This window comes from Microbulbifer regidiadema (SeqCode), from assembly GCF_052466995.1.
In genome coordinates this window covers 1,556,522-1,614,192 of record NZ_CP174297.1, presented here as the reverse complement: position 1 = coordinate 1,614,192, position 57,671 = coordinate 1,556,522, and the positions used below count along the sequence as shown (strand labels likewise).

Below are 57,671 nucleotides of genomic sequence, written 5' to 3'. Positions count from 1 at the left end.
AATAAGCAGTGGGGCGACCTGACCTTGCACGTTGGCGGCAAAGCGATGGAAAACCCCGACGAAGTGGGTGCCGCTTCCGTCGATTACCTGATGTTCTCCGGTTACACCGTGCTGGCCTTCCTGTGGGCGCAGGCGGCTAAAGTTGCCAATGAAAAACTGGCAGCGGGCACCGGCGAAGAAGATTTCTACAAAGCGAAAATTACCACCGCGCGCTTCTTCTTCGAGCGTATCCTCCCCCGCACTTCCAGCCACGCAACTGCGATGTTGAGTGGAGCGGACAACTTGATGGAACTGGATGCTGAGCATTTTGCATTCTAATCCCGCTCTAGTAAAAAAAACCGCCGGCAATGCCGGCGGTTTTTTTGTGAGTATTTAGGCGGCTAAAAACGGAGAATTTCCGATGCAATTGCCGGATTCAGTTCAGGAGCGCCTGTGTCGCTTGGCTTGTTCCTACCCGCAGGCTCGGGTACAGTTCCGGCTGCCGGATGCCTGTGATTTCTATGTTTATGTCACCGGGGCATCTAAAGACAACGAAGTGATTTCCGAATTTGGTCAGGCGGACAATCCAGAACTAACATTGGAAATGGAAAATAGTACCCTCAGTGCTATATTGGGCGGCCAATTAAGTGGACGTCACGCCTTTCTTTTGGGGGATGTTCAATACTCTGGAAATCGCGAAATGGCCGCAGCATTGGCAGGTTTGTTTCCTGCGAATACTGAAGAGGGAGATCGGTAAAGAGAGGTTTTCAAGCCTTCTTTTTCACTGTCTCAAAGATACTACAAACAATAAATAAATTCTCGCTCGCTCAGAGATATGGCAACTTTCGTCTATGGAGACGGAAGATGTGGGCAAGCGACGACAACAACAATCAGGAATGGGAGAAGAGAGTTGGACATTGATCGCAGCATACTTGATGTCTTTAAAGGCGCTTGCGCCAAATTCGGTGACCGGCCGGCTTTCACATGCCTGGGGCGCACACTTTCAATCAGTGATATCGACGCACTGAGTGGAAAATTCGCCTCTTATTTACAAAATCATACCGACTTGAAGCCCGGTGATCGCATCGCTGTCCAGCTGCCCAACGTGTTGCAGTACCCGGTCGTTGTTTTTGGTGCACTGCGCGCAGGTCTGGTTGTCGTAAATACCAATCCGCTGTACACACAGCGCGAGCTTAAACACCAGTTGAATGACTCGGGAGCCAAAGCGCTGGTTGTACTGGCGAATATTGCCGATACCGCTGCTGCCGTGGTTGCTGAAACCGATGTAAAACAAGTTATTGTTACCGAAATTGCGGATCTGCACAGCCCGCTGAAACGTACCTTGATCAATAGTGTGGCGAAGTACGTTAAGAAAATGGTGCCTGAATTTTCTTTTGCCAATGAAGTTCGCTTCCGCGATGCCATGGCAAAAGGCGCTGAACGCCCCCATGAGGATGTTCAGCGCACTAAAGAAGATATCGCGGTCTTACAGTATACCGGCGGTACTACTGGCGTTGCCAAAGGGGCAATGCTGACTAATGGCAACCTGGTTGCCAATATGGAGCAGGTACGCATTGCATTTGCCTCTGGCATGAAGGAGGGCGAGGAGTTCTACGTAGCGCCTTTGCCGCTCTACCATATCTACGCATTTACCATCCATTGCATGTGCCTTTTCTCCACGGGTAACCACTCGCTGTTGGTGCCGAACCCGCGCGATATCCCGGGTTTTGTGAAAATGTTGAAGGGCCTGCGCTTCACCGGGTTTGTTGGTCTTAACACCCTGTTTAATGGCCTGATGCGCAACAAGGATTTTGCCGAACTGGATTTCAGCAAACTCCACTCCACGGCCTCCGGTGGCATGGCGTTAACCCGCGATACCGCCAAGCGCTGGGAAGAGATGACCGGCTGTATGATTATGGAAGGTTACGGCATGACCGAAACCTCGCCGGTTGTTTCATTTAACCCCACAGACGGTGTGCAGTTGGGTACTGTGGGTGTGCCGGTTCCCGGTACCGAGATTAAGATTGTCGATGAAAACGGCAATGACCTGCCGAACAACTCTCCCGGTGAGCTGTGTGTACGCGGCCCCCAGGTGATGAAAGGGTACTGGCAGCGTCCGGAAGCCACTGCGGACACCATCGATAGCGAAGGTTGGCTGAACACCGGTGATATGGCGGTTGTCCAGGATGATGGTTACATCAAGATCGTGGACCGCAAGAAGGACATGATTATTGTGTCCGGCTTCAACGTGTACCCCAATGAGATTGAAGACGTGATCAGCGCACACCCGAAGGTGACTGAAGCGGCGGCGATCGGTATTCCGGATGAGAAGAGCGGTGAACAGGTTAAGCTGTTCCTGGTGAAGGCTGACCCATCTTTAACTGAAGATGAGGTGGTGGCTTACTGTCGTGAGCATCTGACCGCTTATAAAGTGCCAAAGCAAGTGGAGTTCCGCGAGGACTTGCCGAAAACCAATGTTGGCAAAATCTTGCGCCGTGAGCTTCGCGATGAGGAGCTGAAAAAGCTTGAGGCTGCGAGCGCCGCTTAAGCCGATATTTAGCTGAAGCGTTAAATCGCATAAGAGCCCCGTTGGAGACAGCGGGGCTTTTTTATTGGCTTAAAAAACGCTGTAGGAAAGGCGTCGTCTGACGGAGGGAAAGAGGTGGTGACACCGGGGAGGTGTCACCACGGGGAAGCGTTGCCTATTTATTTGCGGCTATCGGCACTGGCATCGCGAATAGCGCGGAACTCGTTGCCTTGGTACCAGTTGGGCCAGTCGCGGCTATTTGCCAGCTTCAGCCCCAATTGCAGGCCCAGTTGCAGATTCATTGCGGCGCCTTTCAGGTTCCAGTTGGGGTCGTACTCATCGCCGGGCTTGTGGTAGTGCTGGCTGAGGTACTCCTTGTCTTTGGATTGGGCCCACTCGCGGCCGTGCTCATGGTTTTCGCTGCCGGAATCAAAATACAGCATTGGCACGCCTTCTTTTGCCAGGCTGAAGTGATCTGAGCGGTAGAAGTAGCCGCGCTCAGGGTGCTCTTCAGCGGCCAGGTAGCGATCCTGCCCTTTTGCTGCACTCTCCAAGAGCTGCTCCAGTTCGCTGCTACCGTAACCTATCACGGTGATATCTTTGGTTGGGCCAAGGACATTCATCGCGTCGAAGTTAAAGCCGGCTACCGTCTTTTCCAGTGGTGCAACGGGGTTGGCGGCATAGTATTTGGAACCGAGTAGTCCGGATTCCTCGGCGGTGACGGCAACAAATACCAGGGAGCGATCGGCTTGCTCTTCTTTAACGGCCTGGGCGGCCAGGGCCAGCAGTCCGGCGGTGCCGGTAGCGTTGTCTACGGCGCCATTAAAGATATGGTCTTCACCGGAAGTGTTTCTATTAACCCCCAAGTGATCCCAGTGGGCAGTGTAAACAATCGTTTCATCTGCATATTTTTTGCCGGGTAACTTGGCAACCACATTGCGGGAGTTGGATTTCTCAAGGTGGTTGCTGAGTTCGATGCTGGCGTTTAACTCCAGGGGTTTGGGGGTGAAACCGGGAGTTTTCGCCGCTGCCATCTCTTCACCCAGATCGAGGCCGGCGGCCTGGAACAGGTCTTTGGCGGCTTGGTTGGTGATCCAGGCTTCAATTGCCACGCGGTCAACATTCTGATTTTCCGCTTCGAGGCTGACCTGGGCACCGGACCAGGAGCCGCTTACGACTTCCCAGGGATAACCGGCTGCGCCAGTTTCATGGATGACAATGGCCCCTGCGGCGCCCTGGCGGGCAGCTTCTTCAAACTTGTAGCTCCAGCGACCGTAGTAGGTCATGGCATTGCCGTTAAATAGCGCCTTGTCCTGGGTGGCATAACCGGGGTCATTTACCAAAATGACCGCAGTTTTGCCTGCCATATCCAGGCCTGCGTAATCGTTCCAGTTATTTTCCGGGGCGACGATACCGTAGCCAACAAAAACCAACTCGCTGTCTTTGAGGCTGGAGGCACTGGTTTGGCGCTGGGTAAACGCCACCATATCGTCAATCGGTTGCAGCTCCTGGCCCACTCCCTCTCCGCGGATGGTCAGCGCGGTGGATTGAATATCCATCTCTACGATGGGGACTTCCTGGAACCAGCTGAGGTTGCCCTCGGAGTCCACTGCACCCGGGGTTAGTCCGAGCGCTTTAAATTGCTCCGCCAAATAGTTGACGGTGAGCTCCTCGCCCTTGCTGGCGGGGGCGCGGCCTTCAAATTCATCGGAGGCCAGTACGGCGATATGCTTGTGCAGGTCGGCGGCGACAAGATCGATCTGCGCTTTTTCCGCCGCGTTTAGGCTGAGTTTTTCAGTGCCGTGTTCGAGGTGCTCTTTATGGCTGTGGGCTTGTGAGCTGACTTCTTCGTTGCCCTTGCTACAACCGCTGATAACACTGCCGATGGCTATAGCTAAGCCAAGGCGGCGCCAGGTGGTAGGAATTCGCATAATTTTATCCTGACAGTCTTGTTAGGGGGCTGATTATGCCTGATCTTATCTTAACTAACGATATGCCAGCGATTAGCAGAGGGGAGAGTGTGACCAGACGCTAAATAGCATCCCCTTTCTGCTGCCTGGGTTTACTTGAGGTGTGGGTTTTTGTTTGACGGAATCTACGGGTTTGTCTGTGGGCAGGGGGCAAATCCCCCTGCTTAATCTGCTGCTTCAGAGGCTCTCTATCTGCTGATCTGGATGTTTAATGGTGTTGCCACTGCCCCTCGTTAATTTGGTCTTGGTAATTTATCCATACATTGTCGTAGCCGGTAGCTTCCTTTGCCGCTTTAAGGGCCTGGTTGTCTTGACTGTTGGTGGGGGTGGCAAACAGGTAGTCGCTGCCAAACGCTTGGCATACCCCCGGGCCATAAGAGAATGGACCTGTGGAGGCGCTGACCAGCCAGCTGCCATCTGCGGTATTTTTACAGGCGAAGCTGTACTGGTTGCTACAGTTGGCATCATTCCAGCGTCCGTTGCTCCATTGCATGGCGCAGTCTTCGTTGTTCAGGTTGTTGGGTTCACCCTGGTCCCAGGACCAAATGGCTGCGGCAATCCGCCCATCGCTGATATTCATATCATCGAGATTGATAATATTGTGCCCTATAGCAAAGCCATTGCGTACATCATCGGTAGTGATTCGCTCAATTCCACCATTAAAAATTTCTCCGATGGTACCCGTTGCGGTCCTGTCCTCCCAAACGCGGCCTATGTCCCCTAAACCGGTGAATGCCATATTTTTCATATCGCCGTTTGCGGAGCAGCCATTGTCCTTCCACAGGACAACCTGCTTGCCTGCAGCGAGCACATCATTTTTTGTCAGGGCGCTGGGGATGCTCTGACAGCCGCCGCTGTAGAAAATTTTCTCGCCGAATCTATCGGTTATTTGGTCGTACAGATCTTGATGGTGTTCATCGGAATGGTCCTCGATATATAAAATAATCACCTCGTCCTGATTGGAGCTGTCATTTAGCCAATCCTTGATTTCATTAAATCCTTCTGTTGCATATTTATCGTTGATACTGCAAAGCCCATGGCACAGAAGCAGCCTTTTCGGATAGGAGAACAGGCTCTCCATTTTGGTTGTCCAGTGTATGTCTAACTCTATAAATCGCGCGCCCATGCGCAGTTGATCTTTTATCGAGTACTCCTGCTGAGGGTCCAGGTAGCGGCATCCCACTGAAAAATTGCAGGCGCGGTACACCTCTGAATTGTAAGAATTGTGGGTGCCGAGAATATTGTTTTCACTCATGGGTGTGTGGTTATCTATTTGGCGCTGTAGGTCTAGGGCAACACCGCTCCAGCTATTTTGGAAGTCTGAGATATTGTCGGCCCAGAGGGGGGAGGGAGTAAGAAGTAGCGCGATAGTGATCGATTGTATGAATAGTTTGGCGGTGTGTTTCATTATTTTTCTCCGGGGTGAGTAGTGGCGCTTGCCGGTGAGGCGTTTTAATTTTTCTGGGGGTGTGGCGTGGTGTGCATTTTATTTTTAGAATTTTTCGGCTTATTGTTTTTCTGGTGTTGAAGTTTAGGAGGCTCGGTGTGGCAAAGTGTGGTTTTTTCCGCTTTTAAGCTCGGCGGGAGTCCTGAGTTGTTGATAAATTAACAGTTGAACCGATTAAAAGATGATTTGTATGCAAGGTTGTATTGCACAAAATGGCTCGGTTGTTTTTTTCTATTCCAGAATAGAGGGAAGTGATCGCGCGATTACCCGGCTAATCAATAACCGTGTGATATGGAAAATGATATTGAGTACTTCTGAAGCGTTGTAGGTGACTTGCTTGGATACAGGGAGTAGGGCGGTGCAGCGCTAGCCGTTCAGTCGCTGAATATTGGCTGAATTTTAATAGGCGGAACTTCCCCTGGCCGGGCTGGCTAGGGGAAGTGGGGTTAGGCGGTTACGCCATCGTTTTTAATGTTTCGCGAATCGGGAAAAGAATATCGCGAGCGAGCTGCTGACTGCGTGCCGGTGACCAACCTTCGATCAGGTCGGGTAGGTCGTCATTATCTTTAAACGGCATTTCCAGGGTCAGGGCCAGGGTGCGGAACTGGTGCCCGGCCCAGGCAGTGCCGATAGTGAGGTTTGCTTCACCGGGCTTATCCAACTCATAACCGTGCTCTGTTTGGAAGTCAGGGCTGATGGCGGTATAAGCTTGTTTAAAGGTCTCTTCCAGCTTGGCGTGGCGCTCGTCATAGCCGGGAATGCCTTCACAAGCCGCGACAAAGTTGTAGGGCAGGGCTTCATCGCCGTGAATATCCAGGAAAATATCCCCGCCCAGTTCCAGCATTTTCTCTCTTACCAGGAAGACTTCCGGGCTGCGCTCCATGGTGGGGTTGAGCCATTCGCGGTTCAGGTTGGCGCCGGCTGCATTGGTGCGCAGGTGTCCGCGAACACTGCCGTCGGGATTCATATTGGGTACGACATAAAATACAGTATCTGCCAGCAAACTTTGTGCGGCTGGATTGGCATCGTCGAGCAGGGCATCAAGGAAACCTTCTACAAACCACTCCGCCATGGTTTCTCCGGGGTGCTGACGGGCAATCATCCAAACCCGGTGCTTGGCAGTATCGGCATTGCCGATGGTGAGCAGGGTCATATCGCGCTCATCGAGGGTTTTACCGAGGGTTTGCAGTTTGACTAGGTCATGGCTCTGTGCCCAGGCGAGTAGGTCCAGATGGCGCTCCCAGGAATAGGGGGCGAAATAAGCCAGGTAAATGCTGGGCTCATCCAGGGTTACGGTGAAGTCGAGGGTGTTGCCGTCGTAGTTGGCACCGATTCTGAACCAGTTTTGGCGGTCATAAGAGGCGCAAACCCGGTAGTTTTCCCAGCCTTCCGGATAGGCTGATTTGCCGGCGTTGACGATACGCAAAGGGTAGCTGGTGCCAATATCACCTTCCAGGCGAAAGTGAAACCACTGATAGAAGTCAGATTGGTTGTCCTGGCGGATGGCCAGCTCAATAGGGTTGCTGTCGGTATTGATAACTTCGATATTGCCGCTGTCAAACGCGCTGCTGATATACATGTAGAGAGCTCCACTCTTGTTTTCGCGCGCAGGATACAGCGGAAGCGGGAATTTTTCAGGGGGGCAGCGAGGGAATCTCGCCACTTTTAGGTGGGATTGAAGCGCGCGCCCTCTATTCGGAGGAAGAGAAAAGCGCGGTATCGATAAAGATACCGCGCTTTAGCCAATCCCTGGCGGCACCTGCTGCGACTACTGCTCCCTGAGATTTCCGGTGTCGGACCCCAGGCGACTGCTTACTACCCGGTCAGATCACAAGTGCGTCACTCCACACTGTCAGAAATTACTTAATCTCCATCACATTCCACAGCAGGTGCTGGTTAAAGTTTAGCCAATAAGGTCTATTCGATGTTGTACGAAGGTTTTAATCGGCGTAAATTTGCCGATCTTTTGGTCTGAAGACTATCTGGCGTGAAATTGTACAGATAACGAATAGATCCCATCGTCTTTGTGGACGGAGAAAACAGGTAATAGCCCCGACTGGGGGAGCTGTTGTAAGAGGTGACAGTATGACTAGAGTGGTTAAACGGAGTATTGCGATATCCGCAGTACTGGTGACGGTGATGAATTTGAGTGCTTGTGGCTACTTCCTGTACCCGGAGCGCAAAGGGCAGGGGGGTGGCCGAGTCGATCCTGCGGTAGTAATCCTGGATGGCGCGGGCCTGCTATTTGGCCTGCTGCCGGGAATAGTGGCCTTCGCTGTCGATATCACTAATGGCACCATTTACCTGCCGCCGGGGCATGGCTCCGTGTTTGATCGCCATTTAACCGCTACTGGGCAGGGGGCGCCAGAGGAGGTTACTGATGAAGAGGGGCAGGTCTGGCTTCGATTGCCGGTGGACGGTGTCGATAAGAATCCCCGACTCGAAGTCCTCGGTGATCAGCTATCGGAGATCACGGGACAGCAGGTAGACGCGGAAGATATCGTTTGGTTGCAGGACTCCGTCGAGCTTCGCGCGGTAAGCAGCTTCCAGGCTGCGCTTCGCTAGCTTCTCCTTAGCTCTGCGGGCTGGAGGGTGTCCTAGCTTTAGGTGCAAAAGCGGCCTCTCAGGTGGCCGCACCAAGCTGGGTAAGGCCCTCCAGTGCCAGGGGGATGACACTTGCCGCAAGCAACAGCCCCATAGCAATATTGAAACCCCGCAGGTAGCGGGGCTCAGTGAGAAACTGTTTGAGCCCAACGCCAAAAAATAGCCAAATGGCAACGCAGGGCCCGCCAATCGCGATAAATGCCAGTGCAACCTTGGCGACACCCAACCATATTTCTGTCCCGGGACTGGTGAACGCAGCCAGTGCTCCGGTGGCCATAATCCAGCCCTTGGGATTGACCCATTGAAAAGCCACAGCCTGGGTAAAGCTCAGGGGCTGGCTAGAGTGGCCAGAACTCATTTCCCGGGTCGATCCAATGACCCAGGCCAGGTACAGCAAATAGATAATGCCTGCCCAACGAATCACTTCGTGCAATAACGGGAAGTGATTGAAGGCGGTGCCCAAGCCTAAGCCAATAGCAACTACCATGGCGGGAAACCCCAGCCAAATCCCCAGCAGGTGAGGTGTTGAGTGGTTGATGCCGTGATTGAGGCCCGAGGACATAATCATGAGGTTATTAGGGCCCGGGGTAATACTGGCTGAAAAAGCGAAAAGGGCGATGGGCAAAAGAGATTCAAGCACAGCTGTACCGGAGGGAAAGGGCGACTTCATGCTAATATGCGCGCGATTAATGAGTATCACAAGTGAAATTTATAGACAGCCATTGCCACTTTGATTTTGAGGCTTTTTCGCCGGACCGCAACCGGGTGTGGCAAAGATGTATCAGTGCTGGAATAGATCGGATCATTATCCCCGGTGTGTGCGAAGCGCAGTGGCAGACACTGGGGGCTCTGGTAGCGGGGCAGCCCGCCTGGAGAATGGCCGCCGGTATTCACCCCTGGTGGGTGGAAAAAATCTCACCGGATGTTCACTGGCGGGAAAATCTGGCTGAGCTGGGGGCGCGGCTTGGTGAAAGTCTTGAGAAATACGCTTGTGTCGCTGTCGGTGAGTGCGGCTTGGACGCTTCGATCGAGACCCCTTTGGATAAGCAGGAAGAAATTCTCAAAATTCAGTTGGAGATTGCTTGTAACCAGGATCTTCCGGTAATCCTGCATGTACACCGGGCCCACAATGAGCTCCTGCGGCTGTTAAAACAATTCCGGCTTCCGCGCGGAGGCGTTATCCACGCTTTTAGTGGCAGTGAGCAGATGGCACAAGCGTATTGGAAGCGCGGCTTTTATCTTGGCATTGGCGGTACCATTACTTATCCTCGCGCGGCGAAAACCCGGCGGGCGGTAGCAAATATGCCACTGGAGAGTTTGTTACTTGAGTCGGATGCCCCGGATATGCCCCTTTCAGGGCAGCAGGGTATGCGCAACAGCCCTGAAAACCTTTCTAAAATTGCACAAGCACTGGCCGACCTGCGGGGAATTTCCGTACGGGAAATTGCTGATGCTACATGTCGAAATACTGAGAAATTATTTTCCCTATGAGTTTTTCCGCTGAATCGTTCAGGAAGGCATTTCCTCTTTTTAATCAAGAGGAAAATAAAGGGCTGGTTTACCTGGATAATGCTGCCACAACACAGAAGCCGGAGTCTGTGATCAATGCTGTGCGCGACTACTATATGCACAGCAATGCCAATACTCACCGCTCCAGTCACCGTCTCGCGCGCAGGGCCACCGAAATGGTGGAGCGAGTGCGCGGGCAAACTGCTCAATTTGTGCATGCCGCCAGTAGCCGGGAAATTGTATTTTGTCGCGGTGCCACTGAAGCTCTGAATTTATTGGCACACAGCCTGTGCGCTAGCTTGGACGCTGGTGATGAAATTGTTATCTCAACGGCGGAGCACCATGCAAATATTGTCCCCTGGCAGATGGCGGCCAAACGATTCAACCTGGAGTTGCGCTATGTGCCCCATAGCGCGGGCGTGCCCGAATTTGATCGTTTGGATGAAGTGCTCAGTGAGCGCACCAAAATTGTCTCCTTGACCGGTGGTTCCAATGCACTTGGGCTGCGTCCAGACCTCGCTGCGCTGAGAGAAATACTGCGGAAACGGAATCTTATCTGGATTGTCGATGGCGCCCAGCTGGCGGCTCACGAAACTGTTGATGTGCAAAAGATCGGCTGTGATTTTTTTGTTGCCTCCGCGCATAAATTTTATGGGCCCTCCGGTATAGGTTTTCTCTACGGGCGAGAAGCGCTACTGGAGTCCATGCCCCCATGGCTCGGCGGTGGAGAGATGATCTCTGAGGTTGATTTGGAAAGCAGTCAGTATGCCGGATTGCCACACAAATTTGAGGCGGGCACCTCTCCGCTGGCGGCAATAGCCGGTCTTGGGGCGGCGCTGGAGTTTCTCGAGCAGCAGGATAGGGCGGCAATGGCGGCACATGAGCAGAGGCTGGTGTGCTGGATACACCGCGAGTTGATGGCCTCGCCTCATTTTCGGGTTGTCAGCCAGGCCTCGCACAATTTAGGCATAGTCGCTTTTGTACCGGTGCACGGTAGTGCAGCAGATTTAATGCACTGGTTGGATGAGCGCGATATCGCGGTCAGAGTTGGCCATCACTGTGCGCAATTGCTGAGTAAAACAAGCGGTGAGTCGGTGACGGTGCGCGCATCGGTTGCGGCTTATAACACCGATAGGGATACCCAGGCTTTTTTACAGGCACTGGAGGAGTATTGTGATATCCAAAACTCTATCGCGCAGGCGGATATTACGCCTGGTGAGGCGTGGGTTAGAGATGACTTTTCCCGCTTGCCGGTCGAGCGTTTACTTGCCCAGCGCAATTGGCAGGGGCGCTATAAGGAGCTGCTGCTGTGGAGCAAAACAATTGCCGAAAAACCTGAGATACGCACCGAGGACAATTTGGTGCGCGGTTGTGAGTCCGCAGCTTGGTTGGTGCATCGGCAGGAGGGTGGCAGACACTATTTTGGCTTGGAAAGTGACAGCCGGGTAGTTAAAGGCCTGGGTGCGCTACTGCTTTCGCAGATTGATGGCCGCACAACTTCTGAAATTCAAGCACAGGACCTGTCCCAGCTATTTACAGAACTGGGCCTGGCCAAACACTTGAGTGAGTCGCGCAGCAATGGTTTTTATGCCTTGCTGCGCCGCGCGTTGAGTCTGGTGGAGCACCCGCTAACTTAGCTGCTGCTGCGTATGGGGGTGTCTAGCGCAGGAGCCCGGGGAGTGGACGCGGGTTTTAAACCAAATAGCACGCGCAAAACTGGATTTCTGCGAATAATAAATTCATGTAAAACCCAGCAGCCGATGACGGTGATTGACAGAACTAACAGGGGCTCGAGGATGGGCCCCAAAGCGAATTGCCCGAATTGATACACGGCTATGACGGTAATGGTTTGGTGAAGGATATACCAGGGGTAGATCGCTTCTGTGGCATAGGGCAGCCAGCGGAACGGCCTGTTCAAGAATCGGTAGCCGCAGGCTAAAACAGCCAGGAGCCAGATCCACCGGTTGATATAGATAACCATTAAATGCAGCGTTTCCTGAGCGGGAATACTGCTATCGGGCAATACCCGGTCAAAGAATAAATACAGGGTAAAAGTAAGCGGTGCGGCAATAATCAATCGATTGCGCAATCGCGCTAGTAGCTCCCAGGGGGCGCTACTGCTGACCAGCAAGTAGCCGCAGAGAAAATAAGTAAAAAACCTGGCATGGGTGTACCAGTCGCCGACAACGGCATGGTTAATTCCCCCAAAATGCGGAAACAGGTATAGGCCGTAAACCATCATCGGTACAAGTGGCAGGATCAGTAACTGCCAAGCTTTGATATTCGCCATTATTCGCTCCGGCCAGCGCTGGTGTTTGCCGCACAGAGCTAGAGGGATAAGGGCGAGGGCGTAACAGCCCAGATATGGCAGATACCAGAGATGGTTCCAGGTTAGGCCAAATTCGCTTCCGGCAAAGGCATTCTCTGGCCAAGGGGCAAAGGAAAAGTACTGTTGCAGGAACGATAAGTAGCCGGGTTCAATGATACCGTTGCTCAGTGCTTCATAGTAAGCCTGGGGTGGGACTACTGCCAGCATCCCAAAAGCCAGGGGAACAAACAATTGTTGAAGTCTTCTCCGCAGGTAGCCCCCAGTGCCCAGTTTATTCAAGAGAAAGTAGCTGGCTGCACCAGAGATCAGGAACAGCAGCGGCATTCGCCACTGGTTGACCGCGAGCATCACCAGCTGAAGAGGCTCGCTTCGGTAGCTGCTTTTTACATGCCACCCCCATTCCGCGACATAGGCCATGCCCAGGTGATAGAGAATAAGTAGGCCGAAGGCGAGTACGCGAAGGGCGTCAATATCGTGGCGTCTCTGTGTCATATTTTGTATAGATTCCATTGTGCGAGGTTGATTTAGATGGCCGCTATGCTCCTGTTGGTAATAGCTGGCGGCTACCTCACAGTGCTGACTTGCACGGTATTAGGGCCCAGTGGTGGTTTTTGGGGGTGAATAGCGGGTAGACTGCCGGTGAATTTTTATACTGGTTCGGGATCAATGACGGTTCAGGAGTATTTGGCGCGCCGGCGACAATTTGAGGTGGGCTTCTGGGGAGTATTTTTTGTCGCTCAGTGGGCTGTGCAGTTCGCCTTGGCTTACTTTGATCACCGCCGCTGGGGTTCTCCCTTTCAGCCATGGGAGTTCCTGGTGTGGGAAGGAACCAGTATCCTGATGGTTGCAATATTGTTTCCGCTGATATTGTTCCTTGAGCACTACTTCCCCCTGCGCAGGGGGAAGGTTCGACGGAACCTGGCTATACACTTGCTGTTTACTTTGCCTTGGTCCCTGATCCACGTTTCTGCCATGGTGGCTATGAGGGCAGCCATTTACCACCTGAATGGAGCTTCCTATAACTTCGGTAACTGGCCGGTGGAGCTTTTCTACGAGTACCTCAAAGACCTTCAAACTTATGCCGCGCTTCTAGCTTCCGTCTATTTATACCGTTTTCTATTGGTACGCTTGCAGGGAGAGGCACGTATTTTGACCGAGCCAGATGAAGGGGAGGCAGTGGAACCTGTAGATAGACCGGAGCGACTTCTGGTGAAAAAACTGGGGAAAGAGTTTCTGGTAAATGTGCGGGATATCGAGTGGGTGGAAGCTGCCGGTAATTATGTAAACCTGCATTTGGGCGATAGGATTTACCCCCTGCGGGAAACCATGACCAAGCTGCTGGATCGTCTAGATCCGGCATCGTTCGCGCGCACTCACCGCTCCTATATTGTTCGTTTGGACTCCATTGCGGAGATTGAGCCCCTAGAGAGCGGCGATGCACGTATTCATTTGATCTGTGGTCAGCAGGTCCCTGTCAGCAGGCGCTATCGGGACCAGCTGCGAGCGCAACTAATGCCGGCTTAGCTTTTTGCCTGCAGTAGTCGCTCAATGGCTCGGTTGGCGGCAGCGAAGCCAAAGGTGCCGGTGACCATGGTTGCCGCGCCAAAGCCGCCGCTGCAATCCAACTTGACACCATCCTGCATGGTACTCTTCTGTTGGCATACCTGCCCATCTGGCTGCGGGTATACCATCGCTTCGCTGGAGAAGATGGCATCGATACCAAATTGGCGCTTGCGGCTCTTTTGGAAATTGTGAAAACGGTAGAGGTGTTGGCGGACTTTTGCCAGCATCGGATCATTGACAGTGCGGCCGAGGTCGGCGCACTCAATGCGCTCCGGGGATCGCTTCCCCCCCGCTGATCCAACTGTTACCAGGCGTATTTTACGCGCTTTGCAGTAGGCGATCAGGGCCGCCTTTACCCGGGCGGCATCGATGGCATCAACGACCACATCGATTGGGCGGGTATCGGGATTGATCAGTTCAGCCAGATTGTCGGTAGCGATAAAGTCCTCTTCAGTATGAACTTCAATCTCCGGGTTAATCTGCCGGAGGCGCTCAGCCATAACCTCAATCTTGATGCGGCCGACGGTGTCGGTGAGCGCATGGCTTTGGCGGTTGGTGTTGGTGATGCAGATATCGTCCAAGTCGATCAGTGTCAATTTGCCGATGCCACTGCGCGCCAGGGCCTCTGCGGTCCAACTGCCCACGCCACCGATGCCGATAACCAGTATGTGTGCAGAGGATAAAATTTCGAGGGCTTTATCGCCATACAGGCGAGCGATGCCACCAAATCGCTGTAAATATGGGTCAGATAAGCTCATCTGGGGTCTCTTCAGGTACATCTTCCAAAAAGCGCTGCTGGTCAGCTCCACTCGGCAGCAGGCAACTTTCCTGTCGACCAAACCAGCGGTAGCGGTTGCGAGCAACCAAGTCGTAGAGCCAGTCCCTGGCCGGGCGGGGAATGTAGCGCAAAAGGGTGAGTGAATGCCAGGGCTGGGGTAAGCGGCTGATAATTCTCAGTGCGGCTTCACTTCTCCTAAAGGAGTGGTAGCTGTCACCGTGCCGCTCCAGCAGGATCATGCTCTGGTAGGTGTCCAGCGGCAGGTTCAGTTGCTTAAGGAAATACTGGCCAGCATCAGACTGTACTCGGCACAGGGTAAAGCACTGCTCGCTATCGCGCCTGAGAATTAGCTGGCTCCAGCAATTGCAGAGGTTGCAGATGCTGTCAAACAGGATGATGTTATTTGGCAGTGACATTGAGGAGGGCTGAAAACGCCGCACGGCTGGCGGCGGCGTTTTATATCATAGCGGTTAGTGCACGTGACCGTGATCAACCTCTTCGGCAGTCGCTTCGCGTACTGAAACTACTTCGACTTCGAAGTGTAGCTCGACGCCGGCGAGGGGATGGTTGCCGTTGATTGTGACTTCATCACCATCGATATCGATAATTTCGACTTCAATCGGGTGACCTTCAGTGCTCTCGGCACGGAATGCCATGCCTACAGACAGTTCCTCAACACCACCAAAGGCGCTGCGGGGCATAGTCTGGATCAGCTCGGGGTTTTGCTCGCCATAACCGTCTTCCGGGGTGATGACTGCGGTAAATTTGTCACCAGGTGCCTTTTCCAGCATTTCGCGCTCAAGCCCAGGAATAATATTGCCGACCCCCTGTAGATATTTGAGCGGCTCTCCGTTGGCTGAGGAGTCAATGACTGTTCCGTCAGCGTCTTTCAGGGTGTAGTGGATCTCCACAACTGTGTGGTTGGCAATCTTCATGAATAATCTCTGATCTAAAAAGAGTCTGTGAATGAGCGCTTACCGCTGCGCAATAAAACGGGGGGGTAAAGGCTGTGAGGTGCAATTGTATTGACAGGGCCGGCGCGCCGCAACTTATGCGTTCGCGCCGTCGATAAAGATTAACAAGCGATGGAGAGGTCTTGCTCACAACCGCCATAGAGGTTAGTTACAGTCGCAACCAGTTGCGTACTGAGATCCGGGTGGTAGCCCAGCTCCAATAGGCGCCCCTCGAAATATTCGAGCATTGCATCGAACAGCTCGGGGTTTAAGCCCCTGGCGAGGAAGCGTGCGCGACTACTGCGATCCGGCTCCGGCGTGAAGGATAAAGCATGACTAAGGAATTGGGTTTGGCGGCTTAACTGTTTGCGAAAATCACAAGTCTCGTAGGCTGAAAGGTGGTGGCTGAGAGCACCGTAAAATTCACTGACTATACGGTTGACAAATTTAGCACCACCGACCTGATCTAACAGGCTTTCCATGTTTTCCCCCCGGTGCGCAGTTGGCACTGATTTAAAGTTTACCCGCAGAGCCGAAAAAGTATTTTGGTAACGAGATGCACAATGTGCAATGGCTCAATGGCGGTACAACATTAACTGGTGAGGAGCCTAAGACATATTCTTTCGGTATGCCAACTTGGTTTAAGAAAATTGTCATTCTGTTCGACAGGTTGTCATATATTGGGGGTTTATTTCGCCAAAAAGGAATATCGGCATTTGCGCAAGTATTTTCTAAACCTTTACACTTTATTTTTCTTGTTGGTGTTAGACTGCACGTTTGCACCAAATAATAAAATTCAACCTTTTGAGATAATTTATGGCAAGTATTTTTACTCAGATAATTAATGGCGATTTACCCGGCAATTTTATTTGGCGGGATGAAAAAGTCGTAGCTATTTTGACCATCTCCCCGATCAAAGCTGGTCATTGTTTGGTCATTCCTGTTGAGGAAATTAATCATTGGGATGACGTGCCAGAGGATCTGGCGGCTCACTTAATGTTGGTTGCGCAAAAAGTGGCAAAAGGGCTAAAAGCAACCTACTCCCCCAAGCGTGTGGGGGTGATGATCGCAGGCATTGAAGTGCCGCATACACATATCCACCTGATTCCCGTGAATGAATTGTCAGATTTTGACTTTTCCAAGCAGCAGTCCGCCCCTGCAGAGCAGTTGGCACAAGAGGCGGAGAAAATTCGCCAATCCTTACAGGAAATGGGTTTTGATGAAGCGGGATGTGCCTAGGTCGCGCAGAGTGTAGACTGAAAGGTCACAAAATGCCCTGAAAATTTTTGTGGGGCACTGCATCTAGAACACCAGTTCATATCGTCATGTAGGTATGAACTGGTAATAACGATGAGATTCCTTTAATGATGATTTTGAAGAAGACACTTTTCGCCCCGCTGCTGGCTGTGCTCGCCACCGTTGCTACGTACTGCGCCAATGCCCAGGCTGATGAAATGGAGACCAAGCACTTTGATGTGGAGGGATTCACCCAGGTGTCTCTCAAGGGGAGTTCTCACTTGAAGCTGATTCAGGGCGACAGTTTTGAAGTGGTCGCTGATGGGCCCGCTAGCACCATGCCTTACGTCAAAGTTGAGGTAAAAGGGGAGAGGTTGGAGCTGTCAGTTGAAGAGAATACTCGAAATCTTTTTGGCTTTGTCACCATTTCCCATGGGCAGGGAGACAAGGTTAACTTTACCGTGACAATGCCTAAAGTTGAGGCGCTTAAGGTGACAGGGTCCGGTAAAGCCAGGTCCTCTAGCATAGAGAGTGAAAATCTCACCCTGGGAGTGACGGGATCGGGATTGATTAATATCGATAAAGCGGCGACGGAAAACTTAACGGCCTATATCACAGGTTCTGGCGATTTATTGCTCAATAGAGCGCTGACGGTGAAAGGGGATATCTCAGTGAGAGGCTCTGGTGATATGAAAATAGGCCGTATCACCGGCGAGACTTTAGCGGCAGAAATCCAAGGCTCTGGTGACATATTAGTTGACGGGCGCACAGCGGATGTGAGTGTTCGGGTGATGGGCTCCGGGGACTTTGTTGGGCGCAGCTTGCGCACCGATCGCGCCGAGGGCTCAATTATGGGCTCTGGAGACATCGTGTTGAAACGCCCGGGCAGAGATTCCTTTTCGGTAATGGGATCGGGAGATGTGGTGCTAATCGACTGAGTTGCGCTATTGTAGACCGCCAGTACCTATGGCGCACCGTTTATAAAGCGGTGCGCCTGTTGCGTTTTGGGAGGGCGGTTACACCTCCTTTATCGCCTCTATCCCCACTTCCGGAAGTCGTTTTGATATGGAATCCAAATTGACGGAGTGTGTGTCATCGGACCACGAAGGCTCTGCGTACGCCAAGGGCGAATCCCGTCCACCTTTAAAAGAAAAGTTGCGCCGCTGGGGGCGGGAAGCTCAGGATAAATCGCACTGGGCTGCGGAGCGCTTGTTGGATCGACGCATCTGCATCGGTATTACCGGACTCAGTGGTGCCGGTAAATCCACATTTCTCACCAGTCTTATTTACCAACTCTGCAACCCGGAAAAGTCTCAACTGCCGGGCTTTGCCCCGGCACTGAATGGCGATTTATTGGGCGCTGAGCTGAAACCTGCACTGGATTCCGGTTTGCAGCCGTTTGACTATGGCACCTGCCTTTCGGCGCTGATGGCCGATCCACCCAGCTGGCCTCAGAGCACAAGGCACGCTTCGGCAATGGAGCTGCATATCCATCTGCGCAGTCGACGCCGTTTCCGGGGCGCAGGTCGCAAGACACTGGTCGTAGAGCTGCGTGACTACCCCGGAGAGTGGCTAATGGATCTGCCACTGTTGCGTATGGATTATGCGGAGTGGTGTCGCCATCAAGCGCATTTGCTCTCCACCGATGCGCGCTCAACACTGGCCCCGCAATTGCCCGCTCGGTTGGCGCTACTGTCGCCCCAGGCGAATGCGGATGAAGTGGACTTGGACAGCCTGTGGCTGGAGTACCGAAATTTTCTCCTGAATTGTCGAGCCAGGCTGAATCTCAGTTACCTGCAGCCGGGTAGAGCACTGCTGGACGATGAGGCCTATGGCGTAATACCGCTGTTGGATTTGCGTGGGTTAGACCCAATGCAATTATCTGCGCTGCCGGAAACCAGTGTATTTAAGGTCCTACAGGGGCGTTACGACCACTACGTACAGCAGCAGGTAAAGCCCTTTGTCGACAGTCATTTTCGACATATCGATCGACAGCTGGTCCTGGTTGATGTGATTGGCACTCTGTTTTCGGGAGAGCAGTCCCTGGAAGATATGCGTCTGGCATTCACTCATATTGCCGATACATTTCGCTACGGTGAGTCGGGGCTGATCAGCAAGCTGTGGCGCCCGAAGGTTAACCGACTCCTGTTTGCCGCCACAAAAGTGGATCAGGTGCTCGCCGCTGATCACGATGCGTTGAGGCAACTACTGGGGCAGCAATTGCAGCAGACGTTTTCCGACGCCCGCCACCGGGGACTGCCGGTATTTAGCGAGGCGATTGCAGCGGTGCGCTGCTCTAAAGAGGGGCAGAAGGAGGGAAGGAGAATGCTGATGGGGCACGACTTGCAGGGCCAGTATTTGGGCTTTGAGAATGCGGAGATCTTTGCCCAGGCGCCCTATGAGGATCAGGGCTGGAGTCACTATGCCGGTGCGGCACCACCGCAGCTCAGGCCGCCAATGGGCATGCAGGCCGGACATATTCCACATATCCGAGTGGATGCTCTTTTGAACCTTCTGTTGGGAGATAAGGTTTGATTAACCGCGAGAAAAGCACTGATTATCGACGAGAAACCCGTATCGAGTCTCTGGAGGAGCCGGAGCGGGAGGCGCTTCACCGAGATACTACCCGAGTGGAATCCCTGGCGGATGAGTCGGCAGAGATACCCAGATCAATTACTACGGGAGAGTCACTGCCAGACCGCACTGCGTTCTCCGAGTTGCGCCTGCCCGCCTTCCGCTTTAAGTGGCTGAAGCCGGGCCTGCTCTCTGCGCTCGCGGTTGTAGTAGCGGTGTTGGCGTGGGAGTTTTACGGGCTCTATCAGTGGGCGGTGGACAAGCACTGGGGACTGGGTGCCTTTGTGGGTATTTTGCTGGTGGGCTTTGTTGGAGTCATCGGCACTTCCGTGTGGGAATTTTTCCGTGCGGGGCGCCCCCTGAGCAAACTGGAAAAAACCCAGGCAATGGCTGCGGAGGCCCGGGATTGCCGCAGCCACCAAGGGGCGCAATTATTCAAGCGCAATTTACAGGAGCATTTTTCCGCAAAGCCCCAGGGAGTACTGCTCAATCGGGTCCTGGATGAGGCGGCGGACTATTACGATAGCAGTGAACTGTTGCAGCACTTGGAGGTGACGTTCTTAGACGCCCTCGACCAGGAGGCCCTGAGGAGAGTGGTGCGACATTCAACAAGTACCGGTGCCCTGGTGGGGCTGAGCCCTTTTGCCAGTATCGATATTTTGGTCGCTTTGCGGCAGTCGCTGCGAATGATTGATGATGTGGCGCAGATCTATGGTGTGCGGCCCTCATTCGTAGTGCGCTGGCGCTTGTTCAAGAGGGTTTTGTCACTGGTGGCCTACAGTGGCGCCAGTGAGTATGCGATCAGTGAAATGTGGCCGGAACTCGTTGGCGACAGTATGCTCAGCACGGTTTCTGTGCGCTTGGGACAGGGTGTTGGGGCCAGTCTATTTGTTGCGCGTATCGGTCTGGCAACGATGCAGAGTTGCCGGCCTATCCCCTTTACTGAAAAGCAGCGTCCCCGCTTGAGAGCGGTTATGGCTCGGATTGGTGGCGGGCTCAAGGAGAGAATGCCGGAGCTATTCTCTATGGTTGGGCTGGGGCGGCGCAAAGAGGTGAAAGCTCAAAAGATAGATGCCGAGTAGCGCCTGAATTATCAGCGCTACCTGTTTGGTGTTGGGGAGGCAGCAGCTGCTCTCCCTCGCCTGGGGCCTACTGAAACTGTTTTTTCATCAGCATGCGAGTGTGATGCCGGTCAACCAGTTGAGCCAGGGTTTCATAGCGGCGCTTTATGAAGGGCGCGGGGTTGTTATTTCCCGACTCATCCCGGTATTCAACACCGGAGCGGACGTGTTGGAGCTCCTTGGCCAATTCCTTGATGGCAGTAAAGATTTTCTGTGTGTCATCTTTACTGTGAAATACTGAGCTTTTGGTGGTGTCCGTCAGGTAGTCATTGCATTCGCTCAGCCAGTCGAGCCTCTGCTCCAGAAACTGTATGGTATTGCGAATTCCCCCAGTGTACTCGGGGTTGAAGTTATGATTGATATACTTGTCGAGACTGCGCATGCCCGAGCCGACAAACTGTTCTACCAGATCGTTGCAGTACTTTTCTGACAGATAGGATGGGTGAGACTTTGCGCTGCTTAAATTACTGATGAGCAGTAGACAGGTAAGCAATAGGGCGCGCTGCATCACTGCATGTGGGAATTTCATATTATTGCCCATAGGTTTTGCTCTTATTAGTGGCTGTTATTTTATCCGCCTAAGGCTTTTTTGTTGTGCAATTTCCTTAGACGGGCCGATATCTGTGACACTAGTCACATGAATATCCAAAGCGAAGTCAAGTGTCAATGATTATTAAGTAACAATTGTCAGCTTGAAATAACTGTTCATTGCAAGCGCAGTATTGGGCTGTTTAAAAACTATTCGAAACATAGCTGAATAGGAGTGCATTTTGGCTGAGTACGATTTTGATTTGTTTGTTATTGGTGCAGGTTCTGGTGGTGTGCGAGCAAGCAGGATGGCTGCTGCGCAAGGTATGAAGGTTGCCGTTGCCGAAGATCGCTATATGGGTGGGACCTGCGTCAATGTAGGCTGCGTGCCGAAAAAATTATTTGTGTATGCGAGCGGTTACTCCGCAGGTTTCTCAGATGCTCAGGCCTACGGCTGGAGTAGTTCGGGGGTTGAATTTGATTGGCCGACCCTGCGGGACAACAATGCAAAAGAAGTCGCTCGGCTCAATGGAATTTATCGCAATCTGCTGGAAAATTCCGGTGTGGAAACTCTGAACGGTCGAGCCAGCATTAAGAGCCCCCACTGTGTTGTCGTCAACGGTAAAGAAATTACTGCGGAGCGTATATTGGTAGCGACGGGTGGCTGGCCATTTATTCCGCAAATTCCCGGCCGGGAATTTGCCCTGACTTCGAATGAAGTCTTCTCAATGGAGACCTTCCCCAAGCGTGTTTTGGTTGTTGGTGGGGGCTATATTGCTGTCGAATTTGCAGGCATCTTCGCCGGTCTGGGGGCGAGCGTGCACCTGTCTTACCGGCGGGATTTATTTTTGCGCGGGTTCGATCGCGATATTCGCTCTTTTGTTCGCGATGAGATGCAGAAGAAAAATATCGACCTGAAGTTTAACCACCAGATAGTGTCTATTGAGAAACTCCAGGATGGCAGTTTGCTCGCCCATGCCGACGACGGTTCCAGTATTAATGTGGATATGGTGCTCTACGCCACGGGGCGTGTCGCCAACACCGAAGGTTTGGGGCTGGAGGAGCAGGGGGTTGTCTTGCACAAGGATGGAACAATCTCTGTCGATGATAATTTTAGGACCAGTGTGCAATCAATCTATGCATTGGGGGATGTGACTGGTGAGCCCCAGTTGACCCCAGTTGCTCTGGCGGAGGCTATGGCCTTAGTGAAGCACTGGCGCACAGGGGATACGGCTGAAATCGATTATAACAACATACCAACAGCGGTATTTTGCCAGCCGAATATCGGCACTGTGGGGCTGTCTGAAGAAGAGGCGCGGAATTCTGGACTCGATGTCACCATTTACAAGTCTGAATTTAGACCGATGCGCCACACCGTGAGCGGCAATACAGAGCGGACACTGATGAAGTTGGTGGTGGACGCCTCCAATGACAAGGTGATAGGTGTACATATGGTTGGCGATGATGCGGGGGAGATTATTCAGGGAATGGCGGTTGCCCTAAAGGCGGGGGCAACCAAGAGTACCTTCGACTCCACGATTGGGATTCACCCTACGGCCGCTGAGGAGTTTGTGACAATGAGGACTCCGGTTGCGGGTTAGGCCTTTCTGTTATCTGGCTGTTGTCGGCTATAGTTGTCGAAATAAAAAAAGGCGGCACTCGTTGCCGCCTTTTTTGCATCAAGCAGTTTTAGCTGGGCTCTTCTATGACCTCTTGCAGGACCTGGTGTCGCCGAGCCTTCTTGCGTTCACTGCGCTCTTTCAGGCAGCGTTCGGCGGAGGCAAATGTGTCGTTTACCGCTCGATGTATGGATTCATTTTCACTGCTAATGGTCACTGGGTTGCCAGTAATTGCAAGTTCTAGGGAGGCCTTGAAATGTCTGCCTTTACTTTTGTGGTGGTGGGGGGCTTCGAGGACAACGCGACTGTGTATGATGTCGCCACAATAACGTTCCAGCTTATGTAACTTTTTAGATACGGTGGTCGCCAGGGCGGCTGACTTGTCGATGTCGCGGAACACAATGTTATCGTTAGGCGCTGATTTCATGGGCAAATACCTCCGGTTAAAAGAAACCATGCAGGCCGCTGTTGCGGTTTGCTGTAAAGAAGGTAGGGCGCCCTAGTGGGAGGGTTCGAGGCTGCAGTTGAAACGCCGAACTGCCGGAATCGCAACGATTGCTTGCTGACAAAGCAGCTTAGAGTGTTTTACGTCCGGGTCGGGTTTCCGCTGAATCCAGCGATCTACTCCCTGGTATCCATAATGCGTTCGTTAAAAAAAAAATCAAGCGCTATTACTAAAAAACTTCATATAAATTTACGAGAGGTAGCACGGTTGTGACTTAAAACTGTGTATTTGCAGCTTTATTGATCAGTGGGTCGACTCAGGTGGACGCAAGGTCATTGCCGACAGGCGGCTCCCTGCGTAAAATTGACCATATTGCGAAGTCGCTTCACGCTGAAATAGTACTAGAGCGGTTGCGCTTGCAAATACGAAACATATCAATTCGAGAAATGGGTTCTGGACGATGGCGGTAAAGCGGTGTTGCTCGCTTCTTTTGGCGGGCTTAGTAGTTATGGGTGGGGCGGTAGCGCAAGCGCAGACGCCCCTCACGGCGGAGAAGAACCGTCTTGCGCGGCTGGAGCAGTCACTTGAGAATCGGAGTGTTGGCTTAGAAGATGTCGAGAATGAGCTGCTCTCCTATGAGTATAAGCTCGAGCAGGCCCAAAAATCTCTCGACGAGTTGCGCCTGGAGTACGAGGCGAGTCGTCAGGAGCTCAATCAGGCGACTCGCGCCCATGAGTCAAGCTCCAACTCCGATTCTGAGCGTCGCCTGAAAAAGGCCAAGCACGCATTTGCCATGGCGGAGAGGGGGGTGGATAGCCGCTCTCGCCGCCTTGACTTCATTCGGGAGAACTATCAGCAGTTGCAGCAAAAGCTGGTTGAGGAAAAGCAGGCCGTTGCCGATACCAAGCTCAAAATCTCTGTTCAGCAGGATAGAATCAGCAGAATGGTAGAGGATATGCTGGCGAAAGCGGAGGCCTCTGAGCGGCGAGCGGCGCTGGCGCGCGCAGCGGCCGCGACCGAGAAGCCTAAGCCCCCTGTCGTTCGGGCGCAGGTAGAGCCGCCGAAGCCTAAAGAGCCGGTCAAAAAACCGGTTAAAGAGGAGGTTGTGGTCAAGCGTGCGATTGATCCTGACCTGCTGGATTATGTAAGGGAGGAGAAGCAGCGCCTGGATACGCTGCTGGCGGACAAGGAGGGCAATGACAGGCAGACCTTCCGCAGCCTTGAGTTGCGACCTGTCGGTGGGGAGAGGATACCCTTTGAATTCCTCGGGGAAAATCAGTACCGCCTAGTAACTACCGTTGAATCGGGTCGAGAAACTTATAGGATTAACACCTGGAAGTTCCGTCGCACGATTCCCGCCGAAGACGATGGGGTTCGCTACGTCTTTATCTTTGATGCGCGACGCCTCTCCAGACCGAGGCTGGTTATGTATCCAGAGTACGTACTGGCAGAATTGAACTGACTTCACGGTCGATCCGCCATAAAAAGCGAGCCTTAGGCTCGCTTTTTTACTTTTACGGCATATAAAAGAGTCGCGCAATATCTCTGCCGGGCTGTTGGGGCGATTGACACTTTGTGCCGCAGTTTTTCGGCACAGCTAAACCTGCGGCCTGAAAATTGGGAGCTACAAACAGAGCCTCTACAGTGAAGTCAGCGGGGTTGTTTGCAGGGCAATATACTGGCTACCAGTTTGTTTGGGCTTGCTGTGGTAGAGAATAATATTGTCGAGTGTGATGGGGTATTTTATTTCGATGGGAGCAAATCCTTTAAATCCCAGCCTGTTCCTGCACAGGGTGATATGTGGACGATAGCGGCGTTGCTCTGTCGGCAGGCCCTGTGCCCCAACCATTCTTTGTACTGCGAGTTGTAATTTCTCCAGCGCCTCAGTCGCAACGAGCTCTGCGGCAATCAAATGGGATTCGTTGCCCGGGAAGGTGTTTATGCTAAATATTTCCGTTTTTGATTTGCCTACCGACTGACTGATGGCGGTTAGTCCTGTCTTTAATGATGGGAGTAATTTGTTTGCGACCTCTCCAAGAAAACAAAGTGTTATGTGCCTGTTCTCTCGAAGTGTCCAGCGAGTATTGGCATGGATAGTCTGCGGCTGTTCAACTTTAATTTGCTGCGTCAGCTGGTCTAGAAAATTCTGCGCCGCCTCATCGAGTCCGATGCCAATAAAGATTCTGGAAGTTTTTGACATAAAGTTTTGTTGCAACCCTTGAATATAAAACCCCCGCCCATATCTCTGTAATACAGGTGGCAGCTTCACGCGGAAGTGTCCCTGAAAAGAGTCCGGTCATTTGACGGACACAGTCTTAAATATTGCTCTGAATTGAGGATATGATAATGCGTAATTTTGATTTTTCTCCACTGTACCGTTCTGCCATTGGTTTTGACCGTATGGCCAGTTTGCTCGACGCGATGACCACCAGCGAGCAAAAGCAGCCCTCTTACCCCCCTTACGATATCGAATTGACCGGCGAGGATAGCTATCGGATTACCATGGCAGTTGCCGGTTTTGAACAGTCGGAGCTCGATATTCAGGTGGAACAAAATCGCCTAGTCATTAGCGGTGTTAAGCCTGAAAATAATAGTCAGGGAAATTACTTGCACCGGGGTATCGCGGCAAGGAATTTTGAACGGCGTTTTCAACTCGCCGATCACGTAAAAGTGACCGATGCAAAATTAGCGAATGGCCTTTTGCATATAGAGTTGGTGCGCGAGATTCCAGAGGCGATGAAGCCGCGAAAAATTTCCATTTCAGAAGGTAATACTCTGCAACACAACAAGAGTGAAGCCGAGTCCAATACAGCAGCAGCGTAAATTGTCACTCTATTGCCCGCTGTGCCGTCATTCGACGGTACAGCCTTACCACCAAGATAAGTTTCGCAGTTATCACCAGTGTGATAACTGCGCGCTCGTTTTTGTCCCGGCACAATTTCACTTGGCGCCAGATGAAGAGCGTGCCTACTACGACCTTCATGAAAATTCGATGGAGGATGAGGGGTATCGTCAATTTCTCAGTCGCTGTGCCCAACCCCTGCTCAAGGCGTTAAATGGCCCCTGCGATGGTCTGGACTTTGGTTGTGGCCCCGCGCCCTTACTGGCCAGGATTCTGGAGGAGGGCGGACACCGGGTGGATTTATACGATCACTTTTATGCGCCTGCGCAAGAGGCACTTCATAGAAATTACGATTTTATTGTCGCCACAGAAGTGATCGAGCACCTGGTACAACCCGGGGTGGAGCTCGATAAACTTTGGCAGAGATTGCGCACCGGGGGTGTGATGGCTCTGATGACGAAGTTGGTGATTTCTGCGGAGCGTTTTGCCAATTGGCACTACATTAGAGATCCGACGCATATTTGCTTTTTCAGTGTAAAAACATTTGAGTGGCTGGCTCGGTCACTAGGTGCCGAGCTTCAGTTTGTCCACAGCGATGTTATTTTCCTGAGAAAGTTAAGCGTTCACCCTGAATAATTTGGCGCGCACGGTAGTGCGGTATTCGCTGGGGGTGGTTGCCAGGAATTTCTTAAATAGCGCGGTAAAGTGCCCCATATCCTGGTAGCCAACTTTTTCAGCAATTTCATTGACGGAGAGATTGCTCGACTGTAACAGTTCACGCGCCATATCAACCCTGACATTTTGCAGATACTGCAACGGTGTTTGCCCGGTGGCGAGTTTAAAGCGGCGGTTAAATGATCGAACACTCATATCGAAAAGTTGCGCCACTTCACTGAGGCGTACCTCGCTATTGCAGTGCTCTTTGAGCCAGGCTTGGGCCTGGACAATATCCTCATCCGGGTGTAACTGTACAGAGCCTTCCGAAAAGGCGATCTCTTCAAACGGGCGGCGAATCTCGTGGGAGAAGTTGCGCTCGACATGGCTGGCAATGGCCGGGCCATACAGCTGGCGAATCATGTGAACGGTAACGTCGGCTAGAGCATTGACGCTGGCGGCACAAAACAGTTTGTCCGCCTGGGTAATAAAATACTGGCGCTTTAACTTAACTTCGGGATAGTCTGAGCTGAATCGATCAAAGTAGTGCCAGTGGGTGGTGGCGGGTTTGCCATCGAGAAGGCCCGCTTCGGCGAGGAAGCAGACCCCGGTGCCCACGGCGCTAATGCTCGCCCCCTGTTTTTCCTGCTGGCGCAGCCATTCCAATATTTTCCCGCTACGCTTGAGGGCGGGGCGGGGGTTGCGCCACATGGTTGGAATATAGATTAGGTCGCTATCCGGCGCATCGCTGAGGGCGACGTCCGGTTGAAGGGTAAATCCGCAGCGGGTTTTTACTGCGGCCCCGTCCAGGCTGGCGGTCACCAGTTTCAGGCTGCCCTTGATGCCCTCTACCCTGGCGCGACTCTCAGCGCCGCGAAGCATTTCAAGTGGTAGAACGGTGCCGGTTGCCAGCATCTGGTCGATAAGTAGGAAAGTTACTGTTCGCATTACACATCTATGCGCACTTGCGCTATTGGCCAAAACACTCAATTTTGCTGGCCAGTATGCCCATAACTGGACAGAATCGCCACCCCCTACACTCGCATCTCTTATTTTTATAGTGTTAAGTGCTTGGCTGGAGGTCAGGATGCAGCGCCTTCCCGTAATCACCGCATTCGGTGGATTCAACCCTGCTGGACGTAGTTCTTTTCATCGGGGGTACTCCCGCCTCATTCTGGATAAGTTGAGCGCGGAGGAGCGGCAAAGCACTCTTTCCGATCTGGCGGCCCTGATGGGTTTGCGCTCCGGGAGCGATGCCGGAGGAGCGCTAGATCCGGCCCTGGAGCAGCAGGTGCTGAACGGCACCTTGGTGCGCGAGCTTGAGGGTCGCTACTACGACTACCGCAAGTGCCACTTCCATCAAGCTGCCCAGCTGGCAAACCCCGCCGGGCTGACGTTTGAAATCTCCGCCCGCCAGCTGCCTCAGCCGGTGCCCAGTCACTGGCAGCTGGAGCCGGTGCAGGGGGGGAGGGTTCGAGTTACTGCGGCCGAGTTGTCGGTCATGCTGGATAGTCATCGCGAGATCGCTGTGGCGGCCGCAGGGCAGTTGCCAACCGGATTTGAGCCCGGGGAGAGGTACAATTCTCGCTTTCACCCCAGAGGGCTACAGTTGGCGCTGCTGGGCGCCTCAGACGCAGTTCAATCCATGGGTATCGATTGGGATGCCGTTGTCTCCACCGTTGGGCCGGGAAATATTTCGCTCTATGCGGCCTCTGCCATGAGTCAGTTGGACCCATTTGGCAATGGCGGCTTGTTGCAGTCCCGCCTGCGCGGCGGCCGCGTCAGCTCGAAGCAGCTGGCCCTGGGCTTAAACAGCATGCCGGCAGATTTTGTCAACGCCTACGTCCTCGGCAATGTCGGCTCTACTGGCGCTGTGGCGGGCGCTTGTGCCACCTTCCTGTATAACCTGCGCGCCGGGGTGGAGGATATTCGCTCTGGCAGGGCGCGGGTGGCTGTCATTGGTGCAGCGGAGGCGCCGCTGGTGCCGGAGGTGGTCGATGGCTACTCGACGATGGGGGCCCTCGCTACCACAGAGAATCTGCGCAAGTTGTTCCCCGGAGAGATTGATTACCGGCGCACCAGCCGCCCATTTGGTGAGAATTGTGGTTTCACCCTGGGCGAGGGTACCCAGTGGGTCATCTTGATGGATGATGCACTCGCACTCGAACTGGGCGCCTCGGTCTATGGTTCCGTCGCCGGTGTGTTTACCAATGCCGATGGCACTAAAAAATCTATTTCGGCGCCGGGGCCCGGGAACTACCTGACCATGGGCCGAGCAATGGCCGAGGCTCGGGCAATTGTCGGTGACGACAGCTTGCGCCAGCGCAGTTTTGTGCAGGCGCACGGCTCCAGTACACCGCAAAACAGGGTTACCGAGTCCGCAATTTTCGATCGCTTAGCTGGCGCTTTCGGGATAGAGGCGTGGCCTATTTGTGCGGTCAAGGCCTTTTTGGGGCACACGGTCTCCTCGGCCAGTGGCGACCAATTGGTGACTGCGCTGGGCGTGTTTGAGCGGGGGATACTCCCGGGGGTAACCACTGTCGATCGCATCGCTGACGATGTGCACTGCGAGCACCTGAATATTTCCCTTGAGCATACCGACAGGGGGCGGGGGGCATTGGATCTCGCATTCCTGAACTCAAAAGGTTTTGGTGGCAATAATGCCACGGCAACCATCTTGTCCCCCCAGATAACCAAATCGATGATGGAAAAGCGTCACGGCGTGCGCGCGACTGCGGCGTCTCAACAGCTGAATGAGAAGGTGGTTGAGCGGGCTGAAAAGTACAACGCCAAGGCCTCTCGTGGTGAGCTCGATGTGATTTATCGATTTGGCGAAGGCATGATCGATGAAAGTGAAATAGCGGTTTCGGCAGAGGAAATCCGCTTGCCAGGGCTGCCCCCGGTAAAACTGCCAAATGGAAATCCCTTTGAAGATATGGTGTGATAAAGCTTCAGTTGGTACCTCTAAACGGGTGATTTTTACCTGGAGGAAAATGACACAATAGGAGCTGTCGGGAGCATGGATGATCCTGAGGGAGAGGTTGGCGCCCGTTTGAAAATGGTGCGCCACATTTACGGTGTTTCGCAAAGGGAGTTGGCGAGACGGGCCGGAGTCACCAACGCGACAATTTCTTTTATTGAGCTGGGCAAAGTTAGCCCCTCGGTAAGCTCTCTGAAAAAGATATTGGCCGCTATCCCCATGTCGCTAACGGACTTTTTTTCCCTGGAAATATCGGGTGCCAAGCAGGTTTTCTTTCGTGGTAATGAGGTGCCTGATATCGGCTGCGGGGCTGTGTCCTGCCGCTTGTTTGGGGGGGCGGAGGCAAGCGCGGGCATGTCGCTTTTGTGGAAGGTGTTTCCCGCTGGGGGAGATACCGGTTTTTCTCTGACCCCTACCGAGGGAGAGGTCGGCGGGGTGGTTGTCAGCGGCAACCTGGAGGTGACGGTCGGCTCCGACTCTGCCCTGCTGGGCACTGGCGACGGCTACTATTTTGACGCCCGGCGCCCGCACCGCTTTCGAAATACCGGCAATTGTGATTGCGTCGTTGTCAGCGCGATGACGCCGGCTTGCGGCCGATCAGCAATTTTTGACCCCTCGCTCTAGGGGGTGAGCTAGATGAGGGAATTCGTGCCGGGTTGCTGCTAACTTGGCGCAAACCGGGATAGACTAGCGCCGCTTTACCTTCTTTACCGCTCGCCAAACTGGCGATTTTCTGTACTTCGGCACCTTTGGTGCCACTCCATTTGTAAGAAATAGTATTCAAACAATCGTTTGAATCTGGCTATACTAGCGCTGACCATATTGGGCCCAAGTGTCACCGCACCTTGCGGGGCGGCCCATGGTCGCACAAAAATTCCGACCCCGGGCCCAGGATCGCGGCCCAGAATAAAAGAGGTCAATCAATGTTATTTAGTGGCAAAGCGCTCGCGGTACAGATGCTGGACAACGGCATCGCCGAGCTCAAATTCGACCTGCAAGGCGAATCCGTCAATAAATTTAACCGCCAGACGGTTTCTGAATTCTCCCAAGCGCTGGATGCTATCGAAGCAGCGGATGGCGTAAAAGGCGTACTGCTGACCAGCGGTAAAAGCGTCTTTATTGTTGGTGCTGATATCACTGAGTTTGGCGATGCTTTCTCTGCGGGTGCAGAGGGTGTTGCCGATCTGATGAATCAGAACAACGAAAACATCAATCGCCTTGAAGATTTACCGGTACCGACTGCCGTGGCAATTAATGGCTACGCACTCGGCGGCGGCTTTGAGGTGTGCCTGGGCTGTGACTACCGCCTGATGGGCGAGGAAGCCAAAGTTGGTCTTCCCGAAGTTAAGCTGGGCCTGATCCCGGGCTGGGGCGGCACTGTTCGCCTGCCGCGCGTAGTGGGTGTTGATGTTGCCGCAGAGTGGATTGCGGCGGGCAAAGAGCAGAAGCCGGCAGCGGCGCTGGAAGCTCACGCCGTTGATGCGGTAGTACCTACCGACAAGCTTAAAGATGCGGCGATCAAGCTGCTCGAGCGCGCCATCAATGGTGGGCTGGACTACAAGGCTACCCGCGAGCTCAAAAAATCCCCGATCCCCCTGAATGATACCGAAGCGCTGATGGCCTTCTTTACCACCAAGGCATTCGTGGGTCAGCAGGCGGGCAAAAACTACCCCTCTCCGGTCGCTGCGGTTGAGTCTATCGAGCAGGGTTACAAGCTGACCCGCGATGAGGCGCTGAAGATCGAGCAGGAGAAGTTTATTTTCTGCGCCCAGACTGGCACGGCCAAGTCTCTGGTAGGTCTGTTCCTGGCCGATCAAACAATTGGCAAGGTTGCCAAAGGTTGGGAAAAGAAAGCTGATAAGCCGATTGAGCGTGCTGCCGTATTGGGCGCTGGCATTATGGGTGGCGGTATCGCCTACCAGTCTGCCTATAAAGGCACTCCGATCAAGATGAAGGATATCGATCAGAAGGGTATCGATCTCGGTCTGAATGAGGCGAATAAGCTGCTGTCCAAGCTGGTTGACCGCAAGCGCCTGACTCCGGCAAAAATGGGTGAAGTACTCAATCGTATTGAGCCGACCCTGAGCTACGACGGCTTCAACGATATCGACGTTGTTGTGGAAGCTGTGGTTGAGAACCCCAAGGTGAAGCACGCTGTGCTGAAAGAGGTGGAAACCAAAGTTGGCGAAAGCACGGTGATCGCTTCCAACACCTCCACTATCTCCATCAACCACCTGGCCGAACCGCTTTCCCGTCCGGAAAACTTCCTCGGTATGCACTTCTTCAACCCGGTGCACAAAATGCCGCTGGTTGAGGTGATCCGTGGTGAGAAAACCTCTGACACCGCCGTAGCTCGCGTTGTTGCCTACGCTAACAAGATGGGCAAGAAAGCTATTGTTGTGCGCGACTGTCCGGGATTCCTGGTTAACCGCGTTCTCTTCCCTTACTTTGCCGGCTTCTCCATGCTGGTGCGCGATGGTGCTGACTTCCAGGCCGTTGACAAGGTGATGGAGCGTTGGGGTTGGCCGATGGGCCCCGCTTACCTGATGGACGTTGTCGGTATTGATACCGGCGTTCACGCAGAAAGCGTTATGGCGGAAGGCTTCCCCGAGCGTATGGGTAAAACCTTCACTGCCGCTTCCGACGTTATGTATGAAGCGGGTCGCTACGGCCAGAAGAACAACAAAGGTTTCTACAACTACGAGCAGGACAAAAAGGGTCGCCCGAAAAAAGTGGCTACCGAAGAGTCCTATGAGCTGCTGAAGGCGCACGTAGCTGAGCGCCGCGAGTTCGAAAAAGACGAGATCATCGAGCGTATGATGGTGCCCATGGCAACCGAACTGGCTCGTTGCCTGGAAGAGGGTATTGTCGACTCCCCGGCTGAGGCCGATATGGCGCTGATCTACGGCATCGGATTCCCTCCGTTCCGCGGTGGAATCTTCGCGTGGCTGGATAGCATTGGTCTGGATGAGTTCGTGAAGATTGCCGATAAGTACGCCGATCTGGGTGAGCTGTACAAGCCGACCGATCGCATGCGTGAAATGGCCGCAAGTGGCAAAACCTACTACGGCGACAAGTAAGGAGAATAGCGATGGGTTTAAATCCTAGAGATGCCGTAATCGTCGACTACGCACGTACGGCCATGGGTCGCTCGAAGAATGGTGTATACCGCCATGTTCGCGCCGACGATATGTCTGCTGAGCTGCTGAAAAAATTCATGCAGCGCAACGACAAGCTCGACCCCGCTGAGATCGACGATCTCATCTGGGGCAGCGTTATGCAGCGCGACGAGCAGGGCTTTAACGTAGCCCGCTTTATCCTGCTGCGCGCGGGCCTGCCGCACACTATCCCGGCGCAGACGGTTAACCGCCTGTGTGGCTCCTCTATGTCCTCCCTGCACACTGCTGCTGCCAACATTCAAGCTGGCGTTGGCGACGTGTATGTTGTGGGCGGCGTTGAGCATATGGGCCACCTGAACATGATGGAGCACGTTAGCCCCAACCCAATGCTGGGTCGCTATATGGCAAAGGCTGCCGGCTCCATGGGTATGACGGCCGAATACCTGGCGATGATGCACGGTATCCAGCGCCAGCAGATGGATGAGTTCGGCGCTCGCTCTCACCACCGCGCTGCCGAAGCTACCAAGGCTGGCAAGTTCAATCGCGAGATTATCGCTATTGAAGGTCACGACGATGACGGCGTACCTTTCCTGGTTGAGGCGGATCAAACTATCCGCCCCGATACCACTGTGGAAGGTCTGGCTCAGCTGAGACCTGCATTCGATCCGAAACACGGCCAGGTAACTGCCGGTACCTCCTCCCAGATCACCGACGGCGCCTCTGTTATGCTGGTGATGTCCGCTGAGCGCGCCCAGGCTCTGGGTATGACCCCGATCGCTCGCGTGAAGGAAATGGCGCTGGCTGGCGTGGATCCGTCCATCATGGGTTACGGTCCGGTACCTTCTACCCAGAAAGCGCTCAAGAGAGCGGGCCTGACTGTCGGCGATATCGACAAGTTTGAGCTGAATGAAGCATTTGCAGCTCAGGCGCTGCCGGTGTTGAAGGATCTGGGCCTGCTTGAGCAGATGGATGAGAAGGTCAACCTGTACGGCGGTGCTATCGCCCTGGGCCACCCCTTCGGCTGTTCCGGTGTGCGTATTACCGGCACCCTGTTGAGCGTTATGCAAAACGAAGGTGGCGATCTGGGTGTATCTACCATGTGTATCGGTCTGGGGCAGGGTATCACCACTGTCGTAGAGCGAGTCTAACTCGGTTAGACCCCAAAAAAAGGCGCCCGTGTGGCGCCTTTTTTATTTTTTTAAAGAAAGTATCAGTAAAGTGTTGAAGCCCGCAAAATGCTGTGGCACAATTTGCATCCCTTGTCGCGATGGGCTCTGGGAAAGCGGTAAAACTGCTTAGAAATCAAAGAGTTAGCGACATGTTCGATTTGGGGACGTGGTGAAATTGGTAGACACGCCAGATTTAGGTTCTGGTGCCGAAAGGTGTGGGAGTTCGAGTCTCCCCGTCCCCACCAAATCAAAAAGCTCAGGAGTCCGCATGGCTTGCTCTGACGGGGTGAGTGCGGGCTTCTTGTATTTGGCGCGAGTCCGCAGCCTCTGTGGCTGGTGTGGCACGGCCAAGCGAGGCCGTCGGCTGAGCTCCGGCGCCCGGTATTCGTTGGCGCTGCGGCGCGAAAAAAAGAGATAGTCTCACGAGGATAAACATGCAGGTTTCCATCGAAACTACTTCCGGTTTGGAGCGTCGTTTAACGGTTAATTTACCGGCGGAAATCGTCGACAAAGAAGTGGACAAGCGTCTCCAGCAGGCTGCTAAGACTGTCCGCATCAACGGCTTCCGCAAAGGCAAGGTGCCGATGAAAGTCGTTCGTCAGCGCTTTGGTGCCGGTGTTCGTCAGGAAGTTCTGGGCGAGGTAATGAGCCGTTCTTTCTACGAAGCAGTGCAGAAAGAAGAGGTTAAGCCCGCTGGTCAGCCCAGCATCGAAGCGAAGCAGACGGCTGCCGGTGAAAACCTGGAGTACGTTGCAACTTTCGAAGTTTACCCCGAAGTTGAGCTTGCCGACCTGGCCGAGATCGCTGTAGAGCGCCCTGTTGCCGAAGTTACCGACGCAGACGTAAAGAACATGATCGATGTTCTGCGCAAGCAGCAGTCCTCCTGGAAAGACACCAAGCGCAAAGCGCAAAAGGGTGACCGTGTTGTTATCAACTTTGTTGGTCGCAAAGACGGTGAAGAGTTTGAAGGCGGCAAGGCCGAAGGTCACCAGTTGGTACTGGGTTCCGGCCAGATGATCCCCGGCTTCGAAGAAGGCATTCTGGGTATGAAGCCCGGTGAAGAGAAAGACCTGGATCTGACCTTCCCGGAAGATTACCAGGCAGAAGAGCTTCGCGGCGCTGCGGTCACCTTTAATATTAAAGTCACCTCCTCAGAGAAGCCCGAGCTTCCCGAGCTGAACGAAGAGTTCTTCGCGGCTTACGGTGTTCAGGAAGGTGGCGAAGAGAAGTTCCGCGAAGAAGTTCGCAATAACATGCAGCGCGAGCTGAAGAATGCGTCCTTGAACAAGGTTAAGACCCAGATCATGGATCAGCTGTTCGAGAAGCATCCTGTAGAGCTGCCCGCTGCTCTGGTTGCCAGCGAAGTCACTGCACTGCGCGGACAAATGGTTCAGCAGTTCGGCGGTCAGATTAAAGCTGAAGATGCCGAGCGTATGCTGCCCGACACCATGTTTGAAGAGCAGGCCAAGCGCCGCGTTGTTCTCGGCCTGGTAGTGGGTGAGATTGTTAAGCAGAATGAAATTTCTGTTGATGCAGACCGCGTAAAAGCGAAAGTTGAAGAGCTGGCCTCTACTTACCAGCAACCGCAAGAAGTAGTTGACTACTACTACAGCAACCGCGAGCTTCTGTCTGGTGTTGAGTCTGTGGTACTGGAAGATCAAGTTGTTGATCACGTACTGGCTTCAGCCAAAGTATCTGAAGTTGACAGCAGCTACGACGAAGTGATTAAGCCGCAAAAGCAAAGCTAATCTCTCACTTCAATTAGGTGTAGTGTGGCGCTCGCTCCAGCGTGGCGCCCCTACATCTCCTTCCTTTTTACCGGCTGGCTTTCTCTCGCCTGACCGGTTAAGCTCTCAAAACCAAATTTTCAGCATGGGCATATAATGCCTGTTCGCTGGCCTGCCGAATACGCCACAAAAGGAAGCAATGGTACCTATGGCACGAATTGATTTTCCAAAAGCTTCGATAGAGCCCTCAGCATCCGGCTTAGTCCCTATGGTGGTGGAGCAAACCGCCAGGGGTGAGCGCTCATTTGATATTTATTCTCGCCTGTTAAAAGAGCGTGTGATCTTCCTGGTCGGACCTGTAGAAGACCATATGGCCAACCTGGTGGTTGCTCAGCTACTGTTTCTTGAGGCTGAGAATCCGGACAAAGATATCCACCTGTATATTAATTCGCCGGGCGGTTCGGTAACTGCCGGTATGTCTATTTATGACACCATGCAGTTTATCAAGCCTGATGTCAGCACCATGTGTATCGGCCAGGCCTGTAGCATGGGAGCGTTTCTGCTGACCGCAGGGGCCGAGGGCAAGCGTTTCGCAACACCGAACTCCCGGGTGATGATTCACCAGCCCAGCGGTGGAGCCCAGGGGCAGGCGAGCGATATCCATATTCACGCCCAGGAAATCCTCAAGATTCGCCGGCGTTTGAATGAGCTGATGGCACACCACTCTGGACGCCCGGTCAGTGATATCGAGAGAGATACCGAACGCGATAACTTTATGAGTGCCGATGAAGCCAAGGAATATGGCTTGGTCGACGATGTACTGTCTCGTCGACAGGCGTTTGACAAGTAGATTTTCTGCGAAAAAAGTTGACTAGAGGCGGATTTCAGCGAAAGTTGGTTTTTTCTTATAGACTGGCTTTCGCGGAGACTTGAAAATTACGCCAAAAGGCAGCATCTTGCTGGGTAAGCTGAATTTAAGGCCCTGGCCGGCCAGTGACGACGGAGTATTTTGATGACCGACAAAAGCAGCGGAGAAGACAGCGGAAAATTGCTGTACTGCTCTTTCTGTGGCAAGAGCCAACAGGAAGTGCGGAAGTTAATCGCTGGGCCGTCAGTCTTTATCTGCGATGAATGTGTCGAGTTGTGTACCGACATCATTCGCGAAGAAGTGCAAGAGACTGCGGAGGGCCCCGAAGGGCGCCTGCCGACACCCCGTGAGATTACAGAGATCCTCGATCAGTATGTGATTGGACAGGAGAGGGCCAAACGTGTGTTGGCGGTTGCTGTTTACAATCACTACAAGCGTTTGCGCACCAAGTCTGGCGTGAAAAGTAAGGATGAGGTAGAACTCAGTAAATCCAACATTTTGCTGGTTGGCCCTACCGGTAGTGGTAAAACCCTGCTCGCCGAGACCCTGGCACGCCTGCTCAATGTTCCCTTTACTATTGCCGATGCAACCACCCTGACCGAGGCCGGTTATGTGGGTGAGGATGTTGAAAACATCATTCAAAAGCTTCTGCAAAAGTGTGATTACGATGTAGAAAAAGCCCAGCAGGGCATCGTCTATATCGATGAGATCGACAAAATCTCGCGCAAATCAGACAACCCCTCAATTACCCGCGACGTATCCGGTGAGGGTGTGCAGCAGGCGCTGCTGAAACTGATTGAGGGCACTGTCGCATCGGTGCCGCCACAAGGTGGACGCAAGCACCCGCAGCAGGAGTTTTTGCAGGTTGATACCTCTAATATCCTGTTTATTTGTGGTGGTGCTTTTGCGGGTCTGGATAAGGTTATCCGCGATCGCTCTGAGAAGGGCGGAATCGGCTTTAGCGCCGAGGTTAAATCGAAGGATGGTACCAGTAATTTTGGCGAGATCCTGCGGGACCTGGAGCCGGAAGATCTGGTTCGCTACGGCTTGATCCCCGAGTTTGTCGGCCGCCTGCCGGTGACCGCCACTCTGGAGGAGTTGGACCGCGAGGCCCTGGTGCAGATTCTCACCGAACCGCGTAACGCCCTGACCAAGCAGTATGCAAAGCTGTTTGAGATGGAGGATGTGGAGCTGGATTTCCGCCCCGATGCACTGGATGCCGTTGCGACCAAGGCAATGGAGCGCAAGACCGGTGCCCGCGGCCTGCGCTCAATCATGGAGTCCGTATTGCTGGAGACCATGTACGATATTCCATCCACGGATAATGTGGTGAAAGTGGTTATTGACGAAGCCGTCATTAAAGGCGAGTCGGCCCCGCTGCTGGTTTACGAGAGTGAATCCCAGCCGCAGAAGGCGGCGCCAGAAGAATAGCCCAAGCCCATGGTAAAAGGCCCCAATACAGGGGCCTTTTTTATAGTATTTCCTAATTACCTAAGCGTCTGACAGCTTGTCTTGGCATTCCCGGCCGGATTCTTGTGATGAACTCGGCACAAATTGGTCGTGAGATTAGACTTGTATTTCGGGCCCTTCCCCCCCATTACTAGCATCTGAAGGGCGGTGGCCCAGGTTAAGCTGTCAATTTCAACAGCAGCATGATGCCGCGCCAAATACCCAGTGATAGGGCCGAGAGGAGTTCTATGGACCAGTCATCCGACACCACACTTGAATATCCGTTGTTGCCATTGCGCGATGTTGTTGTTTACCCCCATATGGTGATCCCGCTTTTTGTGGGCAGGGAAAAGTCCATTGAGGCCCTGGAAGAGGCTATGCGCAGGGATAAGCAGGTATTGCTTGTGGCCCAGCGAAAAGCATCTGAGGATGATCCCGGTGCAGACGATATCTATCGTGTGGGCACGATTGCCAGTGTCTTGCAGCTACTCAAGCTTCCCGACGGCACCGTGAAGGTGCTGGTGGAAGGCGGTGAGCGCGTAAATATTCGCGAGGTGATGGAGAGAGAAAATCACTTCGAGGCAACGGTTGCGCCGATGGAGACGCAGGAGCTGTCAGAAGGGGAGGCGGATGCCCTGGTGCGTTCTGTTATGTCCCAGTTCGAGCAGTATGTCTCTGTCAGCAAAAAAGTGCCCAATGAGGTTATTACCTCTCTGTCGGGAATCGATGAGCCCGGCCGCTTGGCGGATACTATTTCTGCACATATGTCTCTGGAATTGCCACAGAAGCAGGAGCTTCTGGAGACGGTCAGCGTCAAGGAGAGGCTGGAGCAGCTGCTGGGGTTGATGGATGCTGAAATCGACCTGATCCAGGTGGAGAAGCGTATTCGCGGGCGCGTGAAAAAACAGATGGAGAAAAGCCAGCGCGAGTACTATCTCAATGAGCAGATGAAGGCGATTCAAAAAGAGTTGGGCGAAATCACTGAAGAGCCCAATGAAATTGAAGAGCTGGAAAACAAGATTGCCGAATCCGGCATGAGTGCCGAAGCGGAAAAGAAAACCCGCGCCGAGCTGGGCAAGCTAAAGATGATGTCGCCCATGTCTGCGGAAGCTTCGGTTTTGCGCAGTTATATCGACTGGATGCTGAGTCTGCCCTGGAAAAAGGCCAGCCGCGTTAGGCATGACCTGATAAAAGCCGAGGAAATTCTCGAGAAAGAACACTACGGCTTGGAAGAGGTTAAAGAGCGGATACTGGAATACCTCGCAGTGCAGAAGCGCGTGAAGAAAGTCAAAGGGCCGATTTTATGTCTGGTTGGTCCGCCCGGGGTAGGTAAAACCTCACTGGGCCAATCTATTGCTCGAGCAACCAATCGTCAGTATGTGCGTATGGCGCTGGGCGGCGTGCGCGATGAGGCCGAGATTCGCGGGCATCGACGCACTTATATTGGTTCGCTACCGGGTAAGCTGGTACAAAAGATCTCCAAGGTGGGGGTCAAAAACCCTCTGTTCCTGCTCGATGAGGTCGACAAAATGGGGATGGACCAGCGCGGCGACCCCGCCTCCGCACTGCTGGAGGTCCTGGACCCAGAGCAAAATAAAGCCTTTAACGATCACTACCTCGAAGTCGATTACGACCTTTCCGATGTAATGTTTGTTTGTACCTCCAACTCGATGAATATTCCGGGTCCATTGCTGGACCGTATGGAAGTGATTCGAATCCCCGGTTATACCGAGGATGAAAAGTTGAATATTGCGCAGCGCTACCTGGTACCGAAACAGCGCAAAGCCAACGGTCTTAAAGACAATGAGCTGGAACTGTCCGATGACAGCATCCGCGATATCGTCCGCTATTACACCCGTGAAGCCGGCGTGCGCGGCCTGGATCGGGAGATCGCTAAAATCTGCCGCAAGGTGGTCACCGAACGCGTTCGCAATCCCTCGGAGAAGAAGGCGATAGTGCAGCCGCAGCAGTTGGAAGAGCTGCTCGGTGTGCGCAAATTTGACTTTGGCCGCGCAGAGGAAGAGAACAAAATCGGAATCGTCACCGGCCTCGCCTGGACTGAGGTGGGCGGTGAGCTTCTCAATATCGAAGCGTCGGCGGTTCCGGGTAAGGGGCGCATGATTAAAACCGGCTCCCTCGGCGATGTGATGCAGGAGTCGATTCAGGCGGCACTGACCGTGGTGCGCTCACGCTCCCAGGCACTGGGTATAGGCCCCGATTTTCACGAGACCCGCGATATTCATATCCACGTGCCAGAGGGCGCCACTCCCAAGGATGGCCCGTCGGCAGGTATCGCTATGTGTACGGCTCTGGTATCTATACTGACCGATATTCCGGTGCGTTCAGATGTGGCGATGACCGGAGAAATTACACTTCGCGGAGAAGTTTTAAGAATTGGTGGTCTAAAGGAAAAGTTATTGGCAGCGCATCGGGGCGGTATCAAAACTGTACTGATTCCCGCCGATAACGAGCGAGATCTGAAGGATATTCCCGATAATATTCTCCAGGACTTGGTAGTTAAACCGGTTAAATGGATTGATCAGGTGCTTGAGTTGGCCCTTGAGCACAAGCCTGAATCCCTGTCTGATGAAGAGTACTCCGCCTTGCAGAAGAAGGCTGAGGAGCGCTCCCAGCGCGGAATTCAAACCCACTAGCCTCTTGGACGGGGTGACTTTTGTCGCCCCGTTACAACTTGCAAGGCCAAAACTTCGCCAATCGGCTCTCTATACCGCTCAAAAAGTATACATCTGCTCGGAAACCCGCATGGTTCCTTGACCCGCTACTGGGCAGTTGGTATAAAACGGGGCTTATTGCCCGGCGCGTAAATTGCCGAAGGCTAAACAATTTATAGTGTGGGGGCTTTCGCAAGCCCTCCGAAGCATATTTAAAAAGAACAGAGGGATTAAGTGTGAATAAGTCCGAACTGATTGAAGCAATCGCCGCATCTGCAGATATTCCAAAAGCAGCAGCCGGTCGCGCTTTGGACGCAATGGTGGATAGCATCACTGATGCTCTGAAAAAAGGTGATCAAGTTGCCCTCGTAGGCTTTGGTACTTTTGCGGTTAAAGAGCGTGCAGCCCGTACTGGCCGCAACCCTCGCACTGGCGATCCCATCGAAATTGCTGCGGCAAAAATCCCTAGCTTCAAGGCCGGTAAAGCCCTGAAAGACGCTGTAAACTAAGTTTTCAGCAGACTTTGAGACTTTGTAAAAAGAGTCCGAATGTCAGAGAGGCGTGTCAGTTGGGATACGCCTTTTTTGTATCTGATGCAGTTAAAGACAACTAATAATTTTCGGAGCTGAGCATGCTTCAGTCCATGCGTGACAACCTGAAAGGGACAGCCGCGATTATTGTCGCAGCCTTTTTCGGTTTTATTATGGTCATTGGGGGAATTGATTTCTTCACCGGTGCCAGTGGAGGTGCTGCCGATGCGGTAGCCGAGGTTAATGGCGAAAAAATAACAAACCTGGATTTGCAGCGCGCAATTCAAAATCGCCGCAATATGATCATTAGTCAGTACGGTGAAGACGTGCCCGCTGATTTAATCAGCGATGAGCAGCTGCGCGAGCCGATGTTGCGCCAACTGATTTCCAGCTCGGTAATGCGCCAAGCGGCTCAGGACAGCGGCATGGTAATGAGCTCCACAGCGGTCGATAAAGCGATTGTACAAATTCCGGCATTTCAGGTGAACGGCAGCTTTGACCCGCAAATGTACCGCGACGCTTTGCGCCGTATGGGTTACAGCCCGGCAGGTTTCCGCCAGATTATGGAAAGTGATATGGCGCTGGAGCAGTACGCCAACAGTGTGGTAGATAGTGCTTTCACCACCCAGGCGGATGCCGAACAAATCGTTGCCGCCTCTATGGAAGAGCGCGATTTTGACTATGTAGTGATGCCGGTTGAAGGCCTGCTGGCTGAGACTCAAGTCTCTGAGGCTGAGGTAGAGCAGTACTACCAGGAGAACCAGGGCCAATACCAGCGCCCAGAACAGGTCGCAGTCGAGTATATCGAGCTTACCCCTGAAGTGTTTGCCGGTAATATCGATATTTCCGAAAGCGATGTGCGCGCTCAGTACGAGCAGGAACTCAAGGGCTTTGCATCGGAGCTGCGCCGTCGCGCCGCACATATCCTGCTTGAGGAAGCCGATGCAGAAAAAATTGCCGAGATTCAGAGCAAGCTGGATGCCGGCGAAGATTTTGCCGAGTTGGCAAAGACTTACTCTCAGGACGTAGGTTCTGCGGATGAAGGCGGTGAATTGGGCTACACCACCGGCGATGTCTTCCCCGAGGCATTTGAGCAGGCCCTGGCGGAACTCGAAGTGGGGCAGGTTTCGGCTCCGGTGACTACCGATAGCGGAACGCATTTCATCAAGTTGCTGGAAGTAGAGCAGAGCGAGCCGCCGAGCTTCGAAGAGCGCAAAATGCTGATCGAAAATCGACTGCGTGAATCTGTTGCCGAGCGCGAATTTGTCGATGCCCTGTCTCGCCTGGCCGATCTGGCCTACAACGCGGATAGCCTGGCAGAGCCCGCCGAAGAGTTGGGTGTTCCTCTGAAGAGCGCCGCTCTGTTTTCTCGCGAGAGCGCATCGGGTGTGCTGTCTAACGGCCAGGTAATCGAGGCTGCTTTCTCTGCGGAAGTGAAGGAAGATGGCAATACCTCAGATGTGATCAATCTGAACAATGAGCACTCTGTTGTTCTGCGGGTGACAGACTCCAAGCCGGCGGGTACCTATCCTCTGGAAGAGGTTCGCCAGCAAATTGTCGATCGCCTGAAGCGCGATAAAGCCAGTGAGCAACTGGCCAAGCAGGCGCAAGAGTTGAAAGAAAAGCTGGCTGCAGGTACTGGCTTCGCGGAACTGGCGGAAGCGCAGGGTTTAACTCTGGAGACCAGTGATAAGACCCGTCGCGGCGGCTTTGCCCAGCGCGGTGAAATCAATGCCAAGGCATTTGCACTGCCGGCGCCGGCGGCCGGCGCTGAAGAGGTGACCAGTTTCGCTACCAATAATGGCGATCTGGTGGTTCTCGACCTGCGCAGTGTGCGCCCGGGTGAGCTGTCCAAGCAGAGTAAAGAGCAGCGTCAGGCGTTGATGCAGCAATTGGCCTCTGTGAATGGCGGTGCCGAGTTGGCAGCTATTCAGCGCTACCTGTCCGATCAGGCAAAGATCGACGAGGCCTCGCCAGCTGAGTAATAGCCTTTAGCGACGAATAAAAAAACCCGGCAATTGCCGGGTTTTTTTATCGCTGGCTTTCTGCCCTGGCAGAAGCTGCACTTTAAGTGTTGCTGGCGCTATCTACAAATAGGGTTAAACGCTGCCCCGGTTGTAGGTACTTGGACTTGTTGATCTTATTCCAGCGCAGAATGTCATCGATCTCGATGCTGAACTTGTTGGCGATCCGGTAGAGGGAGTCACCACTGCGTACCCGGTAGGAAACCTTGCGCGTGGTGCGGCTGCTCTCGGAAGCTGTGGCAGAGCCGTTGTAAGCCACCAGGGTGCGTCCGGGGCGCAGAGTATCCCCAGGGGCCATGCTGTTCCAGCTGGCCAACTGTTTAACGCTCACATCCAGCTTGCGTGATATGCCCCAGAGGCTGTCACCGGGGCGCACGGTGTAATTGACCTTCTGGCCCTTACCCGAAGACTGTTTGCGTTGGACCCGCTGATCGAGGGCGTAGGCGTACTGTCCGGCGGGACCCGATGCGCTGGGAATTAACAGGGTTTTACCGGCGCGGATATTGTTGTTGCGCAGTTTGTTGGTCTCCCGTATCGCCCCCACTGTGGTCTGGTAGCGGCGCGCAATAGTGGAGAGGGTATCGCCCCGGGCAATCGTGTAGCGCTGCCAGCTGACTCGCTCATCCTTGGGGAGCTGTGCCAGTGCGCTTTCAAATTTTTCCTGGGTCTCTATTGGAATCAGTAGCTGGTGATTGCCGTTGGGGTCGGTTGCCCAGCGGTTGTAGCCGGGGTTCAGCAGGTACAGTTCCTCAATTTCAATTTCCGCGAGTTCCGCCGCCTGGGCCAGGTCGATCTGGCTGCCGACATCGACACGGGCGTAGTAGGGCTCGTTGGCGACGTCATGCAGCGGTATTTTGTAGTGGCTGGGGCGGGATATCACTTCCGCGAGGGCTAACAGCTGCGGTACATAGCGCTTGGTCTCCCGGGGGAGTTTCAGGTCCCAATAGCTGGTGCCGAGCCCCTTGCGGCGATTGCGCTCTACGGCTCTGCGCACCGTGCCTTCGCCGGCGTTGTATGCGGCCAGTGCCAGTTCCCAGTCGCCATCAAAGCGATCGTGAAGGTAGTTAAAGTATTTTGCTGCGGCCTGGGTGGACTCGTGGACATCGCGGCGGCCGTCGTACCACCAGTTTTGTTCGAGGCCAAATGAGCGTCCGGTCGCCGGGATAAACTGCCACATGCCAGAGGCGCGGGCGTGGGAGTAGGCGAAGGGGTCGTAGGCACTCTCGACAATAGGCAGCAATGCCAGCTCAAGGGGCAGGTTTGCCTGTTCCAATTGCTCGGCAACATGGAAAATATAGCGGCGGGAACGCTCGGTTACCCGGGCCATATAGCCTTCGTTGCGAGCGAAATAAGCAATATATTCCTTTACCTTGGGGTTGCTGGTGTGGTGATTTAGGGCAAACCCCTGGCGCAAGCGGGCCCAGATATCCACGGGGGGCAGGGCGGCCTCGACGGATTGCTGCTGTTTAAAAGTGGGGTCACTCGCGGTAGCGGTTTCCTCTACAGGGGTATTGTCAGTTTCCGGCGCCGGGGTCTTTTCCGGTAATTGCGAGCAGGCTCCTACCGTAGCGGCTAATAGCGCTACGGCAAAATTCTTGTGAACCATGTGTGAGATCCGCGAGTATTTCTTGTAATTCATCCCGGCGTATATCAGAGCAATTATTGGTAAAACGCCGGGCATTTGATCAATTAGTTTCGATTCTAATTAGACAAATTAGTTTCGGTCAATATCGACGCTCAAAAAGCATACGATTTGCTATGTTATCACCCAGCTTGAGTGTAGTTTAGGTGAATTTGAGCCGTTAGAAGCCATCCTTCCAGCCGCGCAGGCCGGCAAAAACACTCACCTTATCCCCGCTGTCCAGGGGCTCTAATTTTGCGTGGGCAACAGCAGCTTGGCGGACCTCGGTATATCCGCAGCGGAGAAACGGATTGGTGTTCTGCTCTAGGGCAATTGTGGAGGGCAGGGTTGGCCTGTTGTCTTCCCGCAATTTTTCACATTGAGAGATTCTGGTGTCAATAGCCGTGTTTTGAGGTTCTACCGCTTGAGCAAACTTCAGATTGGCGAGTGTGTACTCGTGTGCAGGGTACACAAGGGTTGAAGGGGGTAGCTCGCTGAGTTTTTGCAGTGAGTGATACATCTGTTCGGGGCTGCCTTCGAAGAGCCTGCCGCAGCCGGCAGAAAAGAGCGTATCACCGCAAAAAAGGTGTAATTGTTCGCTGTCATCACTTGTGATTTCATTAAAAATGAGAGCGAGGTGGTCTAGAGTGTGCCCCGGGACGGCATACACCTTGAGGGGCATACCCAAAATTTGTAGGGAATCGCCGTCGGCAATGGGGTGAGTAACACCCGCTATAGTGCTGGGGCCATAAACAGGGCATTGATATTGGCGGCACAGTCTCTCGATACCACCGGTGTGGTCAAAGTGGTGGTGGGTTATCAGAATGCCGCTGAGAGGCGCTCCCTGCAGGGCGTTTTCGACAGGGGCAGAGTCGCCGGGATCGACGACCCAATGCTGACCACTTTTTTCAAGGTGCCAGATATAGTTGTCATTGAAGGCCGAAATTGGCGTAATAGATAGCATAATAGGGTCGTCTTCTAGCCTGTTGGGAGAACGATACCATGTTGAGAGCCTCTGCTTAATTCTGCGGCGCCTGCGATTTTTGGGTTGCAAGGCCCTCAGGGTAAATCTTGGAGCTGTTGCTGTAAGCGGCTAAGGGAGCGATACCTGGGTGGGCTCGGCTGAGTATAGAATTGGAAAAGATTGTTTGAGCGGGTACTGGAGAGGCAATGACTGGAAAGTTCAGGTCTGCAAGTAATGAGGGACTCTCCTCGCTCGGCAAGGCCTGTCCGGCATTGTCCCACTGGTTTTCCAGTGCGCTGGGGGAGGAGATTCTCTCTCAGCAATTGGCGCTAGCGCAGCCTTTGGTAGAGGGCTTTTTCGGCTATCACCTTCTCCAGGCCAGTGTTGCCCAGTCTGTAGACTTTGCGGCCACCAGTCGAATCAATCATCGATTTCGCCTGGGCGCTGCACTCGAGCAGGGCGGCGCGGCGATTGTAGAGTTTGAGCAGCTACCCCTGCCCTCGGACTCCATCGATGTAGTACTTCTGCACCATCTCCTGGATTTCTCCGCCCATCCCCACCAGATTTTGCGGGAAGCGGCCCGGGTGCTAATACCGGGTGGCCACCTGTTGTTGATCGGCTTTAACCCCTTCTCTCTGCTGGGCTTGTCTCGTTTTCTCTTTTCCAGAGGGGCCTATCAGCGCGGCAATCAATTGCGCGCCGCCCGGATTGCAGACTGGATGAACCTGCTCGACTTGCAGGCGGAGCGCGTGGATAGAGGCTTTTTCCGCCTGCCGTTGCAGCAGCGGGAATTGCTGTCCAGGACTGCCTGGATGGAGCGGTTCGGGTCCCGCTTACACTTGCCTTGGGGGGGCTTTTACATCATAGTCGCGCGGAAAGAAGTGGCACGTGTTCGCGCTATCAAGATTGATTGGCGAGCCGAGAGAAAACCCGCTCTGGTTGCCACCCCGTCGAGCCCTCGCGTCGCAGCACGCGGGAAGCATCAAAAGCGCTGATTTCGCTAAAAATCGGCCCCATTTCTACTTTTGGCGTAAGTTTTGAAACAAATTACTATCTACACGGATGGCGCTTGTCGCGGCAATCCGGGCCCCGGCGGTTGGGGCGCCCTGTTGGTTTACGGTGAGCGGGAGAAGGAGTTATTTGGGGGAGAAGCCCATACCACCAACAACCGTATGGAGTTGCTGGCGGCGATAAAGGCTCTGGAGGCGCTCAAACAACCGTGCAAGGTTGATTTGCACACCGACTCGCAGTACCTGCGCCAGGGGATCACCGGTTGGATTAACAACTGGAAGAAGAATGGCTGGAAGACCGCCAGCAAGAAGCCGGTAAAGAACGCGGACTTGTGGCGGCAGTTGGATGAGAGTGTCGCCCAGCACGAGGTGCAGTGGCACTGGGTTAAAGGCCATGCGGGGCACCCGGGTAATGAGCGGGCTGATCAGCTGGCAAATCGCGGTGTCGATGGGTTGGAGTCTTGAGGGAGAGTAGCGGATGCGTCAAGTAGTTCTCGATACCGAGACAACCGGTCTCGATCCTAAAAGCGGCCACCGGATTATTGAAATTGGTTGTGTGGAGCTGGTTAACCGGAAGTTGACGGGGCGCCACTACCACCAGTACATCAACCCTCAGCGGCAAGTGGATGATGGCGCTATTGAGGTTCACGGCATTACGAATGAATACCTGGCCGACAAACCGGTATTCGCCCAGATCGCCGATGAATTTATGACCTTCTGTGAAGGGGCGGAGTTGGTTATTCACAATGCGCCCTTCGACGTCGGCTTTATCGATGCGGAACTGCGCTTGTTGGGCAATCCGCGCTGGCGCAATGTCAGTGCGCACTGCGGGGTTTTGGACACCCTGACGCTGGCGCGGGAAAAGCACCCCGGGCAGAAGAACAATCTGGACGCCCTGTGTAAGCGCTACTTTGTCGACAACTCCCAGCGGGATTTGCACGGCGCTTTGCTGGATGCGGAAATTCTTGCCGACGTCTACCTGATGATGACCGGCGGTCAGACCGATTTGGTCCTGGCCCAGGGGGACTCCCAAGAGGGGGAAGGTGGCAATAAGGTGGAGAGCGAAACGGCCGGGGAGGCCATTCGTCGCCTGCCTGCCGATCGGGCTCCGCTATTGGTCGCGCGCGCTACGCCGCAGGAGGCCGAGGCCCATCAATCGATGTTGGGGCTGCTGGAGAAATCAGCGGGCAAACACTTCTGGTAGGAGGCCAGTGAGAGGTTGTTCTCACCGGCCTGAATCTTCTTCTGGATGGGCGCGGCAGCCCGCAGTTCCCACCCAGACTGTCTCTTTTACAATCTCTGTTTAGATCGTGTAAACCACGCAAATTAAAGCGACGATAGTCAGTACGATGGTGTAGGGCAGAGCCATGATCACCATGCGGCCGTAAGACAGGCGTATCAGAGGGGCAAGGGCCGAAGTCAGCAAGAACAGAAATGCCGCTTGTCCATTCGGGGTGGCAACACTGGGCAGGTTTGTGCCGGTATTGATGGCGATAGCCAGCTTGTCAAAATGCTCGCGGGTGATGTCGCCTGCGGTGAGCGCCGCTTTCACTTCGTTGATATAAACTGTTGCCACAAAAACGTTATCGCTGATCATCGATAAAATACCGTTAGCGAGGAACAGCAACCCCGGTTGCTGTTCGGGCTTTTGTGCAAGAACGAAATTGGTTACCGGCTCAAAAAGGTGCTGCTGGTGGATTACGGCAACGATTGCGAAGAAAACTACAAGCAGTGCAGTAAAGGGCAGTGCCTCTTCAAAGGCGTGACCAATTCTAGGCTCTTCGACGATGCCGTTAAATGCGGTCAGAAGCACAATGATCATCAGGCCGATAATACCCACTTCGGCAACATGAAACGCCAGGGCAAATACCAGGGCCACAGCGACAATACCCTGAACCCACAGCTCGGCGACCTGCGCAGAAGTGCGTTTCTTTTCTTCCTCTTTAGAGAAGTTAACCAGTACTTCACGCACGGCGCTGGGGAGCTGGGCACCATAGCCAAATACTTTTGTCTTCTCCAGTATCAGGCAGGTGATCAGGCCGGCAAAGAAGGTTGGAATGGTTACCGGAGCCATCTGTAGGAAAAACTGGATAAACTCCCAGCCGGCTTTCTCCGCGATCAGCAGGTTTTGGGGCTCGCCCACCAGGGTGCAGACGCCGCCGAGGGCGGTGCCTACTGCACCGTGCATAATCAGGCTGCGAAGATAGGACCTGAACTGGTCCAGATCCTCGCGGTGGTACTCCACCACATGTTCATCATTGGAGTGATCGTGGTCATGGTGGTGGTGGGGTTGCTGGGAGGCAACCCGGTGATAGACCGAGTAAAAGCCAACCGCAACGGCAATCAGGACGGCGGTTACGGTCAGCGCGTCGAGGAATGCAGAGAGCACTGCGGAAACAGCGCAGAAGAGTAGTGACAGCAGGGGTTTTGAATTCACATTAATCAAAATTTTAGTGAATACAAATAGCAGTAGGCTCTTCATAAAGTAAATGCCGGCCACCATAAACATAAGTAGTAGAATCACTTCAATATTTTCTACTACTTCATGGTATACGGCATCGGTGCTTGTCATCCCCATTAATACCGCTTCAATTGCCAGTAGCCCGCCGGGTTGAAGGGGGTAGCACTTAAGGGCCATTGCCAGGGTAAAAATAAATTCTCCAATCAGTACCCAGCCGGTTACAAAGGGCCCCGATACGTACAGTATTAACGGATTTAGGAGCAGAAAGGCGGCTATAGTTAATTTGTACCAATCGGGCGCTTTACCGAGAAAATTTTCGGCAAAGGCGCGACCAAATCCGCTGCCGGATGCCGCAATGGTATTATTGTAAGTGTTCATCATTTACTTCCCTGGTTAACCCATTAATGTGGGTCAAAATGGAATCTTGGGGGGCGGTGTCTGCGAAATAGATATCTGAACTCAGTATCGCTGCGCTGCTTCCCCGGGTTTATTGTGTACTGATTGATTGGTTTTTGTTCTTTAACGCAAAAAAACGTACAACTTTAAACTTGAAAGTAGCAAACGCTACTGGGTTTTCCGGAAAATTCAAGTAATTTAGGGGCTTCGGCCCCGCCACTGGGCGATTTGTCGATTATTCGCTGGAAATTTTTTGGCGAAAGGTGGACTCTTTTGCTTATTGGGGTAAATTGCCCTTAATTAGGCCAGTATCATCCTGATCTGGTTGTTTTTTGTTCGATTATAGGAAGAATGCAGCGGTGCAGCCAAAGACTGAATTGCACAAGATCAATATCACTTCTGTCAATGTAGTGAAGGATGAGCTGGTAGCGACCATCGATAATGCCGCCTCGCATTTAGATAAGTTTGCTGCGGACACTTCCCAAAAGCAGGCTCTGGAACAGAGTCTCACAGCCCTCAAGCAGGTCAGTGGCGTGTTGCAGATGGTGCAGCTCAGCGCCGCTGAGCTTCTTACCCAAGAGAAGATTACCGCGCTTAGCGAGTTGCTGGAGGGCGACCAAAAAGCCTCCGAAGAGTTGATGGAGGCGCTGGGCACGGGTTTCTACGTCATGGGGCGCTATCTGGACTTTGTGCAGAGCCGCGCGATTGCCCGCCCGGAATTACTTATCCCCTATATCAATAATTTACGCGCGGCCCGATCCCAGCCGCCGGTGCCGGAAAGCCACTTTTTCCACTGTGATTTGCAGGGCACTGTACCCGGCAGTGGCGCCTCCGCCGTGATGTCGGAAGACTTAAAAAGCTTTGTTCGCCGATTCCGTCATATGTACCAGGTTGGCTTGTTGGCACTGCTGCGCGGCAAACCTCGGGGCCCGGCTTATACGATGATGTCGCGGGCCCTGGAGAGAATTGCGAGTATCACTATGGGGCGCCCTAACGGGCGCCTGTGGGTGGTTGCAGGCGCCGCCCTTGCGGGTATGGCCGCGCGGGAAATGCGTATCAGTCGCTCCCGCGTAATGGTCTTCAGCATGTTTGACCGCTGGCTGCGGGCGTTGCAGAAAGAGTGCGATACCGCTCTGGATCAACCTGCGCCGCCGATTTTGCTGAAAGAGTGCCTCTATTGGTTGACCCTATCCAAGCCCGAGGGCTTTGGCGGCGAGTTGCTGGAGGCTTTCTCCGCAGAGCCTCTGGATTACAGTGAAGAGGAGTTGGAGCGGGAGCGCGCCACCCTCGGCGGTCCCGGTGCTACAGCCATTACCGCAGTAGCCAACGCCTTAGAAGAGGAGCTGTCCGGCGTGCGCCGGATGCTCGATGACGCCGAATTAATTGGTATCTCAAGCCTGGATGCCGAAGACGGCCTCGCGGCCTCTCTGCAAAGAGTCGCGGGCACATTGCAAATGCTTAACTTCAAGCGGGTAGGGGAGAGCCTGCGCAGCGCGGTCGCTGAATACCAGAGCGCCTCCGGCGCCGGGGGCTCCATTGCGGATAACGCACTGCAAAAGCTGACCGGTCAGGTGCTGATGGTGGATAGCACGGTGCGGGCGCTCAAACAGAGCACCTCGATCGACCTGGACGAATACGGCCACGCAGATATCGCTTTTGAGCACAGTCAGCTGGCTGAGGCGGAAGTGGCAGTCCTTAAAGAAGCTGAGGCCGGTTTGGCGTTGATTAAGCGCGCGCTGGCGGCTTATGCCGAGTCCGATTTTGATCACGGGCATATCCGCAACGTTTCCACTACTTTGAACTCGGTGCGCGGCGGCTTGATCGTTCTCAATCTGAGTCGGGCTGCGGGTGTTGTTGAGGGGCTGCTGAATTTTGTCGAGACGGTTATCGATCGCCATGACGCCGGCCCCGAAGTAGAGCAGTCCCTGGATATCTTTGCCGATGCCATTATCAGCCTTGAGTACTACTTGGGCGAGGTTAAATTGCACCGGCAGGCAGATGTTCAGTCGCTGAGTCTTGCGATCGAAAGCCTGGCAGCTCTGGGCTACCCCGTTGAGGCGGCATAATCAAGGAGGTCTTTTTGGCTGGTGGTAAGTTTGTCCCGGCGGGGAATGTGTGGGCAGCCCCGGAGTTTACACAGCATATCCTAATTGCCGATGAACTGATTCTGTGCCGAGGAGATCTTTTTGTCCATGATACCCAGGTGCTGGCAGCGGATGCCGTGCAGTCCAGTCACTATCTGGGGGAATTGGGTGGCCACGCCTGCGCAGTACATATCCTGTCCCGCCGGATAGAAATAGCCGGGTATGAATGGCGAAACTTGCGCAGCTTGCTCACTCTGGTTGAAGAGCCTCTGTTTGCACTGGCAGGGCGAGCACTACAGGTCTCCCACTGGGATAGCCAGCATCGGTTTTGCGGCCGCTGTGGCACGGCTACCAGTTATCACTCCAACGATCGCGCTCGCACCTGTCCTGCTTGCGATCTCACTGTTTATCCGAGAATCTCCCCCTGTGTCATCATGCTGGTAACTCGGGGGGAGGAGTGCCTGTTGGCCCGTCACGCTTCGCGCAGCAATGCGACCTACACGGCCCTGGCCGGCTTTATTGAGCCCGGAGAGAGTGCCGAGCAGGCGCTGGTACGCGAAGTGTATGAGGAGGTGGGACTGAAGGTGGGCGCATTGGAGTATGTCGGCAGTCAGCCCTGGCCCTTTCCCGGCCAGTTGATGATTGGATATTTGGCGGAGTGGCAGGGTGGGGGCCTGTGTTTAGACCCCAATGAAATAGAGGAGGCGCATTGGTTTCACTACAGCGCTCTGCCGCCGGTACCACCGCTACAAACCCTGTCTGGCCGCTTGATTCACACTTTTGCCGAAAAGGCAGCTGCGAAGCACCGCCAATGAGGGTGGGCCGAATAGAGCTGCGAAGTATCAGGGAGTATAAATCATAATGTATATAGCGATTACTTTTACCATTGCCATCCTGGCGCTGCTGTTTGTGTTTTGGGGGGCGCGCATTCTTCTGGGGGGGAACTGGCTCCTGGGGTTTGTACGCGGTTCTGTGGGGCTTTTTCTTTTTGCCACGGCCCTTTGGATTGTTCTGATTGCAGCGGATGTCTATAGCTATCGCAATCTGGCTGAAGAGCACAGTGTGGGGGTTGTGTCTTTTCGTAAAATTGCCGAGCAGCAATTTGAAGTAAAATTCGCCGATGCCGACGGCATCGCACAAAAATTTGAACTGTCTGGGGATCAGTGGCAACTGGACGCCCGCATGTTGAAGTGGCAGGGGGCGCTGGCCCGCTGGGGAATTCAGCCGGCTTACCGCTTGGATCGGCTGAGCGGCCGCTATCTTACCCTTCAGGATGAGCGCGCCCGTGAGCGCTCGGTTTATGAAATTAAAGGTGTTAATTACGGTGTTGATGTCTGGCAATTTGTACGCGGCATTGATCGGCAGCTGCCTTTTGTAGATGCAGTTTATGGCAGCGCGACTTTCCTCCCTATGGAAGACGGTGCTGTTTATGAAGTGCGGATCAGTCACACGGGTTTGCTGGCGCGCCCCCTCAATCAGCGTGCAACTTCCGCTCTGGAAGGTTGGCAGTAAATGACTGGAATTAAATAAAAAATAGTTAAAATGGCAAATGGAGTTTAAGTGGAATTTCTAATTGAATACGGCCTGTTTCTTGCCAAAATCGTGACGGTTGTCGTGGCTTTGATGGTGTTGATAGGTTTTATATTTGCAAATCGCGAACAGCTAAAAGAGCGTGTTCAGGGTCATATCACCGTGACACATTTGAACGACCGCTACGAGCAGTTTAAGGAAACGCTGCTTGAGGCTGTGATGGATAAACACGAGTTTACCCGGCGCAAAAAGCAGTTGGCGAAAGAGAAGAAAGCCGAGGAAAAAGCCCTGGCGAAGAAGCATAAGGCCGAGGCTAAAAAGCAGTCGGAAAAAAGTGATGCCGCCACCTCAAAGGATGCTGACACAGGAGAGGGTGAGCTTGTCTCCGGGCGCAAACGTATCTTTGTGATGCAGTTTAATGGGGATATTAAAGCGAGTGCACTTTCTCATCTGCGTGAAGAGGTGACGGCAATTCTGCAAGTGGCCGAGTCCGGTGATGAGGTTCTGCTCTGCCTGGAAAGCCCCGGGGGCATGGTGGCGAATTACGGCCTGGCCGCCAGTCAGTTAACCCGAATTCGCAGTGCGGGTATCCATTTGACCATTGCGGTCGATAAAGTGGCTGCCAGTGGTGGCTATATGATGGCCTGTGTTGCCGACCGCATTTTGGCGGCTCCCTTTGCGATGCTTGGCTCCATTGGTGTTTTGGCTCAGATGCCAAACTTTAATCGCCTGCTCAAGCGCAACGATATTGATTACGAGCTGTTTACTGCCGGTCAGTACAAGCGCACCGTAACCATGTTTGGTGAGAATACGGAAGAGGGCAAGCAGAAGTTCCAAGAGGATCTGGATGAAATCCACTTCCTGTTTCAGCATTTTGTTGGTGAATATCGTCCGAAACTGGATATCGATAAGGTGGCTACCGGTGAGGTTTGGTTTGGGCAAAAGGCCCTATCCCTGGGGCTGGTTGACGAACTGAAAACTTCAGACGAGTATTTGACCAACTGCGCAAAGGATAGCGATCTATATCAGATCGAGTTTAAAGAGCGGAAGAATATTGCTAAAAAAATAGGTTTAGCGGCGGAGGCTGGTGTGGAATCGGCAGTCACTCGTCTCTTTTCACGCTTGGCAGCGCTGCGTCACCAAGCTCAGTAAGAGTAACAGCCATATATTAATAGTGCTGCGGGATATACCCCATGGAAATAGATAGGGACGAAAATTTTCGGGCAATTCAGGTCGTTGAGGTGGCTTCGGGAAAGTTTGACCAGTCTGTGGTTGAGCGCTCTCTTTCAGAACTTCCCGACCACCCACTGCTGTTGGCGGTAAGTTATTCGTCCTTGAATTTTAAAGATTCGTTATCTGCATTTGGCAACCGCAGTATTACCGACTGTTACCCGCATACCCCGGGTATCGATGCGGTGGGCAAAGTGATATTGGACCGGAGTAATACTTTTACTCCAGGTACCGAATTGCTGGTCAACGGTTATGATCTGGGGATGAATACTGCCGGTGGGCTTGCAGAGCGTATTGCGGTACCGCCGCAGTGGGCGGTGCCGCTGCCGGATGGTTTGACTGCGTGGGAATCTATGGCGCTCGGTACCGCAGGTTTCACTGCCGCCCTCTGTGTTGAAAAGCTTTTGGAGTCGGGTGCATCCCCTAGAGATGGTGAAATTCTGGTTACCGGGTCAACGGGCGGGGTGGGTTCCATTGCAGTCGCCCTACTCGCTAAGCTCGGTTTTCGCGTCGCTGCGGTGACCGGTAAGCTGGAATCTGCCGATTACCTGGCGGGGCTGGGGGCCTGGAAAGTACTCGACCGGGATACCCTGGCGCCGTTTGCCAACAAGGCGATGGCCAAGCCGTTGTGGGCTTGGGCCATTGACACTGTAGGCGGAGAAACACTGTTTAATGTGATTAAATCCCTGCGCTATGGCGGCGGGGTTGCTGCCTGTGGTATGGCCTCGGGGGCTCAATTTCACGCCAATGTATTCCCCTTTATTCTGCGCGGTATCAGTTTACTGGGGGTGGACAGTGCTGTTTTGCCAATCGAAAGAAAGGCAGAGGTGTGGCAGAAGTTGGCGAGAGAATGGTATATCGGTGATAAGCTCAACAGTATTGCGGAAAATATTGCGCTTGACCAGGCTCCAGAATTTCTCGCCCGCTTAAATCGGGGGCATGGAATTGGCCGCTATGTTGTAGATATGTCCCTTTAATTTATATCTATCATTTTAGAATAATAATTTGATGGGTAATTCCGTAATATCCCTGTCGGTCCTGTAGGGTTATATCGCGGTTTTTACAAGGCTTGAGCACTCTGCAAATCTGCGCCTTGCTCGAGAGTCGAAGGTATTGCGGAATTACTCCGAGACCCTTTAGGGTCTTAACTACCCTATCAAATAACCCAAACATAGTGGCTCCTTAGCATCTATTTGTGCATGAGCATTTTTCTCAGTAGCCTTTAGGCGAACTCTATAGTTTGTGGGCTGGTTGTATTGGAAGAAAACGTTGTCGACAATTAAGAGCGAAACTACAAAATCAGGCCAGCGTAACGCTCTGGTACTTTCTGGGGGGGGAGCGCGTGCAGCTTATCAGGCGGGTGTATTAAAGGCGCTCGCTGAGCTGGTGCCCGAGGATAATCCCCGTCCTTTTCAGATCATTTGTGGCACCTCAGCCGGTGCTATGAACGCCATGCTTCTCGCCTCCCATACCGGTACTTTTAAAGAGGCGGTCGATAGAATGTGCTCGGTCTGGATGCAGCTCAGCGTTGAACAGGTTTATCTCACCAGTTGGCGCAGTTTGCTTGGAAACCTGTTTTCCATTAGTCGGTCGCTGTTTAATCGGGGGGTTGGCAGGCAGAAGCCCCTGGCACTGTTGGACAATAGTCCTCTGCGCAGTTTGGTAGAGCGTGAAATTAATTTTGAAAATATTCAAAAGAATATTCTCAATGGACACTTGCGTGCCACAAGTGTAAATGCACTTTCATATAGTGAAGGGCAGTCGGTCAGCTTTTTCCAGGGGGCGGAGGACGTTAAAGGTTGGCAGCGATTTCGTCGCTTTGGAGTGCCGACCCAGTTGACCTCAGATCATTTACTGGCATCTGCGGCAATTCCCGCTATTTTTCCCGCTGTACAGTTGAATGGGGCCTATTTTTGCGACGGCGCTATTCGTCTGATGGCGCCGATCAGCCCCGCTCTGCACCTCGGTGCCAAGCGTGTTTTTGTGGTGGGGGTGTCGGATAATCGCTCTCCGGCCCACTGGGGCAGCCGCAATAGTCACACCCAGGTGAGCTCTCCTTCAATGGCGCAAATAGCCGGGCAACTATTTAATGCGGCATTTATTGACAGTTTGGAAGCGGACCTGGAGCACTTGGACCGGGTCAATATGCTGCTGGATTATATCGACCCATCGGATCACGCAGACTTAAAGCTTTTGCGCTCGGTAGAGTCGGTTGTTATTGAGCCCTCTCAAAGTTTGGGGCGTCTCAGTGGCAGAAGACTTCGCCATCTCCCCCCTGCGCTGCGCTGGTTGTTCCGCTCCACCGGCGCCACCAATCCTGGTGGGGGTGTTTCTGCTGCCAGCTACCTTCTGTTTGAAAAGCCTTATATCGAAGAGCTTATTGAGCTTGGCTATCAGGATGCCATGTGGGAGAGGGATAAGCTGCGCAGCTTTCTGCGGCCGGAACCGGAAAGTAAAGTTGAGCGCAAGGGTTTATTTGGGATTCGCGCCCGATCACAAGAGGAGGCCCCCAAGGGGAGTGTAGAGTAGTGAACTTGTCCTCTGGTAGCACTGGTTAAATGGCTGCTAATTTATGGAGCTTTTTTTATATTGCTGCTGGATTAGAGGGGGAGAATACACAGTACTTAAGGCTCGCCGTTAACAGGTCCCTGTCAGCTCGCCTGGTAGAATCTCGATCGCAGCGTTTTCTTTCCAGTAGCTTTTGTTAAATTGCGCAGCTGTGGGTTGGGCGCTGTCGCCTCCGCTGAGTGGCAGCTCCACAGTCAAAATACCCATTTAAATCGCTGAATTAATTGTAAGAAGCTTCCCTGGATCGCACTTTGTATTTTTAATCGAGAGCCGCTTACCGGGTGCTCCAGCTCTAGTTCTGATGCGTGCAATAATAGGCGAGGGCACTCCAGTTCATTGGCAAAAAAACGGTTGTGGGTTGATTTTCCATATTTAGGGCAGCCAATCAGGGGGTGGTGGATATGCTTGAAATGCCTTCTTATTTGATGGCGCCGTCCAGTTTTTAGTTGAATCTCCACCAGGGAGTAGCGGCTTGAGGGGTAGCGATCCACTTCGTAGGGCAATTCAATGGTTTCTAATCGCCGGTAGAGCGTAATAGCCTGCTGGCGTGGCAGGTCTGCTTTGGGACGCTTCCTTTGGTGTTTAAAATCG

At 53.4% G+C, this 57,671-nt stretch carries 50 protein-coding genes, 1 tRNA gene and 1 pseudogene (2 of these 52 running past the window's edge); 35 read left to right on the top strand and 17 right to left on the bottom strand.

All coding sequences use genetic code 11. The features are described 5' to 3' along the window. The 3 genes from ACJJIK_RS06840 to ACJJIK_RS06830 all read left to right on the top strand — a co-directional run. Positions 1-318 carry the end of an acyl-CoA dehydrogenase C-terminal domain-containing protein gene (locus tag ACJJIK_RS06840; RefSeq protein ID WP_444944567.1) on the top strand. The gene continues 1,476 nt to the left of window position 1, outside the view, so 318 of the gene's 1,794 nt are visible here — the last part of the coding sequence; its start codon lies beyond the left edge, outside the window; it ends in the stop codon at positions 316-318. An 82-nt stretch (positions 319-400) separates the two neighbouring features. Further along, the gene (locus ACJJIK_RS06835; RefSeq protein WP_444930530.1) at positions 401-736 is read left to right on the top strand and encodes an SCP2 sterol-binding domain-containing protein; all 336 of its coding nucleotides are present in this window, start codon (positions 401-403) and stop codon (positions 734-736) included. Positions 737-889: 153 nt separating this feature from the next. Beyond that, positions 890-2,527: an AMP-binding protein gene (locus ACJJIK_RS06830; RefSeq protein WP_444944566.1), complete on the top strand. Its 1,638-nt coding sequence runs from the start codon at positions 890-892 to the stop codon at positions 2,525-2,527. A gap of 158 nt (positions 2,528-2,685) precedes the next feature. On the opposite strand, the gene ACJJIK_RS06825 is transcribed toward ACJJIK_RS06830, so the two are convergent. From ACJJIK_RS06825 to ACJJIK_RS06815, 3 genes are all read right to left on the bottom strand, one after another. Further along, positions 2,686-4,437: a M28 family metallopeptidase gene (locus tag ACJJIK_RS06825; protein ID WP_444944565.1), complete on the bottom strand. Its 1,752-nt coding sequence runs from the start codon at positions 4,435-4,437 to the stop codon at positions 2,686-2,688. Positions 4,438-4,684: 247 nt separating this feature from the next. Beyond that, positions 4,685-5,884: a phosphatidylinositol-specific phospholipase C domain-containing protein gene (locus ACJJIK_RS06820; protein WP_444944564.1), complete on the bottom strand. Its 1,200-nt coding sequence runs from the start codon at positions 5,882-5,884 to the stop codon at positions 4,685-4,687. 493 nt (positions 5,885-6,377) lie between these two features. Then, positions 6,378-7,502 carry a M14 family metallopeptidase gene (locus ACJJIK_RS06815; RefSeq protein WP_444930534.1) on the bottom strand — a complete coding sequence of 375 codons (1,125 nt, stop codon included), beginning with the start codon at positions 7,500-7,502 and terminating at the stop codon, positions 6,378-6,380. A 506-nt stretch (positions 7,503-8,008) separates the two neighbouring features. Here ACJJIK_RS06815 and ACJJIK_RS06810 point away from each other — a divergent pair. Continuing rightward, positions 8,009-8,488, top strand: coding sequence for a hypothetical protein (locus ACJJIK_RS06810; RefSeq protein WP_444944563.1), 480 nt, complete (start codon positions 8,009-8,011; stop codon positions 8,486-8,488). A gap of 58 nt (positions 8,489-8,546) precedes the next feature. Here ACJJIK_RS06810 and ACJJIK_RS06805 read toward each other — a convergent pair whose 3' ends face one another. Continuing rightward, positions 8,547-9,197 carry a LysE family translocator gene (locus ACJJIK_RS06805; RefSeq protein WP_444944562.1) on the bottom strand — a complete coding sequence of 217 codons (651 nt, stop codon included), beginning with the start codon at positions 9,195-9,197 and terminating at the stop codon, positions 8,547-8,549. 32 nt (positions 9,198-9,229) lie between these two features. Between ACJJIK_RS06805 and ACJJIK_RS06800 the strand changes: the two genes are divergently transcribed. Together ACJJIK_RS06800 and ACJJIK_RS06795 are read left to right on the top strand one after the other, a co-directional pair. Next, positions 9,230-10,018, top strand: a complete 789-nt coding sequence (locus ACJJIK_RS06800; protein WP_444930537.1) for a TatD family hydrolase — start codon at positions 9,230-9,232, stop codon at positions 10,016-10,018. Next, positions 10,015-11,673, top strand: coding sequence for an aminotransferase class V-fold PLP-dependent enzyme (locus ACJJIK_RS06795; RefSeq protein WP_444944561.1), 1,659 nt, complete (start codon positions 10,015-10,017; stop codon positions 11,671-11,673). Before ACJJIK_RS06800 ends, ACJJIK_RS06795 begins: the two co-directional genes overlap by 4 nt. On the opposite strand, the gene ACJJIK_RS06790 is transcribed toward ACJJIK_RS06795, so the two are convergent. Continuing rightward, positions 11,670-12,857, bottom strand: a complete 1,188-nt coding sequence (locus tag ACJJIK_RS06790; RefSeq protein ID WP_444944560.1) for an acyltransferase family protein — start codon at positions 12,855-12,857, stop codon at positions 11,670-11,672. The genes ACJJIK_RS06795 and ACJJIK_RS06790 overlap by 4 nt on opposite strands. Before the next feature lie 147 nt (positions 12,858-13,004). On the opposite strand from ACJJIK_RS06790, the gene ACJJIK_RS06785 reads away from it, so the two are divergent. Further along, a complete protein-coding gene (locus ACJJIK_RS06785; RefSeq protein WP_444944559.1) occupies positions 13,005-13,889 on the top strand; it encodes a LytTR family DNA-binding domain-containing protein in 885 nt (294 codons plus the stop codon). On the opposite strand, the gene tcdA is transcribed toward ACJJIK_RS06785, so the two are convergent. The 4 genes from tcdA to ACJJIK_RS06765 form a co-directional block, all read right to left on the bottom strand. Then, positions 13,886-14,686, bottom strand: coding sequence for a tRNA cyclic N6-threonylcarbamoyladenosine(37) synthase TcdA (gene tcdA, locus ACJJIK_RS06780; RefSeq protein ID WP_444944558.1), 801 nt, complete (start codon positions 14,684-14,686; stop codon positions 13,886-13,888). The two genes, ACJJIK_RS06785 and tcdA, sit on opposite strands and share 4 nt — an antisense overlap. Next, positions 14,673-15,122, bottom strand: a complete 450-nt coding sequence (locus ACJJIK_RS06775) for a thiol-disulfide oxidoreductase DCC family protein (RefSeq protein WP_444944557.1) — start codon at positions 15,120-15,122, stop codon at positions 14,673-14,675. Before ACJJIK_RS06775 ends, tcdA begins: the two co-directional genes overlap by 14 nt. A 54-nt stretch (positions 15,123-15,176) precedes the next feature. After that, positions 15,177-15,641 carry an FKBP-type peptidyl-prolyl cis-trans isomerase gene (locus tag ACJJIK_RS06770; RefSeq protein ID WP_444930543.1) on the bottom strand — a complete coding sequence of 155 codons (465 nt, stop codon included), beginning with the start codon at positions 15,639-15,641 and terminating at the stop codon, positions 15,177-15,179. A gap of 140 nt (positions 15,642-15,781) precedes the next feature. Further along, a complete protein-coding gene (locus tag ACJJIK_RS06765) occupies positions 15,782-16,141 on the bottom strand; it encodes a hypothetical protein (protein ID WP_444930544.1) in 360 nt (119 codons plus the stop codon). Between the two features lie 334 nt (positions 16,142-16,475). Here ACJJIK_RS06765 and ACJJIK_RS06760 point away from each other — a divergent pair, with 334 nt between their 5' ends. From ACJJIK_RS06760 to ACJJIK_RS06745, 4 genes are all read left to right on the top strand, one after another. Further along, positions 16,476-16,898: an HIT family protein gene (locus ACJJIK_RS06760; RefSeq protein WP_444930545.1), complete on the top strand. Its 423-nt coding sequence runs from the start codon at positions 16,476-16,478 to the stop codon at positions 16,896-16,898. A gap of 125 nt (positions 16,899-17,023) precedes the next feature. Further along, positions 17,024-17,833: a GIN domain-containing protein gene (locus ACJJIK_RS06755; RefSeq protein ID WP_444930546.1), complete on the top strand. Its 810-nt coding sequence runs from the start codon at positions 17,024-17,026 to the stop codon at positions 17,831-17,833. Between the two features lie 127 nt (positions 17,834-17,960). Then, on the top strand, positions 17,961-19,430 hold the full coding sequence (locus ACJJIK_RS06750; protein WP_444944556.1) for a YcjX family protein: 1,470 nt from the start codon (positions 17,961-17,963) through the stop codon (positions 19,428-19,430). After that, positions 19,427-20,551: a TIGR01620 family protein gene (locus ACJJIK_RS06745; protein ID WP_444930548.1), complete on the top strand. Its 1,125-nt coding sequence runs from the start codon at positions 19,427-19,429 to the stop codon at positions 20,549-20,551. The genes ACJJIK_RS06750 and ACJJIK_RS06745 overlap by 4 nt, the downstream gene beginning before the upstream one ends. 67 nt (positions 20,552-20,618) lie before the next feature. Here ACJJIK_RS06745 and ACJJIK_RS06740 read toward each other — a convergent pair whose 3' ends face one another. Beyond that, complete coding sequence (locus ACJJIK_RS06740; protein WP_444930549.1) at positions 20,619-21,119, bottom strand: hypothetical protein; 501 nt, start codon at positions 21,117-21,119, stop codon at positions 20,619-20,621. 241 nt (positions 21,120-21,360) lie between these two features. On the opposite strand from ACJJIK_RS06740, the gene gorA reads away from it, so the two are divergent. Beyond that, a complete protein-coding gene (gene gorA / locus ACJJIK_RS06735; RefSeq protein ID WP_444930550.1) occupies positions 21,361-22,719 on the top strand; it encodes a glutathione-disulfide reductase in 1,359 nt (452 codons plus the stop codon). An 88-nt stretch (positions 22,720-22,807) separates the two neighbouring features. Here gorA and ACJJIK_RS06730 read toward each other — a convergent pair whose 3' ends face one another. Further along, positions 22,808-23,164 (bottom strand): HPF/RaiA family ribosome-associated protein, encoded by a 357-nt coding sequence (locus ACJJIK_RS06730; RefSeq protein WP_444930551.1) that lies wholly within the window; start codon positions 23,162-23,164, stop codon positions 22,808-22,810. Between the two features lie 526 nt (positions 23,165-23,690). Between ACJJIK_RS06730 and ACJJIK_RS06725 the strand changes: the two genes are divergently transcribed. Further along, entirely contained in the window at positions 23,691-24,644 is a 954-nt protein-coding gene (locus tag ACJJIK_RS06725) for a hypothetical protein (protein ID WP_444930552.1), read from the top strand. A gap of 177 nt (positions 24,645-24,821) precedes the next feature. Here the strand turns inward: ACJJIK_RS06725 and thpR are convergent, their stop codons facing one another. After that, positions 24,822-25,451 (bottom strand): RNA 2',3'-cyclic phosphodiesterase, encoded by a 630-nt coding sequence (thpR, locus tag ACJJIK_RS06720; RefSeq protein ID WP_444930553.1) that lies wholly within the window; start codon positions 25,449-25,451, stop codon positions 24,822-24,824. Positions 25,452-25,528: 77 nt separating this feature from the next. Here thpR and ACJJIK_RS06715 point away from each other — a divergent pair, with 77 nt between their 5' ends. Both ACJJIK_RS06715 and ACJJIK_RS06710 read left to right on the top strand, forming a co-directional pair. Further along, entirely contained in the window at positions 25,529-26,005 is a 477-nt protein-coding gene (locus ACJJIK_RS06715; protein WP_444930554.1) for an Hsp20 family protein, read from the top strand. A gap of 1 nt (position 26,006) precedes the next feature. After that, on the top strand, positions 26,007-26,660 hold the full coding sequence (locus ACJJIK_RS06710; protein WP_444930555.1) for a class I SAM-dependent methyltransferase: 654 nt from the start codon (positions 26,007-26,009) through the stop codon (positions 26,658-26,660). Here ACJJIK_RS06710 and ACJJIK_RS06705 read toward each other — a convergent pair. Beyond that, entirely contained in the window at positions 26,640-27,626 is a 987-nt protein-coding gene (locus tag ACJJIK_RS06705) for a GlxA family transcriptional regulator (protein WP_444930556.1), read from the bottom strand. The genes ACJJIK_RS06710 and ACJJIK_RS06705 overlap by 21 nt on opposite strands. A gap of 139 nt (positions 27,627-27,765) precedes the next feature. Between ACJJIK_RS06705 and ACJJIK_RS06700 the strand changes: the two genes are divergently transcribed. The 11 genes and pseudogenes from ACJJIK_RS06700 (at position 27,766) to ACJJIK_RS06650 (ending at position 43,177) form a co-directional block, all read left to right on the top strand. Beyond that, entirely contained in the window at positions 27,766-29,622 is a 1,857-nt protein-coding gene (locus ACJJIK_RS06700; RefSeq protein WP_444944555.1) for a beta-ketoacyl synthase, read from the top strand. A 75-nt stretch (positions 29,623-29,697) separates the two neighbouring features. Continuing rightward, positions 29,698-30,282 (top strand): cupin domain-containing protein, encoded by a 585-nt coding sequence (locus tag ACJJIK_RS06695; RefSeq protein ID WP_444930558.1) that lies wholly within the window; start codon positions 29,698-29,700, stop codon positions 30,280-30,282. A 299-nt stretch (positions 30,283-30,581) separates the two neighbouring features. After that, complete coding sequence (gene fadB, locus ACJJIK_RS06690; RefSeq protein WP_444944554.1) at positions 30,582-32,738, top strand: fatty acid oxidation complex subunit alpha FadB; 2,157 nt, start codon at positions 30,582-30,584, stop codon at positions 32,736-32,738. An 11-nt stretch (positions 32,739-32,749) separates the two neighbouring features. After that, positions 32,750-33,925 (top strand): acetyl-CoA C-acyltransferase FadA, encoded by a 1,176-nt coding sequence (fadA, locus tag ACJJIK_RS06685; protein ID WP_444930560.1) that lies wholly within the window; start codon positions 32,750-32,752, stop codon positions 33,923-33,925. Between the two features lie 181 nt (positions 33,926-34,106). Further along, a tRNA-Leu gene (locus tag ACJJIK_RS06680) sits at positions 34,107-34,191 on the top strand. A gap of 189 nt (positions 34,192-34,380) precedes the next feature. Further along, the gene (gene tig, locus ACJJIK_RS06675) at positions 34,381-35,694 is read left to right on the top strand and encodes a trigger factor (protein ID WP_444930561.1); all 1,314 of its coding nucleotides are present in this window, start codon (positions 34,381-34,383) and stop codon (positions 35,692-35,694) included. A 187-nt stretch (positions 35,695-35,881) separates the two neighbouring features. Then, complete coding sequence (gene clpP, locus ACJJIK_RS06670) at positions 35,882-36,523, top strand: ATP-dependent Clp endopeptidase proteolytic subunit ClpP (RefSeq protein WP_444930562.1); 642 nt, start codon at positions 35,882-35,884, stop codon at positions 36,521-36,523. Between the two features lie 162 nt (positions 36,524-36,685). After that, positions 36,686-37,972: an ATP-dependent Clp protease ATP-binding subunit ClpX gene (clpX, locus tag ACJJIK_RS06665; protein ID WP_282933429.1), complete on the top strand. Its 1,287-nt coding sequence runs from the start codon at positions 36,686-36,688 to the stop codon at positions 37,970-37,972. A 266-nt stretch (positions 37,973-38,238) separates the two neighbouring features. Then, complete coding sequence (gene lon, locus ACJJIK_RS06660) at positions 38,239-40,644, top strand: endopeptidase La (RefSeq protein ID WP_444930563.1); 2,406 nt, start codon at positions 38,239-38,241, stop codon at positions 40,642-40,644. 227 nt (positions 40,645-40,871) lie between these two features. Next, positions 40,872-41,171 (top strand): annotated as a pseudogene (locus ACJJIK_RS06655) (HU family DNA-binding protein); the annotation flags it as partial. A gap of 122 nt (positions 41,172-41,293) precedes the next feature. Next, complete coding sequence (locus ACJJIK_RS06650; RefSeq protein WP_444930564.1) at positions 41,294-43,177, top strand: SurA N-terminal domain-containing protein; 1,884 nt, start codon at positions 41,294-41,296, stop codon at positions 43,175-43,177. A gap of 82 nt (positions 43,178-43,259) precedes the next feature. Here ACJJIK_RS06650 and ACJJIK_RS06645 read toward each other — a convergent pair whose 3' ends face one another. Together ACJJIK_RS06645 and gloB are read right to left on the bottom strand one after the other, a co-directional pair. Beyond that, positions 43,260-44,822: a LysM peptidoglycan-binding domain-containing protein gene (locus ACJJIK_RS06645; protein WP_444944553.1), complete on the bottom strand. Its 1,563-nt coding sequence runs from the start codon at positions 44,820-44,822 to the stop codon at positions 43,260-43,262. Positions 44,823-45,018: 196 nt separating this feature from the next. Continuing rightward, positions 45,019-45,801 carry a hydroxyacylglutathione hydrolase gene (gloB, locus tag ACJJIK_RS06640; RefSeq protein ID WP_444944552.1) on the bottom strand — a complete coding sequence of 261 codons (783 nt, stop codon included), beginning with the start codon at positions 45,799-45,801 and terminating at the stop codon, positions 45,019-45,021. 206 nt (positions 45,802-46,007) lie between these two features. Here gloB and ACJJIK_RS06635 point away from each other — a divergent pair, with 206 nt between their 5' ends. Genes ACJJIK_RS06635 through dnaQ form a run of 3 tightly spaced genes read left to right on the top strand, consistent with a single transcriptional unit; the run spans position 46,008 to position 48,015 of the window. Next, complete coding sequence (locus ACJJIK_RS06635; RefSeq protein ID WP_444944551.1) at positions 46,008-46,796, top strand: class I SAM-dependent methyltransferase; 789 nt, start codon at positions 46,008-46,010, stop codon at positions 46,794-46,796. Between the two features lie 42 nt (positions 46,797-46,838). Beyond that, positions 46,839-47,276, top strand: a complete 438-nt coding sequence (gene rnhA / locus ACJJIK_RS06630; protein ID WP_444930568.1) for a ribonuclease HI — start codon at positions 46,839-46,841, stop codon at positions 47,274-47,276. A 13-nt stretch (positions 47,277-47,289) separates the two neighbouring features. Next, complete coding sequence (gene dnaQ / locus ACJJIK_RS06625; protein WP_444944550.1) at positions 47,290-48,015, top strand: DNA polymerase III subunit epsilon; 726 nt, start codon at positions 47,290-47,292, stop codon at positions 48,013-48,015. 99 nt (positions 48,016-48,114) lie between these two features. On the opposite strand, the gene nhaB is transcribed toward dnaQ, so the two are convergent. Further along, on the bottom strand, positions 48,115-49,650 hold the full coding sequence (gene nhaB, locus ACJJIK_RS06620; RefSeq protein ID WP_444932303.1) for a sodium/proton antiporter NhaB: 1,536 nt from the start codon (positions 49,648-49,650) through the stop codon (positions 48,115-48,117). A 377-nt stretch (positions 49,651-50,027) separates the two neighbouring features. Between nhaB and ACJJIK_RS06615 the strand changes: the two genes are divergently transcribed. From ACJJIK_RS06615 to ACJJIK_RS06590, 6 genes are all read left to right on the top strand, one after another. Beyond that, positions 50,028-51,734, top strand: coding sequence for a hypothetical protein (locus ACJJIK_RS06615; protein ID WP_444944549.1), 1,707 nt, complete (start codon positions 50,028-50,030; stop codon positions 51,732-51,734). A 14-nt stretch (positions 51,735-51,748) separates the two neighbouring features. Then, the gene (gene nudC / locus ACJJIK_RS06610; RefSeq protein ID WP_444944548.1) at positions 51,749-52,567 is read left to right on the top strand and encodes an NAD(+) diphosphatase; all 819 of its coding nucleotides are present in this window, start codon (positions 51,749-51,751) and stop codon (positions 52,565-52,567) included. A 46-nt stretch (positions 52,568-52,613) separates the two neighbouring features. After that, the gene (locus tag ACJJIK_RS06605) at positions 52,614-53,264 is read left to right on the top strand and encodes a cation/multidrug efflux pump (protein WP_444930572.1); all 651 of its coding nucleotides are present in this window, start codon (positions 52,614-52,616) and stop codon (positions 53,262-53,264) included. Positions 53,265-53,312: 48 nt separating this feature from the next. Further along, a complete protein-coding gene (gene sohB, locus ACJJIK_RS06600; RefSeq protein ID WP_444944547.1) occupies positions 53,313-54,434 on the top strand; it encodes a protease SohB in 1,122 nt (373 codons plus the stop codon). Positions 54,435-54,475: 41 nt separating this feature from the next. After that, positions 54,476-55,489, top strand: a complete 1,014-nt coding sequence (locus ACJJIK_RS06595; protein WP_444930574.1) for a YhdH/YhfP family quinone oxidoreductase — start codon at positions 54,476-54,478, stop codon at positions 55,487-55,489. Positions 55,490-55,781: 292 nt separating this feature from the next. Next, positions 55,782-57,041: a patatin-like phospholipase family protein gene (locus ACJJIK_RS06590; RefSeq protein ID WP_444944546.1), complete on the top strand. Its 1,260-nt coding sequence runs from the start codon at positions 55,782-55,784 to the stop codon at positions 57,039-57,041. A gap of 233 nt (positions 57,042-57,274) precedes the next feature. Here the strand turns inward: ACJJIK_RS06590 and ACJJIK_RS06585 are convergent, their stop codons facing one another. Next, positions 57,275-57,671 carry the 3' portion of a pseudouridine synthase gene (locus tag ACJJIK_RS06585; RefSeq protein ID WP_444944545.1) on the bottom strand. 335 nt of this gene lie beyond the right edge of the window, so the window shows 397 of its 732 coding nt (coding positions 336-732); its start codon lies off the right edge, out of view; it ends in the stop codon at positions 57,275-57,277.

Excerpts from the sequence above, each read along its gene's own strand:
- ACJJIK_RS06645 (WP_444944553.1), bottom strand. The coding sequence starts at position 44,822 with ATGGTTCACAAGAATTTTGCCGTAGCGCTATTAGCCGCTACGGTAGGA.
- nhaB (WP_444932303.1), bottom strand. The coding sequence starts at position 49,650 with ATGAACACTTACAATAATACCATTGCGGCATCCGGCAGCGGATTTGGT.
- ACJJIK_RS06605 (WP_444930572.1), top strand. The coding sequence starts at position 52,614 with ATGTATATAGCGATTACTTTTACCATTGCCATCCTGGCGCTGCTGTTT.
- ACJJIK_RS06820 (WP_444944564.1), bottom strand. The coding sequence starts at position 5,884 with ATGAAACACACCGCCAAACTATTCATACAATCGATCACTATCGCGCTA.
- ACJJIK_RS06700 (WP_444944555.1), top strand. The coding sequence starts at position 27,766 with ATGCAGCGCCTTCCCGTAATCACCGCATTCGGTGGATTCAACCCTGCT.
- fadA (WP_444930560.1), top strand. The coding sequence starts at position 32,750 with ATGGGTTTAAATCCTAGAGATGCCGTAATCGTCGACTACGCACGTACG.
- ACJJIK_RS06835 (WP_444930530.1), top strand. The coding sequence starts at position 401 with ATGCAATTGCCGGATTCAGTTCAGGAGCGCCTGTGTCGCTTGGCTTGT.
- ACJJIK_RS06815 (WP_444930534.1), bottom strand. The coding sequence starts at position 7,502 with ATGTATATCAGCAGCGCGTTTGACAGCGGCAATATCGAAGTTATCAAT.
- ACJJIK_RS06805 (WP_444944562.1), bottom strand. The coding sequence starts at position 9,197 with ATGAAGTCGCCCTTTCCCTCCGGTACAGCTGTGCTTGAATCTCTTTTG.
- ACJJIK_RS06790 (WP_444944560.1), bottom strand. The coding sequence starts at position 12,857 with ATGACACAGAGACGCCACGATATTGACGCCCTTCGCGTACTCGCCTTC.
- ACJJIK_RS06770 (WP_444930543.1), bottom strand. The coding sequence starts at position 15,641 with ATGAAGATTGCCAACCACACAGTTGTGGAGATCCACTACACCCTGAAA.
- ACJJIK_RS06825 (WP_444944565.1), bottom strand. The coding sequence starts at position 4,437 with ATGCGAATTCCTACCACCTGGCGCCGCCTTGGCTTAGCTATAGCCATC.
- ACJJIK_RS06725 (WP_444930552.1), top strand. The coding sequence starts at position 23,691 with ATGGGTGGGGCGGTAGCGCAAGCGCAGACGCCCCTCACGGCGGAGAAG.
- tcdA (WP_444944558.1), bottom strand. The coding sequence starts at position 14,686 with ATGAGCTTATCTGACCCATATTTACAGCGATTTGGTGGCATCGCTCGC.
- gloB (WP_444944552.1), bottom strand. The coding sequence starts at position 45,801 with ATGCTATCTATTACGCCAATTTCGGCCTTCAATGACAACTATATCTGG.
- fadB (WP_444944554.1), top strand. The coding sequence starts at position 30,582 with ATGTTATTTAGTGGCAAAGCGCTCGCGGTACAGATGCTGGACAACGGC.
- tig (WP_444930561.1), top strand. The coding sequence starts at position 34,381 with ATGCAGGTTTCCATCGAAACTACTTCCGGTTTGGAGCGTCGTTTAACG.
- ACJJIK_RS06760 (WP_444930545.1), top strand. The coding sequence starts at position 16,476 with ATGGCAAGTATTTTTACTCAGATAATTAATGGCGATTTACCCGGCAAT.
- ACJJIK_RS06705 (WP_444930556.1), bottom strand. The coding sequence starts at position 27,626 with ATGCGAACAGTAACTTTCCTACTTATCGACCAGATGCTGGCAACCGGC.
- ACJJIK_RS06795 (WP_444944561.1), top strand. The coding sequence starts at position 10,015 with ATGAGTTTTTCCGCTGAATCGTTCAGGAAGGCATTTCCTCTTTTTAAT.
- ACJJIK_RS06750 (WP_444944556.1), top strand. The coding sequence starts at position 17,961 with ATGGAATCCAAATTGACGGAGTGTGTGTCATCGGACCACGAAGGCTCT.
- ACJJIK_RS06810 (WP_444944563.1), top strand. The coding sequence starts at position 8,009 with ATGACTAGAGTGGTTAAACGGAGTATTGCGATATCCGCAGTACTGGTG.
- clpP (WP_444930562.1), top strand. The coding sequence starts at position 35,882 with ATGGCACGAATTGATTTTCCAAAAGCTTCGATAGAGCCCTCAGCATCC.
- ACJJIK_RS06730 (WP_444930551.1), bottom strand. The coding sequence starts at position 23,164 with ATGAAATCAGCGCCTAACGATAACATTGTGTTCCGCGACATCGACAAG.
- ACJJIK_RS06715 (WP_444930554.1), top strand. The coding sequence starts at position 25,529 with ATGCGTAATTTTGATTTTTCTCCACTGTACCGTTCTGCCATTGGTTTT.
- ACJJIK_RS06695 (WP_444930558.1), top strand. The coding sequence starts at position 29,698 with ATGGATGATCCTGAGGGAGAGGTTGGCGCCCGTTTGAAAATGGTGCGC.
- ACJJIK_RS06635 (WP_444944551.1), top strand. The coding sequence starts at position 46,008 with ATGACTGGAAAGTTCAGGTCTGCAAGTAATGAGGGACTCTCCTCGCTC.
- ACJJIK_RS06755 (WP_444930546.1), top strand. The coding sequence starts at position 17,024 with ATGATGATTTTGAAGAAGACACTTTTCGCCCCGCTGCTGGCTGTGCTC.
- ACJJIK_RS06650 (WP_444930564.1), top strand. The coding sequence starts at position 41,294 with ATGCTTCAGTCCATGCGTGACAACCTGAAAGGGACAGCCGCGATTATT.
- ACJJIK_RS06765 (WP_444930544.1), bottom strand. The coding sequence starts at position 16,141 with ATGGAAAGCCTGTTAGATCAGGTCGGTGGTGCTAAATTTGTCAACCGT.
- lon (WP_444930563.1), top strand. The coding sequence starts at position 38,239 with ATGGACCAGTCATCCGACACCACACTTGAATATCCGTTGTTGCCATTG.
- ACJJIK_RS06595 (WP_444930574.1), top strand. The coding sequence starts at position 54,476 with ATGGAAATAGATAGGGACGAAAATTTTCGGGCAATTCAGGTCGTTGAG.
- dnaQ (WP_444944550.1), top strand. The coding sequence starts at position 47,290 with ATGCGTCAAGTAGTTCTCGATACCGAGACAACCGGTCTCGATCCTAAA.
- ACJJIK_RS06740 (WP_444930549.1), bottom strand. The coding sequence starts at position 21,119 with ATGAAATTCCCACATGCAGTGATGCAGCGCGCCCTATTGCTTACCTGT.
- ACJJIK_RS06775 (WP_444944557.1), bottom strand. The coding sequence starts at position 15,122 with ATGTCACTGCCAAATAACATCATCCTGTTTGACAGCATCTGCAACCTC.
- clpX (WP_282933429.1), top strand. The coding sequence starts at position 36,686 with ATGACCGACAAAAGCAGCGGAGAAGACAGCGGAAAATTGCTGTACTGC.